52 protein-coding genes and 1 tRNA gene (2 of these 53 cut by a window edge) are annotated in these 56,133 nt (G+C 69.8%); 33 read left to right on the top strand and 20 right to left on the bottom strand.

The genetic code is table 11. From position 1 onward, the window contains the following. The 3 genes in view from H5411_RS02335 to H5411_RS02325 are tightly spaced (at most 41 nt apart) and all read left to right on the top strand, a layout consistent with a single transcriptional unit that may run on beyond the window. Positions 1-980, top strand: partial view of an MFS transporter gene (locus H5411_RS02335; protein ID WP_101436627.1) — the 3' portion only. The gene continues 280 nt to the left of window position 1, outside the view; the window shows 980 of its 1,260 coding nt (coding positions 281-1,260); its start codon lies beyond the left edge, outside the window; its stop codon occupies positions 978-980. Positions 981-1,021: 41 nt separating this feature from the next. Further along, the gene (locus H5411_RS02330) at positions 1,022-1,486 is read left to right on the top strand and encodes a MerR family transcriptional regulator (RefSeq protein WP_183122807.1); all 465 of its coding nucleotides are present in this window, start codon (positions 1,022-1,024) and stop codon (positions 1,484-1,486) included. After that, positions 1,483-1,899: a carboxymuconolactone decarboxylase family protein gene (locus tag H5411_RS02325; protein WP_101436625.1), complete on the top strand. Its 417-nt coding sequence runs from the start codon at positions 1,483-1,485 to the stop codon at positions 1,897-1,899. Before H5411_RS02330 ends, H5411_RS02325 begins: the two co-directional genes overlap by 4 nt. Positions 1,900-1,938: 39 nt before the next feature. Here H5411_RS02325 and H5411_RS02320 read toward each other — a convergent pair whose 3' ends face one another. From H5411_RS02320 to H5411_RS02310, 3 genes are all read right to left on the bottom strand, one after another. After that, the gene (locus tag H5411_RS02320; RefSeq protein WP_183122806.1) at positions 1,939-7,131 is read right to left on the bottom strand and encodes an RHS repeat-associated core domain-containing protein; all 5,193 of its coding nucleotides are present in this window, start codon (positions 7,129-7,131) and stop codon (positions 1,939-1,941) included. A 552-nt stretch (positions 7,132-7,683) separates the two neighbouring features. Then, a complete protein-coding gene (locus H5411_RS02315) occupies positions 7,684-8,106 on the bottom strand; it encodes a hypothetical protein (protein ID WP_183122805.1) in 423 nt (140 codons plus the stop codon). Positions 8,107-8,120: 14 nt separating this feature from the next. Continuing rightward, positions 8,121-8,477, bottom strand: a complete 357-nt coding sequence (locus H5411_RS02310) for a hypothetical protein (protein WP_101436622.1) — start codon at positions 8,475-8,477, stop codon at positions 8,121-8,123. Between the two features lie 420 nt (positions 8,478-8,897). On the opposite strand from H5411_RS02310, the gene H5411_RS02305 reads away from it, so the two are divergent. Together H5411_RS02305 and H5411_RS02300 are read left to right on the top strand one after the other, a co-directional pair. Next, the gene (locus H5411_RS02305; RefSeq protein ID WP_167441945.1) at positions 8,898-10,205 is read left to right on the top strand and encodes a tetratricopeptide repeat protein; all 1,308 of its coding nucleotides are present in this window, start codon (positions 8,898-8,900) and stop codon (positions 10,203-10,205) included. A gap of 16 nt (positions 10,206-10,221) precedes the next feature. After that, the gene (locus H5411_RS02300; RefSeq protein ID WP_101436620.1) at positions 10,222-11,112 is read left to right on the top strand and encodes a phosphotransferase enzyme family protein; all 891 of its coding nucleotides are present in this window, start codon (positions 10,222-10,224) and stop codon (positions 11,110-11,112) included. A gap of 170 nt (positions 11,113-11,282) precedes the next feature. Here H5411_RS02300 and H5411_RS02295 read toward each other — a convergent pair whose 3' ends face one another. From H5411_RS02295 to H5411_RS02280, 4 genes are all read right to left on the bottom strand, one after another. After that, complete coding sequence (locus tag H5411_RS02295) at positions 11,283-12,311, bottom strand: copper resistance D family protein (protein WP_101436619.1); 1,029 nt, start codon at positions 12,309-12,311, stop codon at positions 11,283-11,285. Beyond that, positions 12,308-12,871, bottom strand: coding sequence for a copper resistance CopC family protein (locus tag H5411_RS02290; protein WP_167441944.1), 564 nt, complete (start codon positions 12,869-12,871; stop codon positions 12,308-12,310). Before H5411_RS02290 ends, H5411_RS02295 begins: the two co-directional genes overlap by 4 nt. A gap of 101 nt (positions 12,872-12,972) precedes the next feature. Beyond that, positions 12,973-13,722 (bottom strand): YcnI family copper-binding membrane protein, encoded by a 750-nt coding sequence (locus H5411_RS02285; RefSeq protein WP_183122804.1) that lies wholly within the window; start codon positions 13,720-13,722, stop codon positions 12,973-12,975. A gap of 104 nt (positions 13,723-13,826) precedes the next feature. Then, a complete protein-coding gene (locus tag H5411_RS02280) occupies positions 13,827-14,372 on the bottom strand; it encodes a hypothetical protein (protein ID WP_101436617.1) in 546 nt (181 codons plus the stop codon). Positions 14,373-14,652: 280 nt separating this feature from the next. Here H5411_RS02280 and H5411_RS02275 point away from each other — a divergent pair, with 280 nt between their 5' ends. The 4 genes from H5411_RS02275 to H5411_RS02260 are packed head-to-tail and all read left to right on the top strand — an operon-like array spanning position 14,653 to position 18,245. Beyond that, positions 14,653-15,300 carry an ABC transporter permease gene (locus tag H5411_RS02275; protein ID WP_037806896.1) on the top strand — a complete coding sequence of 216 codons (648 nt, stop codon included), beginning with the start codon at positions 14,653-14,655 and terminating at the stop codon, positions 15,298-15,300. Next, the gene (locus H5411_RS02270; RefSeq protein ID WP_183122803.1) at positions 15,287-16,498 is read left to right on the top strand and encodes an ABC transporter ATP-binding protein; all 1,212 of its coding nucleotides are present in this window, start codon (positions 15,287-15,289) and stop codon (positions 16,496-16,498) included. Before H5411_RS02275 ends, H5411_RS02270 begins: the two co-directional genes overlap by 14 nt. Then, positions 16,495-17,274, top strand: a complete 780-nt coding sequence (locus H5411_RS02265) for an ABC transporter permease (protein WP_101436616.1) — start codon at positions 16,495-16,497, stop codon at positions 17,272-17,274. The genes H5411_RS02270 and H5411_RS02265 overlap by 4 nt, the downstream gene beginning before the upstream one ends. Beyond that, positions 17,274-18,245 (top strand): glycine betaine ABC transporter substrate-binding protein, encoded by a 972-nt coding sequence (locus tag H5411_RS02260; protein WP_101436615.1) that lies wholly within the window; start codon positions 17,274-17,276, stop codon positions 18,243-18,245. The genes H5411_RS02265 and H5411_RS02260 overlap by 1 nt, the downstream gene beginning before the upstream one ends. Before the next feature lie 59 nt (positions 18,246-18,304). On the opposite strand, the gene H5411_RS02255 is transcribed toward H5411_RS02260, so the two are convergent. Beyond that, the gene (locus tag H5411_RS02255) at positions 18,305-18,784 is read right to left on the bottom strand and encodes a DUF6474 family protein (protein ID WP_101436614.1); all 480 of its coding nucleotides are present in this window, start codon (positions 18,782-18,784) and stop codon (positions 18,305-18,307) included. Between the two features lie 106 nt (positions 18,785-18,890). Between H5411_RS02255 and H5411_RS02250 the strand changes: the two genes are divergently transcribed. The 3 genes from H5411_RS02250 (at position 18,891) to H5411_RS02240 (ending at position 22,097) form a co-directional block, all read left to right on the top strand. Then, a complete protein-coding gene (locus H5411_RS02250; RefSeq protein WP_183122802.1) occupies positions 18,891-20,537 on the top strand; it encodes a TM0106 family RecB-like putative nuclease in 1,647 nt (548 codons plus the stop codon). A gap of 85 nt (positions 20,538-20,622) precedes the next feature. After that, complete coding sequence (locus H5411_RS02245; protein ID WP_183122801.1) at positions 20,623-21,258, top strand: PadR family transcriptional regulator; 636 nt, start codon at positions 20,623-20,625, stop codon at positions 21,256-21,258. Between the two features lie 158 nt (positions 21,259-21,416). After that, the gene (locus tag H5411_RS02240) at positions 21,417-22,097 is read left to right on the top strand and encodes a class I SAM-dependent methyltransferase (RefSeq protein ID WP_183122800.1); all 681 of its coding nucleotides are present in this window, start codon (positions 21,417-21,419) and stop codon (positions 22,095-22,097) included. A 53-nt stretch (positions 22,098-22,150) separates the two neighbouring features. On the opposite strand, the gene H5411_RS02235 is transcribed toward H5411_RS02240, so the two are convergent. Continuing rightward, the gene (locus tag H5411_RS02235) at positions 22,151-22,909 is read right to left on the bottom strand and encodes an SDR family NAD(P)-dependent oxidoreductase (protein ID WP_101436611.1); all 759 of its coding nucleotides are present in this window, start codon (positions 22,907-22,909) and stop codon (positions 22,151-22,153) included. A 172-nt stretch (positions 22,910-23,081) separates the two neighbouring features. On the opposite strand from H5411_RS02235, the gene H5411_RS02230 reads away from it, so the two are divergent. Further along, complete coding sequence (locus H5411_RS02230) at positions 23,082-24,389, top strand: UDP-glucose dehydrogenase family protein (RefSeq protein WP_101436610.1); 1,308 nt, start codon at positions 23,082-23,084, stop codon at positions 24,387-24,389. Between the two features lie 136 nt (positions 24,390-24,525). Next, on the top strand, positions 24,526-24,906 hold the full coding sequence (locus H5411_RS02225; RefSeq protein WP_101436609.1) for a VOC family protein: 381 nt from the start codon (positions 24,526-24,528) through the stop codon (positions 24,904-24,906). 27 nt (positions 24,907-24,933) lie between these two features. Here the strand turns inward: H5411_RS02225 and H5411_RS02220 are convergent, their stop codons facing one another. From H5411_RS02220 to H5411_RS02205, 4 genes are read right to left on the bottom strand one after another with little or no spacing between them, the layout of a single operon-like run. Continuing rightward, a complete protein-coding gene (locus tag H5411_RS02220; protein ID WP_167441942.1) occupies positions 24,934-25,317 on the bottom strand; it encodes a hypothetical protein in 384 nt (127 codons plus the stop codon). Between the two features lie 52 nt (positions 25,318-25,369). Further along, positions 25,370-26,254, bottom strand: coding sequence for a VOC family protein (locus H5411_RS02215; RefSeq protein ID WP_101436607.1), 885 nt, complete (start codon positions 26,252-26,254; stop codon positions 25,370-25,372). Beyond that, on the bottom strand, positions 26,247-26,771 hold the full coding sequence (locus H5411_RS02210) for an RNA polymerase sigma factor (RefSeq protein ID WP_101436606.1): 525 nt from the start codon (positions 26,769-26,771) through the stop codon (positions 26,247-26,249). Before H5411_RS02210 ends, H5411_RS02215 begins: the two co-directional genes overlap by 8 nt. A 46-nt stretch (positions 26,772-26,817) precedes the next feature. Then, positions 26,818-28,260, bottom strand: a complete 1,443-nt coding sequence (locus H5411_RS02205) for an MFS transporter (protein ID WP_101436605.1) — start codon at positions 28,258-28,260, stop codon at positions 26,818-26,820. 103 nt (positions 28,261-28,363) lie between these two features. Here H5411_RS02205 and H5411_RS02200 point away from each other — a divergent pair, with 103 nt between their 5' ends. After that, positions 28,364-29,209 carry a helix-turn-helix transcriptional regulator gene (locus tag H5411_RS02200; protein WP_101436604.1) on the top strand — a complete coding sequence of 282 codons (846 nt, stop codon included), beginning with the start codon at positions 28,364-28,366 and terminating at the stop codon, positions 29,207-29,209. Here the strand turns inward: H5411_RS02200 and H5411_RS02195 are convergent. Continuing rightward, positions 29,146-29,580, bottom strand: coding sequence for a hypothetical protein (locus H5411_RS02195; protein ID WP_101436603.1), 435 nt, complete (start codon positions 29,578-29,580; stop codon positions 29,146-29,148). The two genes, H5411_RS02200 and H5411_RS02195, sit on opposite strands and share 64 nt — an antisense overlap. Positions 29,581-29,713: 133 nt before the next feature. Between H5411_RS02195 and H5411_RS02190 the strand changes: the two genes are divergently transcribed. Both H5411_RS02190 and H5411_RS02185 read left to right on the top strand, forming a co-directional pair. Beyond that, on the top strand, positions 29,714-30,835 hold the full coding sequence (locus H5411_RS02190) for a sensor histidine kinase (protein ID WP_101436602.1): 1,122 nt from the start codon (positions 29,714-29,716) through the stop codon (positions 30,833-30,835). Beyond that, the gene (locus H5411_RS02185) at positions 30,832-31,506 is read left to right on the top strand and encodes a response regulator (RefSeq protein WP_101436601.1); all 675 of its coding nucleotides are present in this window, start codon (positions 30,832-30,834) and stop codon (positions 31,504-31,506) included. The genes H5411_RS02190 and H5411_RS02185 overlap by 4 nt, the downstream gene beginning before the upstream one ends. A gap of 83 nt (positions 31,507-31,589) precedes the next feature. Here H5411_RS02185 and H5411_RS02180 read toward each other — a convergent pair whose 3' ends face one another. Next, complete coding sequence (locus tag H5411_RS02180; protein ID WP_183122799.1) at positions 31,590-33,170, bottom strand: acyltransferase family protein; 1,581 nt, start codon at positions 33,168-33,170, stop codon at positions 31,590-31,592. 194 nt (positions 33,171-33,364) lie between these two features. Between H5411_RS02180 and H5411_RS02175 the strand changes: the two genes are divergently transcribed. Then, positions 33,365-34,516, top strand: a complete 1,152-nt coding sequence (locus H5411_RS02175; protein ID WP_183122798.1) for a glycosyltransferase family protein — start codon at positions 33,365-33,367, stop codon at positions 34,514-34,516. Between the two features lie 21 nt (positions 34,517-34,537). Here the strand turns inward: H5411_RS02175 and H5411_RS02170 are convergent, their stop codons facing one another. From H5411_RS02170 to H5411_RS02160, 3 genes are all read right to left on the bottom strand, one after another. Beyond that, entirely contained in the window at positions 34,538-38,212 is a 3,675-nt protein-coding gene (locus H5411_RS02170) for an FkbM family methyltransferase (RefSeq protein ID WP_183122797.1), read from the bottom strand. After that, on the bottom strand, positions 38,205-39,392 hold the full coding sequence (locus H5411_RS02165; RefSeq protein ID WP_183122796.1) for a flagellar basal body-associated FliL family protein: 1,188 nt from the start codon (positions 39,390-39,392) through the stop codon (positions 38,205-38,207). Before H5411_RS02165 ends, H5411_RS02170 begins: the two co-directional genes overlap by 8 nt. Positions 39,393-39,526: 134 nt before the next feature. Further along, entirely contained in the window at positions 39,527-41,275 is a 1,749-nt protein-coding gene (locus tag H5411_RS02160; RefSeq protein ID WP_183122795.1) for a hypothetical protein, read from the bottom strand. 137 nt (positions 41,276-41,412) lie between these two features. Here H5411_RS02160 and H5411_RS02155 point away from each other — a divergent pair, with 137 nt between their 5' ends. The 4 genes from H5411_RS02155 (at position 41,413) to H5411_RS02140 (ending at position 43,762) form a co-directional block, all read left to right on the top strand. Further along, positions 41,413-41,904, top strand: a complete 492-nt coding sequence (locus H5411_RS02155) for a hypothetical protein (RefSeq protein ID WP_183122794.1) — start codon at positions 41,413-41,415, stop codon at positions 41,902-41,904. A gap of 77 nt (positions 41,905-41,981) precedes the next feature. Further along, positions 41,982-42,602, top strand: a complete 621-nt coding sequence (locus H5411_RS02150; protein ID WP_183122793.1) for a hypothetical protein — start codon at positions 41,982-41,984, stop codon at positions 42,600-42,602. A gap of 222 nt (positions 42,603-42,824) precedes the next feature. After that, the gene (locus H5411_RS02145) at positions 42,825-43,334 is read left to right on the top strand and encodes a DUF2716 domain-containing protein (RefSeq protein ID WP_183122792.1); all 510 of its coding nucleotides are present in this window, start codon (positions 42,825-42,827) and stop codon (positions 43,332-43,334) included. 26 nt (positions 43,335-43,360) lie between these two features. After that, positions 43,361-43,762 carry an Imm7 family immunity protein gene (locus tag H5411_RS02140; protein WP_101436592.1) on the top strand — a complete coding sequence of 134 codons (402 nt, stop codon included), beginning with the start codon at positions 43,361-43,363 and terminating at the stop codon, positions 43,760-43,762. A 203-nt stretch (positions 43,763-43,965) separates the two neighbouring features. Here H5411_RS02140 and H5411_RS02135 read toward each other — a convergent pair. Then, positions 43,966-44,038, bottom strand: a tRNA-Gly gene (locus tag H5411_RS02135). A 210-nt stretch (positions 44,039-44,248) separates the two neighbouring features. Between H5411_RS02135 and H5411_RS02130 the strand changes: the two genes are divergently transcribed. The 10 genes from H5411_RS02130 (at position 44,249) to H5411_RS02085 (ending at position 55,296) form a co-directional block, all read left to right on the top strand. Next, positions 44,249-45,955, top strand: a complete 1,707-nt coding sequence (locus H5411_RS02130; RefSeq protein ID WP_101436591.1) for a zf-HC2 domain-containing protein — start codon at positions 44,249-44,251, stop codon at positions 45,953-45,955. A gap of 69 nt (positions 45,956-46,024) precedes the next feature. Then, complete coding sequence (locus tag H5411_RS02125; RefSeq protein WP_101436590.1) at positions 46,025-46,465, top strand: DUF983 domain-containing protein; 441 nt, start codon at positions 46,025-46,027, stop codon at positions 46,463-46,465. 38 nt (positions 46,466-46,503) lie between these two features. After that, complete coding sequence (locus H5411_RS02120) at positions 46,504-47,364, top strand: Fpg/Nei family DNA glycosylase (RefSeq protein ID WP_101436589.1); 861 nt, start codon at positions 46,504-46,506, stop codon at positions 47,362-47,364. A gap of 685 nt (positions 47,365-48,049) precedes the next feature. Further along, complete coding sequence (locus H5411_RS02115) at positions 48,050-49,354, top strand: sensor histidine kinase (RefSeq protein WP_101436588.1); 1,305 nt, start codon at positions 48,050-48,052, stop codon at positions 49,352-49,354. A gap of 18 nt (positions 49,355-49,372) precedes the next feature. Further along, positions 49,373-50,218 carry a S49 family peptidase gene (locus tag H5411_RS02110; protein WP_101436587.1) on the top strand — a complete coding sequence of 282 codons (846 nt, stop codon included), beginning with the start codon at positions 49,373-49,375 and terminating at the stop codon, positions 50,216-50,218. 86 nt (positions 50,219-50,304) lie between these two features. After that, positions 50,305-51,138 carry a LytR/AlgR family response regulator transcription factor gene (locus H5411_RS02105; RefSeq protein WP_167441941.1) on the top strand — a complete coding sequence of 278 codons (834 nt, stop codon included), beginning with the start codon at positions 50,305-50,307 and terminating at the stop codon, positions 51,136-51,138. A 6-nt stretch (positions 51,139-51,144) separates the two neighbouring features. Next, the gene (locus tag H5411_RS02100; RefSeq protein ID WP_101436586.1) at positions 51,145-51,654 is read left to right on the top strand and encodes a hypothetical protein; all 510 of its coding nucleotides are present in this window, start codon (positions 51,145-51,147) and stop codon (positions 51,652-51,654) included. Positions 51,655-51,724: 70 nt separating this feature from the next. After that, the gene (locus H5411_RS02095) at positions 51,725-53,515 is read left to right on the top strand and encodes a sodium/solute symporter (RefSeq protein ID WP_101436585.1); all 1,791 of its coding nucleotides are present in this window, start codon (positions 51,725-51,727) and stop codon (positions 53,513-53,515) included. Positions 53,516-53,559: 44 nt separating this feature from the next. After that, on the top strand, positions 53,560-53,916 hold the full coding sequence (locus H5411_RS02090; protein ID WP_101436584.1) for a rhodanese-like domain-containing protein: 357 nt from the start codon (positions 53,560-53,562) through the stop codon (positions 53,914-53,916). A gap of 279 nt (positions 53,917-54,195) precedes the next feature. Beyond that, positions 54,196-55,296, top strand: coding sequence for a DUF4328 domain-containing protein (locus tag H5411_RS02085; RefSeq protein WP_244194646.1), 1,101 nt, complete (start codon positions 54,196-54,198; stop codon positions 55,294-55,296). Here H5411_RS02085 and H5411_RS02080 read toward each other — a convergent pair. Continuing rightward, positions 55,293-55,895, bottom strand: a complete 603-nt coding sequence (locus tag H5411_RS02080; protein WP_101436583.1) for a TetR/AcrR family transcriptional regulator — start codon at positions 55,893-55,895, stop codon at positions 55,293-55,295. The two genes, H5411_RS02085 and H5411_RS02080, sit on opposite strands and share 4 nt — an antisense overlap. A gap of 96 nt (positions 55,896-55,991) precedes the next feature. Here H5411_RS02080 and H5411_RS02075 point away from each other — a divergent pair, with 96 nt between their 5' ends. After that, positions 55,992-56,133: the 5' end (the start) of an MDR family MFS transporter gene (locus H5411_RS02075; RefSeq protein WP_101436582.1), read on the top strand. 1,208 nt of this gene lie beyond the right edge of the window; only the first 142 of its 1,350 coding nucleotides appear in the window; it begins with the start codon at positions 55,992-55,994; its stop codon lies beyond the right edge, outside the window.

Below are 56,133 nucleotides of genomic sequence, written 5' to 3'. Positions count from 1 at the left end.
GGCATCCGTGGACGATCGCGGGCGGCGCGATCGGCGCGGCCGGGCTGCTGGTGCTGGCCGAGGCCCCGAACGTCGTCGTGATGACGATCGGCTGGTGTCTCGTGCAGGCCGGGCTCAACGGCATGCTCGCGACGCTGATGTCCGGCATCGCCGACCGGGTTCCGGTCGGGCAGCGCGCGCAGGTCGGCGGGCTGGTCGGCATCGCGCAGATGCTCGGCACCGTGCTCGGCGCGGTGGTGGTCGTGGTGATGCTCGACCTCGCCGGACTGCCGCTCGGCTACGCGGCCTGCGCCGCGATCGTGCTCGCCGGCGCGGCGGCGTTCGTCCTGCGCACGCCGGACGCCCGGCTGCCGGTCGAGTTCCGGCCGAGCGGCCGGATCCGCGAAATCCTCGCCGACCTGTGGGTCTCGCCGCGGCGGCACCCGGACTTCGCGTGGGCGTGGGGCTGCCATTTCATGATCAACCTCGGCAACGCGTTCGGCACGCTCTACCTGCTGTTCTTCCTCAAGGACGCGGTGCATTACCCGGATCCGGACAGCGGGCTGCTGATCATGATGGGGCTGTACGGCGTGGCACTGGTGATCGGCGCGGTGCTGGCCGGGCACTTCTCGGACAAGTCCGGCAAGCGCAAGCCGTACGTCCTCGGCTCGGCAGCGATCATGGCACTGGCCGCGCTGCTGCTGGTGATCTGGCAGAGCTGGCCGGTGGCCCTGGTGGCGTCGCCGCTGCTGGGCGTCGGATTCGGGACGTACATGGCGGTGGCGCTGGCGATGCTGACCCAGGTGCTGCCCGCGGCGCAGAACCGGGCCAAGGACCTCGGCGTGGTCAACATCGCGAACTCCTTGCCGCAGGTGGTCGCGCCGCTGCTCACGACGTTGATCCTGGAGTGGCTCGGCGGGTATCCGGGGCTGTTCGCGGCGTCCGCGGTGGCGACCTTGCTGGCCGGGGTTTTGGTGACGCGGGTCCGGTCGGTGGGTTAGCGCTTGCGTTTGAGCGCGCTCACAGGCTTAGCGTCTTCGGCATGGAGAAGGAAGACGCGCTGAGCGAGGCGCTGCGGCTGGCGATCGACCCGCCGGGCACGGTGTCGGTCGACGCGCTGCGGGAACTGGCCCGGGACGACGACGCGAACGAGTGGGACATCGCCACCACCGCGGAGCACCTCGGGCTGAACCCGCACACGCTGCGGTACTACGAGCGGATCGGGCTGGTTCAGGTCGACCGGGACAGCGCCGGGCATCGCGTTTACGACGCGGCGTCGGTGCGCCGGCTGGTCTTCCTGACGCGGATGCGCGTGTCCGGCATGTCGATCAGCGACCTGCGCCGCTACATCGACCTGGTCGATTCCGGCGAGGACACCGTGCCCGAACGGCGCGAAATGCTCCTGGAGCATCGCGACACCCTGCGCGCGCAGATCGCCCAGCTGCAGCTTTCCCTCGCCGCCACCGAATACAAGATCGCCACTTACCAGGAAGGCCCTCTGCCATGACCCAGCACGACATCGACAGCCCGGAGAACGTCGCCCGCCGCAAGCACGGGCTCGAGGTGCTGTCCCGCATCGACGGCCACCAGGGCGAGGCCGTCATCGACTCCCTCGCCGACATCAACCCCGCCTTCGGGCACCACGTGGCCGCGTTCGCCTTCGGCGACATGTACGACCGGCCCGGCCTCGACGCGCGCAGCCGCCAGCTGGTCACCCTCGGCGTGCTGACCGCGCTCGGCGGCTGCGAACCGCAGCTCAAGGTCCACCTCGGCGCGGCGCTGAACGTCGGGCTCAGCCGCGAGGAGATCACCGAGGCGCTCCTGCACTCGGCGGTCTACGCGGGCTTCCCGCGGGCGCTGAACGCCACCTTCGCCGCGCGAGAGGTGTTCGCCGCGCGCGACGCGGAGGAAACCGCCTGACGTCCGAGCCCGGTGCGAACCGCACCGGGCTTCCAGCGGTCACCAGTCCCGGTTCTTCTTCGCGTCTTCCTGCATCTGCTTGGCCCTCGCGGCGTGCTCGTCGGCGGCCTTCTTGATGTCTTCCTTGCTGGGTTCGCCCACCCCGTCCAGGAATTTCTTCCGGTCGGGGTCGTCGCTCCACTCCTTCGGGTCGTGCTTCCCGTTTTCGAGGTCGTCCCAGTCCTTCTTGGTCGGCCCGATGCCCTGCTCGTTCCGATTGGCCCATTCGGTGCGCATCGGGTTTCCGTCGAGCGGCTTGTCCGGACGTTTCCAGTCCGGGTGGCTGTCCTTGTTGACGTCGACCGGCTTGCCCTTGTCGTCGAACCGGTACGGGTGCCCGTCCGGGGCCTTGTTGTACTCGTCGATCGTGGGATGCCGCCCGGACGGCGAGGGCAGCTCGTGGAACCGCTTGATGATGTCGTCCACGTCTTTTTCAGTGTAGTTCTTGGGATTTTCCTTGAGGTCGGTGAATTCGAGGAAAGACTTGTGCCACTTCTCGAATTCTTCCTTCTTGCCGCCGGGCCAGTCGAAGTCCGCGCTGTCGCCGATGTCGCGGGTGGCCCGGTTCATCTCCTGGGGATCGGTGATGCGGTCCGCCTGCTGGCCGATCGGGCGCCAGTTCTTGTCGAGGCCCGGATGGTCCTTGTGCTTGTAGCCGCCGCTCTTGTCGATCGAGTCGCTCGGCCACTTCGGGTTCTCGGTCTTGATGTTGTCGTTCTTGCCGACTTTGAGCTTGCCCGCGATCCCGTCCTCGATCTTGCCGATCCGGGTCGCCACGCCGCCGATCCCGGCATTGGTGTGCTGCGGGCCGAGCGGCAGGTTCTTAGGCTGGTTGTGCAGCTTCGGCAGCTCGTCCTCGCCGTATTTCTTGGTCAGCGCGCTCTGCTTGTCGACCGGCTGTTCGTGCACCCAGTTCTTCAGCCCGTCCCGCATTTTCTGGAACGAGATGATGTGCCGTTGCGCCACATCGCTTCCGGCCTTGTGGAACGGATCGTTCTTGTCGCCGGTCTGGTTCTTGCGCGCGTTTTTGGCGTCTGAGTTCCACGCCATCCGGTCCCAGACGTCGTCCTTATTTTTCTTCGCGTCCCCCTTGTCGGCGGAACCGTCGTCGTTGTCGTCGCGCTTGCGCTTGTTGCCGCCCTTGCCGGTCGAGGCGGATTTGGTGCTCCCGCCGCCGTTGCCGGAGTTGTGCTTGGCCGTGGAGTCCGCGGGCGGCGGATCCGCGTCCTTGCCTTTGCCCTTGCCCTTGCCGCAGCCTTCGAGGCCGAGCGGGTCGTAGGCGGCGAACGGGTCGGGAACGTAACTGACCGGGTTCGGCCCGCCCTCCAGTCCGAGCGGGTCCTGGCTGAGGTAGCGCGCGGCGGCCGGGTCGTAGTAGCGGAACACGTTGTAGTGCAGGCCGGATTCGGCGTCGGCGTACTGGCCGGGGAACTGCAGCGGGATGCCGCCGGGCTGAACCCGGCCCCACAGCGAACGGCGGGCGCTCCAGGCGAGTCCGCCGTGCTCGTCGATCAGTTCGGTCGGCGTGCCGATGGCGTCGGTGACCACGGACGCGAACCGGTCGCCGCCGGGGCCGCGTTCGAGCTGGGTGACCGGCTCGTCGCTGCCCGGCCTGCGCTCCCAGGTGGTCGTCCGGCGCGCTCCGGCCGGGTCGGTGTGCTCCTGTTCGATGAGCACGAAGCCGTCCCAGACGAACCGGGTCGATTCCGCGACGGAGCCGTCGGACAGCAGCCGTTCCTTGGCGATCCGGCGGCCGAGCGGGTCGTACCGGTAACGCCACTGGACGCCGTCCGGCGTGCGCAGCCCGGTGAGCAGATCGCCGGTCCAGGCGTACTCCCACACCCGCACGCCGTCCGGACGCACCTCGCGATGCCGGATCCGGCGGCCGAGGGAGTCGTAGTCGGCGGACAGGCCGGGGCTGCCCGACCAGGCGGTCAGTTCGCCGGCCGGGTTGTAGCGCAGCTCTTCCGTGCCTGCCGGGGAGGACACCGCGACCACGCGTCCGGCCGGATCCCGGGTGAACACGCTCTTCCCGGAAAGGCTGTCCTGCACCGCGGCGAGGCTGCCGTCCGCGTAGTACTCGAGACCGCGCCGCTGCACCGGCGATGTTCCACGGGAAACCTGCTGCACGGTGACCAGCCCGCGAGGGCCGAACGCCTGCTGCAGGGTGCTGATCCCGTCGGTGTCGCGGGCAAGCACGCGGCCCTCGTCGTCCAGCCGGTAGCGCACGGTGTGTCCCGCCGTGGTCAGCGAAACCGGCCGGTCTTGCTCGTCGAAGGTCCACACGCTCTCCGCACCGGACGGCGTGCGGCGGCGGATGGTCTGGCTCTGTTCGTCGTAGGAGAAGCGCACCTCGACGCCGTCGATCGACTCGCGGACGATCCGGCCGTACAGGTCGCGGTCGAACTCCACCACCGAATCCGCGGACTCCACGCGCACGACGTTGCCGACCGGGTCGTAGGCGTAGCGCACGGTGCGGTGCGGGCCGCGGATCTCGATCCGGTTGCCGAGCAGGTCGTACTCGTTCTCGGTGACCGAACCGTCCGGCTCGGTCACCCGGATCGGCTGCCCGGCCGCGTCGTAGGCGTAGGTCCGGGTCCGTCCGTCGAAATCGGTCTGCGCGACCAGCCTGCCGAGCGGGTCGTAGGTGTAGGTCCAGGTGCGGTTCAGCGGATCGGTCACCGACGTGAGCCGCAGCTCGGTGTCGTAGGTGTAGCTGGTGCGCGCGCCGGAGGGGTCCACGACCGCGGTGACCACGTCGAACGGGCCGTACTCGCGCCGGGTCACCCGGCCGAGTTCGTCGACGTGCTCGATCTCGTTGCCCTCGCGGTCGTACCGCCACGCGGCGCGCTCGCGGCGCACCCCGACGCGCGAGGCGGGTTTGCCGTCGACCGTCCAGCCCAGCTGCGTCCGTCCGCCGCCGATCTCGGGCGCGGAACGCGGCCTGCCGAACTGGTCCAGCTCCTCGTCGGACGCCTCGGCCTCGAATTCGGCCGGGAAGCCGGGCACCTCGGGTCCGCCGGGCTGGTCGTACCGGCGCTGCCAGGCCTTTCCGTTGCCGCGCACCGTGATCGAGACCAGTTCGGTGCCGTCGTGCTCCAGTTCGGCGAGGCTGCCGTCGGGACGGGCGATGGTGAGCGGCGTGCCGTCGTCGGCGTAGGTGTACTCGGTGACCCGGCCGAGCGGGTCGACCCGGCGGAGCAGATTGCCGTAGCGGTCCCATTCGGACAGAGTCACGTTGCCCAGCGGGTCGGTCTCCCGGACCGGACGGCCTTCCAGGTTGTACTCGTACTCCGAGACGTGGCCGAGCGAGTCGGTGAACCGGGTGATCCGGGCCGCGGGGTGGTACTCGAACGCGCTGCTGTAGATCCCTTGCGCGCCTTCGGTGCGCACGCAGCGTCCTTCGGCGTCGTAGACGTAGCGGTAGACGACGCCGTTGCGGTCTTCCCAGCTCGTGACCCTGCCGTCGGGATCGTAGGTGTAGCGCTTCGCCGTTCCCGACGAGTTGACGACCTCGGACAGGTGCCCCTGGTAGTTGTAGCGATAGCCGCGCACGACGACGTCCGGAGCCGGACCGGCGCCGATCATCCGCAGTTCGGTGATGCGGTGCCCGTCGGTGCGGAAGCCGACCTGCAGCCCGCTGGAATGCGTGAGCAGCGCGGGCGCACCGGAGTCCGCATAGGACAGTTCGGTCCGCGAGCCGTCGGCGTCCTCGATCGAGCGCAGCGGCAATGCCTTGCCCTCGCCGGAAAACCGCATGGTCCGGTCCGGCCGCACCTGCTCGATGGTGCAGCTGCCGTCGGCGTGCCTGGTCAGCGGCCAGCGCGCGCCCTCGATCGGCAGCACCGGCTCGTCCCCGGCGGGCATCGGGTAGTAGAGGATGACGCCTTCCGGCCCGTAGTACCGGACGTATTCGTCGCCGAACTCCAGTCGCTGGTCCACAGTGGACGCCCAGGTCGAGCCGAACCAGCGCCCGGACCGGTAGGACGACCGATGCGTCCGCCGCACCAGCAGCTCCGGCAGTTCGAGGTCGAAGTCCTCGACGAGCACCTCGCCGCTGGAGATGACGACCGGATCGGTCAGGCAGGGCGGATCGGCATCGCCCTCGTTCTTCGCGTTGGACGCCTCGGTCTTGTCCTTCGCCGGATCGCCCGATTCGCTCCCGCGCTCGTTCTTGCCCGTTCCGCCCTCGGCGCCCCCGTTGCCCGGCGTCTCGTCCTTCGCGGGTTCGCGCGGGGGCGGCTCGTGGTTCCCGCCGCCCTTGTTTTCCCCCGGGCCGTCGTGCGTGCCGGAAGTGTTCGTGGACTCGACCTTGCCGGGAGGCGGTTTCTCGCTCCCGCCGCCCTTGTCGTTCGGGGCGTCTTTCGCTCCGGAGGGCTTGGTGGAGCCGCCGCCGGGCGCCTTGATCTCCTTCGGCGTGTGCGTGGCGTCCTTGCCGCCGGCCTTGATGCCCTTCATCGACTTGGCGACGTCGTCGAACAGGCCGCGCGCCTTGGTGAGCAGCTTGCCGAGTTCCTTGAGCGCCTTGGTGAGGTTCTTGACCAGCTCGGCGATCTGCTTGGCGGTCTTGGCCACCAGGTTGACCACCTGCGGCACCACCCAGGCCATCCCGATGCCGAGGGTGAACAGCACCTGCAGCGCCCACGAGATCAGGTGCGCCACCACCTGGGAGATGATGTCGCGCACGAGCATCCGGACCGCGCCGACGACGTCGCCCGCGGTCTTCACCCCGCTGCCCGCGCCGTCGCAGGCCTGAGCGGCGCCCTCGAGGGTCTTGGCGACCTCCTCGGCCTGCTTGCGGTAGGCGTCGGCGCTGCCGCCCTCCCAGGATTCGATGTCCTTTTTGACCTGCGCGGCCAGGTCCTGCGCGACGGAGCTGACCTCTTTGGAGATGTTCTTCCAGGTCTCGGAGTACGCGTGGACCTGATCCGGGTCACCGGCGAGTTTGTCCAGCGCTTCCTTGAGCGGGCCGACGTGTTCGATCAGCCAGCCGACGCCCGCGGCGAGGATCGCGCCGAACGGGTCCATCACCGCGGCGAGCGCTTCCATGCCGACCCCGACCGCGCCCATCACGGTCGCCGCCCAGTCGCCGGACTCGATGCCGTCCTTCAGGCCCTTGCCGGCCTCGAGGATCGAGATGCCGGAGATCGCCGAGGTCGAGTCCTGCTTTTCGGCCACCAATGGATTCGACATGCCGGCCCTTCTCCACGCTCACCACATTCTTTTGGGCGCGCAGCCGAATTCGAACGCACGGCCCCCTGCGGCAGGCTACCGACAGTTGCCGAGCGGGTGTCGTGGTGTTGCGCGGAATTACCTCGGCAGTGCCCGCGGGCACCGGCGGTACCGCGGCAAACACACCACAACCCGCCTTCGGCTCCGAATCTCGGAAGCCGCGGCGGGTCGGGGAAGTGGAACCGCGGGCCGGTGCCGGTCGGGGGAGGGGAGTGCAACGGCACCGGCCCGCGGAGTTCGTGATCGCGACCGGCGCGGGAGGAGCCGGTGCGATGATCTTCAACCTAGCGTCCGATTACTGCGTCCGCTAGGTGTTCTGCCGGACATTTTTGGATTAATCGCGTTAAGCGTCGGGGTGGCCGAGGGCGGCCCGTCTCGCTCGGGGGGACGGACGGACCACCCTCGGCCGGGCGAGGATGCCGGCGACCTGACCGGTTGGGGTTGCCGGCAGGTCGCGCGCTCGCCAGTCGGGGCGGGTGGGGTGATCCGCCCGGAAACACCCCACCCGATAGGTCAGGCGCTGACCGGGCGGGGCTTCACCAGTGCGTGCCGGCCGGTGGTCTCCGCGGGAGCTTCGGCCCGCCGGTTCTGGCCGGGAACAGCCGGAACCGCGGCGCGGCGGCGCGGCGGACGTTGCCCGGCAGCGGACAGCGCCTGCGGGGCCAGGCCCCCGGCGACCAGGTGCTCGTGCGCTACCTGCCACACCGAGCACGGGGCCTTGCAGCGGTGCCAGCGCGTCGAGCAGGTGGGGCAGTCGCCGCGCTCGTCGGGCTCGTGCGCCTGCAGCATCGCGCGCCAGCCCGCGGCGAGCCGGGGCAGTTCGGAGCGGGCGACCGAGACCAGCGACGGGGCGTCGGCACGTTCCGCCAGGTCGGACAGCATGTCGAGGCGCTCCCATACGGCGTTGCGGAGGACCTGACCGAGAACCTGATCCATGGGGAAACTCACCGTCACCTTTCCGCCATAGTGGCGGCTTCGTTGAGCGCGGCCCGGAGCTGGCCGAGCTGGCCGGACGTGAGGCGGGCGGTCTCCCCAGGCGGGGACACCACGACGACCTCGTCGTCCTCGACGAACACCGTGACGGCGCGCTCGCGGCTGATGAGATCTCCGCACTGCACGCGCCACACGACCTGGCCGCCCTCGAAGTGCCGCACGCCCGCGGTACGCGGGTCGGCGGACACCGAAGCGGCGACAGCGGAAGCGACAGTAGGCGGCACCGGACGTGCCGTGGCGAGTCCCGGTGCCGGCCGGACGGACCGCACCGCGGTCCCGGCTTGTCCTCCACCGAGCGAATCCACGAACTCCACTGTCCCTCCACGCTTTCTCGTCCCGGCCGGTGCACCTTGCGGGATGCATCCGCTCCGGCAGATCTGTGTCGTCGGGTCCATCGCTCTCCGTGATCGCTGCGGGTGTCCGGGCGGTGACGGAGATCTGGCAACTACAGTGAAGTGAAACCGGGTGCGAGAGAAGGTCGAAACCGCGTCATAGCGGTGACCGGACAGCGTTCCACGGTAAGCGGTCAGCGGAGTTCGGCCCTGCCGATCAACGCGTGCGTCCGCGCGTTTCACAAGGTTCTCGCGTGTGCTTAGGGTGCTGATCAGACGCCCAGGAGACGGTGAGGGGGCGCAATGGCAATGGACGCCAGTGCTGGCAGTGGTTCCGGAGTCTCTACCGCAGACACCCGGTCAGGCAATCCGGTTCCGGCCGATGCCTGGGAACAGCCCGAGATGCGGGAGGCGCTCGCCGCCCGCGAGGTCAGCGCCGTGTACCGGCTGTTGCGCAAACACGGAGTGTCGCAGCGCCAGATCGCCGCGATGACCGGCCAGTCGCAGTCCGAGGTGTCGGAGATCCTCAAGGGTCGCCAGGTCATGGCCTACGACGTGCTCACGAGAATCGCCGACGGCCTGGGTGTCCCCCGTGGATACATGGGTCTCGCCTATGACGAGACCACGGCGATACGGGTCGTCGGCGCGTCCGACGGCCGGCAGGCTGAGGAGGACGAGTCCGTGAAGCGACGGAGGTTCCTCGCGCACGCCGCCCAGGTCACGATGGGTGCGGCGGTGTTCGGTCCGGAATCCGGAACGTGGTCGGAGGCGCCCGCGCGCACTCCCGCACCCGGGCGCATCGGGACGACCGACGTGCGCCAGGTCGAGGCGGCGACCAGAGCGTTGCGCGCGCTCGATTACCAGTACGGAGGCGGATTCTGCCGCGACGCGGTCGTCGCCCAGCTGTCCTGGGGACAGCAGATGCTCGACTCCAGCGCCGCCGAGCAGGTGAAGCAGCGGCTGTTCACCGCGATCGCCGACCTGCACAGCCTCGCCGGTTGGACGTCGTTCGACACCGGTCTGATGGACTCCGCCCGCGGTCATTTCGCGCAGGCGCTCGACCTGGCCAAACAGGGCGGCGACCACCATCTGGTGGCGAACGTGCTGTACCGGATGGGCCGCGTTTACCTGCACCAGGACGCCGCGAACGACGCGCTCAAGCTGTTCCAGCTGGGCCAGATCGCCGCGCAGGAATCCGGGTCTGAGCTGGCCGTCGCCGTGCTCTGCGCCAACGAGGCTTGGGCCTACGCGATGATGGGCAACGAGGAGCAGTCGGTGAAGCTGCTCGGCCGGTGCAAGGACGAATTCGCGCGCGCCGACCTGGCCACCGCCGAATCGTGGGTCAAGTTCTTCAACGAGACCGACGTCTACGCGATGACCGGCACCGTGCACACCGTGCTGGCGATGAAGAACCCGGAGCACACGAAGTACGCGATCCCGGCGCTGAGCCGGGCGGTCGACACCTACACCGACGACATGGCGCGCAGCAAGGCGTTCATGCTCAGCGCGCTCGCCACGAATCACCTGCTCGAGGGCGATATCGACCACGGCGTGAAGATCGGCGGCAAGGCCATCGAATGCGCGGAGAGCATCAAATCCGCGCGGGTCAAGGACCGGATGCGGCCGCTGCTGGCGGAGGCCGAACGGCGGCGCAACAACCCCGACGCCCGCGATCTCGCCGACCGGCTCAAGATCTTCTACGCGGCCTGAACCGACCGGATTTCTCTTGCCCGAAGGCAGGTTCACCCCTGCGAAACTGCGTCGCGTCCTGGCGGCCACGTGCGCTCGGCTCGGTCTCGACCCGGCCGGTGCGCGGCTGCTGCGGTTCACCAACAACGCGGTTTTCGCGTTGAACGGGGCACCGGTCGTCGTCCGGATCGTCGGCTCCATGAGACTGCGCCACCGCGTCGGCACGGTCGTGCGCGTGGCCGAGCATTTCGCCCGGCACGGCGTGCCCGCGGTCCGGTTGCTGGCCGGGGTCGAGCAGCCGCTTGACGTGCACGGACACCCGGTCACGGTGTGGGAGCTGGTGCCGTTCGCCGGACCGCCGCCGACGCCTGCCGACCTGGCCGGACTGCTGCGGCGGGTGCACGCGCTGCCTCCGCCGGACGGTCTGCCCGAATGGGACCCGCTGCGGTCGATCGAGGCCAGGGTCGCCGACGCCGAGGAACTCACCGCCGCCGACCAGCGGTTCCTGCTGGAGCGGTGCGCCGAGGTGCGGGACCGGCTCGACACCCTGGATTTCCCGCTGGCCAGGGGATTCGTGCACGGCGACGCGCATCCGGGGAACGTGCTGCCCGGCCCGGACGGCCCGGTGCTGTGCGATTTCGATTCCTCGTGCGTCGGTCCGCCGGAATGGGACCTGACGCCGCTCGCCGTCGGCCGCGAACGGTTCGGTGACCCGCCCGCCCGGTACGCGGAGTTCGCCGCGGCCTACGGCTTCGACGTGACGGCCTGGCCAGGGTTTTCGGTGCTCCGGGCGGTGCGCGAGCTGAAGCTGACGACGAGCGTGCTGCCGATCCTGCGCAGTCATCCGCCGGTGCGGGCTGAACTCCGCCGTCGGCTGGCCGACCTTCGCGCGGGCCGGACGGCCACCGCGTGGACGAGATACCGTTGAGCAGGATTCTGCACGTGCATTCGCCGACTGCAGATGACCGTTCGCCGCTTTCCGTCGATGGCTGACGAGGTATCGCTGCGCAGCGATAATTCGGTCCGGCAGATCGCCCCAGTTAGCGTACTGCTAGTCCCATTGTGCAAGTTGCGGCTACCCGCCGTCACCTTGGACGGTCAGGACACCGCGACCGGGGCCCGGGTCAGCACCACGGCGAACCCGAAGGCGAGGCCCATCACGGTCAGTTCGAGCGTGGCCCACGAAGCGAGCGCCGTCCGCTGGTGTCGCACGATGCGCGGCATCAGCCGCCACCGCAAGTTGGCGGCCAGCAGCGCGATCGCGCCGGTGCACAGCACCTTCAGCAGCATCAGCTGGCCGTACGGAGTGGTGAAGACGCCGGCCCAGAAGCCAATTGTCGGATTGGCCAGGATTTCCACGATGCCGTTGAACAGACCGGTCACCGCGGAGAGCACCAAGCACAGCGTCGCCAGTTTCGAAAACCGCGGCAGGGCGTGCGCGAGCAGCGTCCGGTTGGCGGCGAGCAGCACGATCATCGCGCCGAGGCCGCCGCACCAGGCGACCGCGCTCATCACGTGCAGCTCCATCGAGATCATCGTGTAGTCGTGATAGGCCCAGTTCGACGCGTGGCCGGTGACCGGCAACGGCAGCAGCGCGAACATCCCCAGGCCCACCCGCACCTCGGCGGGCACCTTCTCGCCCTTGCGCAACGCGACGAACCCGAGCGCGGCGTGCAGCAACGCGAGCACCGCGACGATGACCAGCGCCTTGCCCGCGCCGACCTCGGCGATGTAGCTGCCGAGGTCGCCCGCGGTCAGCATCCGCTTGCCCGGTTTGTACTCCGCGGTCTGCAGGATCAGCGCGACCACCGCGGTCGCCGCCCAGATCAGCGCGGCGGCGACGGCGGCGGGCCGAGCCCGGCGCATCACCGGTTCGGTGAGCTTCGGCCGGTCGTAGCCGACCAGAACGGACAGCAGGGCCAGCCCGATCGTCGCGACCGCCGCCAGATCCAGCAGCACCCGCACGATCGGGATGGCCGCCGAGACCACCTCGCTGGGTTCCACCACGCCCGGAATGGGCGAGGACGCGGTGAGCGCGATGCCGATCAGCGCGCCCAGCAGTCCCGCGACGACCACGCAGGCGAGCGTGGCCCAGCGGACCGCGGAGGTGGTCTCGGCTCGCGTCACTGGTCCGCCTTGTCCGATCCGGGATCGCGGCCGGTGCGCAGCGCGACGGTGAGGCCGATCGCGAGCAGCACCACCGCACCGGCGATCCACACCCAGATCGGCACGCCGCTCGACGACGAGGAGTCCGCCGGGGCCGACTGGGCGGGAGCCCCGGCCGCCTTGGCCGCGGCGCCCTTGGCCGGCGTGCCGTTGCCCGCGGTGGTGAGGGTGAACGGGATCTCTCCGGACACCGGGTGCCCGTCGGCGGAGAGGACCCGATAGCCGACGGTGTACTTGCCCGCCGGGCCGAGCGGCCGCAGCGGCGCGCTGAGCACGTTGTTCTCCACCGTCACCGGGCCCTCGGCCCACTGGCTGCCGTCCGGACCGGTCACCGCGATCTGGTTGACGTCGGCGTTCTGCACGTACTGGTCGAACGTGAGCGTGACCTTCGCCGGTCCCTTGGCGACGGACGCGCCGCTGGCCGGATCGGAGTTGATCAGCACGTTGTGTGCCAGCGCCGGGGTGGCCGTGCCGAGCAGGGCCACCCCGGAAATCGCCAGCGCGAGAAGCACTTTACTCATCCGGCCAAAAGTAGGCCGACCCCCGCGCGGCACGTAACTCGTGCTGTGAAGCCATTCGGCCGTGGCTGTGGCCGGATGAGTAAAGATCGGCACAGTACGCATTACTTGGTTCCTTCGGTCTTTCCGGTGGCCGGGCGGCGGGAACGCAGCACCGCGCCCGCGCCGACGCCGAGTCCGAGCGCGCCGACGACGAGTCCGGCCCCGCCGAGCCAGCGCGCCGTGTCGTCCGACGCCGACGCGGCTTCGGCGTTCTCCCCGGCGGCGGTGGTCTGCGCGTGGCCGCCGTGCTCCGAGGATTCGGCGGCGGCGAGCTTGATCGTCGGGGTCGGGTGCTCCGGCTCCTCGCCGCTGGGCGGGGTGGGCTGGTTCCAGTCCACCACTTTGCCACCCTCGTAGGTCTGGACGGCCGGGAATTCGAGCTGGTCGACATTCGCCGGCAGCGGGCCGCCGCTGATCTCGAACTCCTGGAACTCGGTGGAGCCGATCTTCGTGCCCGGCTGCGCGGTCCAGACGACCTTCGTGACCGCCTCGGTGATCTTCGTGCCGGACGCGGTGGTCACCGGCTGCGGCAGCTTCGACTTGGTGACCTCGGCGGTCCAGCCGGGGATCGGCTTGGTGCGGATGTTGCCGATGCCGTAGTCCGGTTTGACGTCGATCTCGACCTTGACGGTCCCGAGCTTCGCGTCCTCGTTCGGGACGCGGAAGAAGATCGTGCCGTAGCCGCCCTTGGCCGGCTGGTCGCCGTAGACGTTGGCGGTCACGTGCGCGGACGCGATGCCGGCGCCGAGCAGGCCGGTGGCGGCGACGGTCGCGGCGAGCACGCCGGCGCGACGGAAGACATGGTGGGACACAAGTGCTCCTGAACAGGGATGAGCCGACGGAGGCAAGGGCCTGCGCCGGAAAGAGGAAAGGGAGTGGTCAGCGGCGATCACGGGGATCGACGCTCACGAGAAGTTCAGGAACACCCAGGCGGCCCGCGCCGCCCGCGCACGCGCCGCAGGTCAACCGTCAGCAACGGCACCGTCCCGGCTGCCCGCGGTCGCGCGACCCCAGCTGCCGCCACCGGCACCGGCAACGGCCGGACCAGCAGCGGGAGGATCACCCGCAGTACGTGCAGCACCGCGAGCAGCATCGCGTCCGCCCGCGCCAGCACCAGCGCGGTGAGCAGGGTCGCGACGGCGTGCGCCGCGGTCATCGCCCAGCCGTCCGGCGCGGCCGCCGCACCGCTCGGCTCGTGCCCGGCGAGCGTCGTCAGCACCAGGTGCATGACCAGCTGACCGCCGCCGAGCACGACGACGGTGCCGAGCGGTCCGCGTGCCCGGCCGGCGAGCGCGGTGGCGATCCAGCCGAGGAGGCCGGTCAGCAGGAGGGTGAGCGCGGGATCCGGCAGCCCGCCGTCGGCGGCCGCGTGTGCGGTGACGGCGAGTGACGCGGAGCTCAAAGCGAGCAGTCCGCCGCGGACAGCGGCGAGTGCGCCGCGGTGCCGGGCCGGAGTGCTCATTCGGGCAGCTTAACGGCACTCCGCTGGGTGACTGAAGCGTCCCGAATGGTGAGCACCTGCGGAAAACGCACAGGTGGGCGGGTCTCGATCCGGTAAAAACCGTTCGGTGGAGCCGGGTGCTTCGGTTGCCGACCCCTGGCTGATGCGAAACGGTGGGTAGTCACAACCGAGAAGTGGGGGTTTCGACCGTATCCGTTCTGGGTAGTCACCCTGCCGACTGATGGGCTACTCCGAACGGGTGACGTCCGGGGCTCGCGAGCTGGCGGGAGAACGAATACGGATGAACCTCTTCGAGTACATCTCGGACCGGTGGGGAAGGCTGCTGCTCCAGGCGTGGCTGCACACCAGCATGGTCGTGCAGTGCACGATCCTCGCCGCGATCCTGGGCGTGCTGATCGGCATCGCCGTCTATCGCAGCCCCATCGGCTCCGCCGTCGCCACGGCACTGGCCAGCACGATCCTCACCGTCCCGTCGTTCGCCCTGCTGGGTCTGCTGATCCCGCTGTCGGGCCTCGGCTCCACCACCGCGGTGATCGCGCTCGTGCTGTACGGCCTGCTGCCCATCGTCCGCAACACGATCGTCGGCCTCGACGCGGTCGACCCGGCGATCACCGACGCCGCCCGCGGCATCGGGATGAGCAGGCTGTCCGTGCTCACCCGGGTCGAACTGCGGCTGGCCTGGCCGGCGATCCTCACCGGCATGCGGGTCGCCACCCAGATGCTGATGGGCATCGCGGTGATCGCGGCCTACGCCAAGGGACCCGGCCTCGGCGCGGAGGTCTTCTCCGGCCTCACCAACGCCGGGAGCACGAACTCCCTCAACCAGGCCCTCACCGGCACCGTCGGCGTCGTCATCCTCGCGCTGGTGCTCGACGGCATCTACGTCCTGATCAAGCGATTCACCATTTCTAGGGGTGTCCGTGGCTGAGCACACTGCGACCGAAGAAGAAAACGTCTCCGGCGTCGAGATCGAACTGGACCACGTCACCAAGCGCTACTCCGGCACCCGCGCCCCCGCCGTCGACGACTTCTCGATGGTCGTGCCCGCGGGCAAGATCGTGGTGTTCGTCGGCCCGTCCGGCTGCGGCAAGACCACCACGATGCGGATGATCAACCGCCTGATCGAACCGACATCCGGCCGCATCACCATCGGCGGGCAGGACGCGCTGAAGCTCGACGTGGACACCCTGCGCCGCCAGATCGGCTACGCGATCCAGCAGGCCGGGCTGTTCCCGCACTTCACCGTCGCGCAGAACATCGCCGTCGTGCCCGGCCTGCTCGGCTGGGACAAGAAGAAGGTGACCGCGCGGGTCGAGGAGATGATGGACCTGGTCGGGCTCGACCCGGCCGATTTCCGCGACCGCTACCCGCGCCAGCTGTCCGGCGGGCAGCAGCAGCGCGTCGGCGTGGCCCGCGCGCTCGCCGCCGACCCGCCGGTGCTGCTGATGGACGAGCCGTTCGGCGCGGTCGACCCGATCACCCGCGGCAACCTGCAGGACGAACTGCTGCGGCTGCAGACGGACCTGAAGAAGACGATCGTCTTCGTCACGCACGACTTCGACGAAGCGGTCAAGCTAGGCGACCGGATCGCGGTGCTCGGCAACCAGTCGAAGATCCTGCAGTACGACACCCCGGAGTCGATCCTGGCGAACCCGGCGGACGACACCGTCGCCGGTTTCGTCGGTGCCGGCGCTTCGCTCAAGCAGCTGACGCTGCTGCGCGTGCGCGACGTCGAACTGCAGCAGGACGCGCTCACCACGACGATCGACGAATCGCCCGCCGACGTGCGGGAGAAGCTGAGCAAAACGCGCAAGCCGTTCGCGCTGGTGCTCGACCACCGGCGGCGGCCGATCCGCTGGGTGCACGTGCGCGAGCTGACCAACGCCACCTCGCTGGGTTCGGTCGGCAAGCCGCTGCGCGACATCGTGAGCCTCCAGTCGACGCTGCAGGACGCGCTCGAGGCGATGCTCGCCGAAGGCGGTTCGGTGCCGGTCACCGGTCCGCGCGGCGAATACGCGGGCACGATCAAGCTGGACACGGTCATCTCGACCATCCAGCAGCTGCGCGACGAGCACGCCGACGATCACCTCGAGGAGCACGCCGACGAGGACGGGGCCACGGCATGACCGCTGCCGTCGATACCGGTTTCAGTACCGAGTCAGGCTCTCGCCGCGCGGAACGCGTCCGGCTGTTCGCCCAGCCCGCCGCGGTCGTGCTGATCGTCGCGGCCACGCTCGCCTGGGTGTTCGCCAGCGGGCTCACCGCGACCGAAAAGGAAACCCTCAACGCCGAATCGCTGCTCACCGCGCTGCGCGACCACGTGGCGATGACCCTCGTGGTCACCGCGATCGTGGTGCTGGTGGCGGTGCCGCTCGGCATCGTCGTGACCCGGCCGTGGGCGAAATGGCTCGCGCCGGTCTTCCTGGCGATCGCGAACATCGGTCAGGCCGCGCCCGCGCTGGGCGTGCTGGTGCTGTGGTTCATCTTCACCGGCGCGGTCGGCGGGCTCTGGGTCGCCGCGCTGCCGCTGGCGTTCTATTCGCTGCTCCCGGTGCTGCGCAACACGATGGTCGGCATCCAGCAGGTGGACCCGTCGCTGATCGACGCCGGCCGCGGCATCGGGATGTCGGCGTCGAAGGTGCTGTGGCGGGTGGAATTCCCGCTCGCCGTCCCGCTGATCCTGGCCGGCCTGCGCACGTCGCTCGTGCTGGCGGTCGGCACCGCGACGTTCGGCATGTTCGTCAACGCCGGAGGGTTCGGGCTCCTGATCGACACCGGCTACAAGCTCAACCTCACGAAGGTGCTGATCACCGGTTCGGTGCTGGCCGTCGCGCTGGCGCTGCTGGTGGACTGGCTGGGCGCGGTCGCCGAGCAGTACTTCGGACCGAAGGGACTGCGCTGATGAAGGTCCTGAAAAAAGCGGGCGCGCTGGTCGGCGCGGCCCTGCTCGCCGGGACGCTCTCGGCGTGCGGCCTCGACGTCAACACCTCGATCCCGTTCAAGATCGAACCGGGTTCGATCCGGCCGATCCCGTCGCTGCAGGGCGTGCGGGTGGTCGTCGGGTCGAAGGACTTCACCGAGAACATCATCCTCGGCTACATGGCCGAAATGGCGCTGAGCGCGGCGGGCGCGGACGTCATCGACCTCACCGACATCAAGGGGTCGAACTCGTCGCGGCAGGCGCTGCTCAACGGCCAGACCGACGTGACCTGGGAGTACACCGGCACCGGCTGGATCAACTACCAGGGCAACGAACTGCCGGTGCCGGGCGGGGAGAAGGCGCAGTACGAGGCCACGAAGAAGGCGGACGCGGAGAAGTACGGCGTCACCTGGCTGAACTACTCGCCGCTCAACGACCAGTACGCGTTCGCCACCACCGAGGCGTACGCGGCGAAGAACAACCTCAAGTCCAACTCGGACCTGGCGAAATTCCTCGCCTCGCATCCGGACCAGAACCGGTTCTGCCTGGAGACGGAGTTCACCAGCCGCCAGGACGGGTTCCCGGCGGCGGTCAAGGCGTACGGGTTCAAGAACCCGAAGATCGAGAACTTCGGGATCGGCACCATCTACTCGGCGGTGGCCAACGGCACCTGTCCGGTCGGCGAGGTGTTCACCACCGACGGCCGGATCTCCGGGCTCAACCTGCGCGTGCTCGACGACGACAAGAAGGCGTTCCCGCAGTACAACGCGGCGGCGACACTGCGCACGGAGTTCCTGAACCAGCACCCGGACATCCGCGGTCCGCTGGAGAAGGTGGCGGCGGCGCTCGACAACAAGCAGATGGTCGAGCTGTGCAAGAAGGTCGACGTGGACGGCAAGGACGCCGGCACCGTCGCGCACGACTGGATGCTCCAGAAGGGCTTCATCAAGTAGCGCGGGCAGGCAGCGGAGAAGGGCCCCTTGAGTTCGCTCAAGAGGCCCTTCTCGGCTTTTCAGATGCCCAAACGGTGCAGCAGCTGGTCTTCGAGCCGCTCGAGTTCGCCGGTCACCGCGCGGTGCGCGGCCTTGCGCCGAGCCGCGGGCATGCGCTCGGCGGCGCGCACCGTGGCCGACAGCTGCTCCAGCGTCGACTGCGTTTCGGCGGCGAACTTCTGGTCCGCGTCGGTCGCCTTCGCCGACTTCTTCAGCTCGCCCAGTCCCTGCACGAGACCCGCGATCCGGGCGTGCAGCCCCGCGCCGCGGCCGGTGTACTCGCCGAGCTGGTCGACGGCGACGCCCAGCTTGCGGGCCTGGTAGCGGTCGTACGCCTCCCGCGCCGCGCCCGCCGCGCGGACCGCGTACGGCGCTAGCACCGGCAGCACCGCCGGTCCGAGCACCTTGGCCACCGCGACCGCGTTCTTCGCCTTCTTCGGGGTGATCCGGGCTTCACCCTCGTCCTGCTTGGCCTTGTCCTGCTTGGCCTTGCGCGCCATGGCCGTTACCTCCCACGCCTTCTCCGCATGAACTTACTGGTCCCCGACGTGACGGGCATGTCGGCTCGCGCGGGGAATGTCGTACCCACGATCTATTGTGATCGCTATGGGAGACGAGGTGTTGCTCGACGCGGGAGCGGTGAGCCGTTGCCGCCGCCGGGTGCACCTGGAACACGACCCGGCGATGCGCGACGTGCCGCTGCCGCCGCCGGATCCGACCGCGCAGCAGCGCATCGACGACGCGACCGCGCACCGCGAGGAAATCCTCGAACAGCTGGTCGCGGCGTCAGGGCCGGACGCGACCTGGGCGCGGGTGCCGCGCACCCTGCCCGCGGGCGAGCGGGTGCGGCTCACCGAGCAGGCGTTCGGCGAGGGCACGCAGTACATCTGGGGTGCCCTGCTGCCCGCCGACCCGGTCGGGCACCGGCGCGGCGGCATCGACCTGCTGGTGCGCGTCGGCGACGGATACGTGCCGGTGCTGGTGGTCCGGCACCGGATCACCGACCGCGGCCAGGGCGCTCCCACCACCGCGATGACGGAGCTGGACCCGGCGCGCCGTTCGCCGGACGAACTGCGCAAGGTGCGTTCGCAGCCGCGGGACCAGCTGCGGCTCGCGCATCTGCGGCGAATGCTGGAGACGTACGGCAAAGCGGCGGCGGGGCGCGCGCTCGGCGGCGTGATCGGTCTCGACGCTGACGTCGTCGTATGGCACGACCTCACCGCGGGCACCTGGCCGGGCGGCCGCAGCGCGCTGGACGAATACGACGCGCGGTTCGAGGACCGGCTCGCCGTGGCGACGGCGGCCGCGACCGGTGCCGAAGCGCTGGCCGCGCCTTCGCGAGTGCTGGAGTGCCGGAGGTGTCCGTTCTGGGCCACCTGCGAGGTCGTGCTCACCGAAACCCGCGACGTGAGCCTGGTGGTGCGCGGTGAGGACGCGGGCGAGCTGCGCCGCGTCGGAGTGTCCACTGTGGACAAGCTGGCCGCGCTGGACCCGGCCGCCGAGCCGCCGCCGATGAACTGGACCGGCGGCACGTTCTCGGACGCGATCATGCTGGCCAGGGCGTGGCTGGCGGATCTGACGGTGGTGCGCCGCACGCCGACGGTCGAGGTGCCGCGCGCGGACGTCGAGGTCGACGTGGACATGGAGAGTTTCGGCGATTCCGGGGCTTATCTGTGGGGGACGCTGCTGTCCGGAGTGGACATCGGCGTGCCGAGGGGCTATCGGGCGTTCGCGACCTGGGAGCCGTTGCCGACGGTGGACGAGGCGCGTTCGTTCGCCGAGTTCTGGGCTTGGTTCACCGACGTGCGGGAGCGGACTCTGGCCGCCGGGCTGACTTTCCGGGCGTATTGCTACAACGCGCTCGCGGAGAACCGGTGGCTGTTCGGGTCCGCCGAGAGGTTCGGGGAGTACCCCGGGGTCCCGGAGAAGCGCACCATTCAGTCCTTTGTGGACTCCGACGAGTGGGTGGACCTTTTCCGCAGCGTGACGGATCAGTTCCTGTGCTCGCGGGGCAAGGGGCTGAAGGTGATCGCGCCGGTGGCCGGGTTCGCCTGGCGGGATCCGGAGGCCGGCGGCGAGGCGTCGATGCGGTGGTACCGGGACGCGGTCGGCATGGGCGGCGAGGTCCCCGACGACGACCAGCGCGAGCGGTTGCTGCGGTACAACGAGGACGACGTGCTGGCGACCAAGGCTCTGCGGGAGTGGATGAGCGGGCGGGCCCAGGACGAGGTCCCGTACATGCTGGACATCTGATTTTCCGGTGCCGGTCTGCTCGTTGCCGTTCAGTGCGCTTCCGCATATACTCGTCAGCGAGTACTCGGTTACGAGGAGGTCGGGCTTGAAGCGGCGGAAGGTGTCCAACTTGCTGGGCCTCGCCGTGCTGGCCACGGTGTTCGAGCGGCCGATGCATCCGTACGAAGTCGCCACGCTCCTGCGGGAACGCGGCAAAGAAGGCGACCTGAAGATCAAGTGGGGCTCGCTCTACACGGTCGTCGGCAACCTCGAGAAGCACGGATTCCTCGAGGCTGTCGAGAACGTGCGGGACGGGGCCCGGCCGGAGCGGACGGTGTACCGGATCACCGAGGCGGGCCAGGCCGAGCTGGAGGATTGGATCGCCGAACTGCTCGCGGTGCCGGACCTGGAGCCGACGCGGTTTCACACCGGCCTGTCGGTGATGCTCGCGCTCGGGCCGGATGTCGTCGACGAGCAGCTGCGGCACCGGGTCGGCGAGCTGGAACGGATGATCGAGGAACGCGTCGAGTCGCTGGCGGAGATGCGGGCTGAGCTGCCGCGGCTGGTCCTCGTCGAGGCGGAGTACCAACTGGCGATGTGGCGCGCGGAGGCCGAATGGGTCCGCGGGCTGCGCGAGGAACTGGCCACCGGCGGGATGCCGGGGGTCGAGGAATGGCGGCGCTACCGGGAAACCGGGGAGCTGCCCGACATGGCCGCCTTCGTCGCGAACGAAGGCGAATAAAGAGGTCCCGGAGGAGGTGCTGGCACACCGCCGCCGGGACCGGGAACCGTCGAACTGGAACCGCGAGTGCGGAAACCTGTCCTCAGGCTGCGCTGACAAGGATACGGGGCACCCCGCTCGCGGCTCCGGTTCGGTATCCGCCGAACAGGGAGAAGAACATGGGGAACACCCAGGTCAAACGCCATCGCACGAAACTGCTGCCGGAGATGGAGGGCCCGATCGCCCGGGCCTACGCACGCGGGCGGGGCACCGAACCGCAGCTCGTGCAGTACCGCGAATCGGCCGAAATGCTGGCCGCGGACCTGGCCGAGGGCGCTGACGTGCTCGAGGTCGCGCCCGGTCCGGGTTTCTTCTCGGTGGAACTGGCCCGTACGGGTCGCTGCACGGTGACCGGGCTGGACGTCAGCCGGACGTTTGTCCAGCTAGCCAGGGAGTACGCACAGGAACAGGGCGTCCCGGTGGACTTCCGCCGCGGCGACGTGGCGGCGATGCCGTTCGCCGACGGATCGTTCGACTTCCTGATCTGCCAGGCGGCGTTCAAGAACTTCGCCGACCCGGTGGACGCGCTCGACGAAATGCACCGGGTGCTGCGGCCGGGCGGCGTCGCGCTGGTGCAGGACTTGAGCAAGAGCACCACGGACGCGGAGCTGGACGCCGAGGTCGCGCGGATGAACCTCGGGCCGGTGGCCGCGTTCACCACCGTCCGCACCCTCCGCGGACTGCGGCGGCGGGCGTACACGCCCGAGCAGTTCAAGGCGACCGTCGCGGAGAGCAAGTTCCGCACCTGCGAGGTGACCCCGGACGGGATCGGCCTCGAGGTGCGGATGCGCAAGGAGTGACTCTGGCGAGTGGCTGTGCCGTCGAGGGGGCGGCACAGCCACTCGCCGGCGGGTCAGCGCGGGGCCATCCGCAGCGAGCCGTCCATGCGGATGACCTCGCCGTTGAGGTAGTCGTGGTCGATCAGCGACAGGGCGAGCTGGGCGTACTCGTCCGGCCGCGCCAGCCGCTTCGGGAACGGCACCCCGGCGGCGAGCCCGGCGCGGAATTCGTCGCTGACCGTGGCGAGCATCGGGGTGTCGACGATGCCGGGGGCGATCGTCAGCACGCGGATGCCGTGCGAGGCGAGGTCGCGCGCGGCCGGCAGCGTCATCCCGACCACGCCGCCCTTGGACGAGGCGTACGCCACCTGCCCGATCTGGCCGTCGAACGCGGCGACGGACGCGGTGTTGATGATGACGCCGCGTGCGTCGTCGGCCAGCGGTTCGGTCTTCGCGATCGCCTCGGAGGCGATGGTGACCACGTTGAAGGTGCCGATCAGGTTGATCTGGATGACCTTCGCGTACAGCCCGAGGTCGTGCCTGCCCTTCTTGGACAGGATGCGCGCGGACGGCCCGATGCCGGCGCAGTTGACCACCGTGCGCAGCGGTACGCCCGAGCCGGCCGCGGTGTCGACGGCGGCCTGCACCTGGTCCGGGTCCGTCACGTCGGCTTCCACGTAGGTGACGCCGTCGACCCGCTCGGCCTTCTCGATCGAGGGCGCGAGGTCGAGGGCGAACACGCGCGCGCCTTTCGCGGCCAGCGCCTTGGCGGTCGCGCCGCCGAGTCCGGACGCGCCACCCGTCACGAGCGCTGCGGTGTCGGTGATCTGCATCTTCAGCCTTCCTCCTGCTCTCGGGTGCCGCGGTGCACCTCCGCGCCCAGGTTAACGCTCGTTCGCACCCCTGCCGGAGTGTGCCGCCTCACCCGCTGTCGTCGCGAGGAGTATTCGGCCCCGACCGCTTCCGTTAGCACTGAGGTCAACTCCGGCTGTCACCTTCAGCGTCATGAGCTCAGCTCGGATCGTGGTGGTAGGGACGGGATACGTCGGATTGACCACGGGGGCTTGTCTCGCGAGCCTCGGGCACCGCGTCACGTGTGCGGACGTGGACGTCGCGAAAGTGAACCGGCTGTCGGCCGGCCGCGTGGACATCCTCGAACCAGGACTGGCCGAATTGGTCTCCCGCGGACTGGCGAACGGACGGCTGTCGTTCGTCGTCGGCGCGCGGGAAGCCGTGCGCAGCGCGGAGGGCGTGTTCCTCTGCGTGCCGACGCCGATGGGCGCGGGCGGCTCCGCGGATTTGCGCGCGGTGGAGGCGGTGACCGCCGAGATCGGCGACGTGCTGCCGCCGGGCTGCGCGCTGATCACGAAGTCGACAGTGCCGGTCGGCACCGCGAAACGGATCCAGGCGATGGTCGGCCGCGACGACGTGCCGGTCGTGTCCAACCCGGAGTTCCTGCGCGAAGGCACTGCGGTGCAAGACTTCCTGAACCCGGACCGGATTGTGGTCGGTTCGGATTCGCACGCGGCGGCCGCGTGGGTCGGGCAGTTGTACGGCGATCTCGCCGCCCCGGTCGTGGTCGCCGACGCGGCGAGCGCGGAACTGGTCAAGTACGCGGCGAACTGCTTCCTCGCGCTCAAACTGTCCTATGTGAACTCGATCGCCGAGCTGTGCGAACGGCTCGGCGCGGACATCGACCTGGTCACCGAGGGCATGGGCTACGACCGGCGGATCGGCCGCACGTTCCTCAAGCCCGGCCCGGGTTGGGGCGGTTCGTGCCTGCCCAAGGACACCAGCGCGCTGGTCAAGGTCGCGGAGTCGGTGGACTACGACTTCCGCATGCTGACCTCGGCGATCGACGAGAACATCGCCCAGCGCGACCGCATCGTGGCGAAGATCGCCGGCGCCTGCGGCGGAACGCTGGCCGGCGCGCGGATCGGCGTGCTGGGCCTGGCGTTCAAGGCGGGTACCAACGATCTGCGCGATTCTCCCGCGCTCGCAGTGTCTTCGGTGCTGGGTGCGCTCGGCGCGGAGATCACCGCGTACGACCCCGCGGTGTCCGGCGGGATCGCCGGGATGACCGTCGTGGACGATCCGTACCAGGTCGCCAAGGACGCGGATGTCGTTGTGGTGCTTACCGAATGGGCCGAGTTCCGCAATCTCGACTGGGTGGCGATCGCGGACGCGATGGAGGGCGACGACGTCGTCGACACCCGCAATCTCCTTGACCCGGGGATGATTCTCGACGCGGGGCTGTCGTGGCAGGGCGTCGGACGCCCGCGTGCGGCCCGGCGGCGGGTTCCGGTTTCCTGATCGGAGATCCGCCCGTCTTGCGCTATGCTCTTCGGCGGCATCGCGTGCCGGTCACCGGCTGGGTGAGGCATGGAGGTGCTGGGATGCCTTCTGGAGGCATTGCTTCGTGTCCGCTTCTCTTGAACTGAATCACCTCATGGTCCCGTCCCGGGACAACCGGGAATCCGCCGAATTCTTCGCGAACCTGCTGGGTTTCGAGATCGGCGAGGAATGGGGCCCGTTCGTCCCCGTCGAAACCAGCAACGACGTGCGGCTCGACTTCGCCACGGTCCCGGACGCCGATCGCAGACTGCAGCACTACTGTTTCCTCATCCCCGAGGACGACTTCGACGCGTTTTTCGCGCGGCTGAAGGAAACCGGCATCGCCTACCACGCCGGACCCGGCGGGCAGGGGCCGGGCGAGATCAACCACAACCACGGCGGCCGCGGCGTGTATTTCCTTGACCCGGGCGGAAACGGGATCGAGGTCATCACACAGCCGTACGAGCCGGAGCGGAAGCGGCCCGCGCGCTGGTAAGTCCTGTGTAGACGGACGGCGGGCGGGTCACCGCGGAAGCGAGGCCCACCCGCCGCCCGCGGCCAGCAAGGTCCGGACGCTCTCCGCGTGGTCGGAGAACGCGGCCAGGTCGGCGTGCAGCATGGCGGCGCGCTCGGAATCGAGCGGGTCCGTGTCGTCGCGCCACAGTCCGAGGGTCCAGTTGGCGGCCAGGAGCATCGAGCGCACCAGCCCGGCGACCGCGGAGTCCGGCTGGTCGTACGCGGCGAGGATTTCGTCGCAGGCGGCGAAGCACCGTTCCAGTCCGCGGACTGCTTCGGCGGGTGTCCCGTCCCAGTCCGGTCCCGGCCAGGCGGACGAGCGCAGCGCGAGCCACAGCTGCCAGCCGGCAGTCAGTTCGGCTTCGTTTCGGGGCGTCCAGTGCGCGGCCATCTTCCGAGTGTGCGCCCGGGCGGCCGGTTTGCCGCCCGGGTTTTGGCCGAGGTCACGTGCGTGGTTGTTCCCACAGCCAGAACTCGATCCCCTGGTCGTCGGCACAATCCGCTGTTCGGCCGTACGGCTGGTGCTCCACCTCGCCTGCCCGGCCGCCCTGCTCGCGCACCCGGCCGAGCGCGGCTTCGAGGTCGTCGACGGCGAACATCAGCTTCCAGCCGGTCTGAAGTTCCGTCCCGCCCCACAGCCCGCCGGGCAGGCCGTCGCCCTCGATGCGCCACGCGGTCGGCAGGCTGCCCTGGCTGAACTGCCAGCCGAGCACCGCGCCGTAGAACGCCTTGGCTCGGACGTCGTCAGGCACCTGGAAGGTGAAGTATCCGGCCTCGCCGTGCCGATACGTGCGGCCCCCGGGAGTGCTCGCCCGCGGTGCGGCCTTCCCGACCAGCCAGCGCTGGCCGTACGGGTCGCGGATGACGCCGTTCAGTCCGTAGCCGCGGTCTTCGACCGGCCGCAGCTGTTCCGCGCCCAGTTCCACCGCCCGCCGCACCGCTTCCCGCGGGTCCGGCACCTCGACGCGCACCAGCGCGCCGCCCTCGGGAGCGACGACATTGCCCAGTTCGGGGAATTCCTCGGCGAGCATCAGCACGCTGCCGCCGATGGCCAGTTCGGCGTGCCCGACCCGGCCGTCGTCCATCACGATCGGCTCGGCCCGGCGCTGGGCGCCGAACACCTCGACGTAGAAGTCGAGCGCGGCCCGGGCGTCCGTCACGACCAGGTAGGGCGTGAGCGCGCCCGGCTGGGCCTCGATTTCGGTGGTGGTCATGTCCGCTCCGTTCAGGATCAGGCGGCGGAGGTCGTCCCGCAGCTGCTCGGCGAAGGCCGGATCGGGGTCGGCCGGAGTCGAGGGCAGTGCGAGCGCGTCGAAAGGTTCAGGCATCGCGTCCCTCCTTCTCCTGGTAGCCGCGGCGAAACGCGGTTTTGGCCCGCGTCAGCAACGCCTCTGTCGCATGGATGGTCCGGCCGAGATGCGCGGCGACGTCGCGCACCGGAAGGCCGTCGACGTAGCGCAAGGTGAGCACCGCCCGATGCGAGACCGACAGCGAATCGAGCACCTGCCGTGCACGCAGGGCGTCGAGTTGCTCGTCCCAGGGATCCTCGACGTCGTCTTCGGCGTCGTGCACGAGCCGCAGCCCGCGCTGTTCCCGTTCGGCGCGCCGCCAGTGGTCGGCCAGTTTGTGCCGGGCCACCCCGATCAGCCAGGGCGTGCTCACCGGCGGCGCGTGCTCCTTGCGGCAAGCGGCGACCGCGCCCAGGAACGTCTCCGACGTCAGTTCCTCCGCCAGCACGCGGTCGCCGCACCTCGCGAGCAGGTAGCCGTAGACCTCCGGCAAGGCCGTCTCGTAGAGGCCGAGCAGCGCGAAGGCCGGGTCTGGCTGCACCCGAGGTTCCGTCACATCTCCATCGTCGTCCGGGAGCGGAGTTTTCCGTCGGACGACTTTCTCAGCGGGGGTCGGGCAGTTTCCGCGCCAGCCCGCTCACCAGCAGTGCCAGCGCCGCCAGGATCCCGATGACCAGCACAAACGCACCCTGATAGCCCAGCACGCCGGGCACGCTCAGGCTGGCGAACAGGCTGCCCAGCACCGCGACGCCCAGCGCCAGCGACGTCTGCTGGGTCGTGGTCAGCACGCCGCCGCCGACACCGGCGAGGTCGGCGGGCACCCGGGACAGCACGACCCGGAACAGGGTGCTCATCGCGAGCCCGTTGCCGACGCCGATCAGCACCATCGCCGGGGCCAGCTGCCAGATCGACAGGTCGGGCCACTCCAGCAACGCGGTTCCGGCGAGCGCGAGCAGTCCGACAGCGAGGATCAGCCCGCCGATCGGCACGATCTTGCGGCCGAACCGGGTCACGAGGTGGCTGCTGACCAGCGACGTCGTGAAGTACGCAACCGCCATCGGGGTCAAGGCCAGTCCCGCGCCGAGCGGGCCCAGGTGCAGGCCGTTCTGCAGGGTCACCGCGTAGACGAACATGAACGAACCGAAGGTGCAGAAGAACGGCACCGCGACAGTCAGGCCGTGTCGCACGCTCGCGGTGCGCAGCAGGGCCGGCGGCAGCAGCGGGGTGCCGCCGGCGGCTTCGAGCTTCCGCTCGACGCGGGCGAAGCCGTACGCCGCGAACGGGAAGAGCACCAGCAGCGCGATGCTCCACCACGGCCAGCCGAGTGCGCGGCCTTCCATGATCGGGATCAGCAGCGACAGCAGCGAAACGGCCAGCAGCGCGGTGCCCCAGCGGTCGACGCCGAGCGGGTTGCTTGCCCGGCTGTCCGGCACCGTGCGGCGCGCGAGCAGCAGCCCGATGAGCCCGATCGGCACGTTGACCAGGAAGATCGGCCGCCAGCTCAGGTCCCACAGGTTGGCGGCCACCAGCGCGCCGCCGAGCAGCTGCCCGATCACGGTGGCGATGCCGCCGGTCGCGCCGAAGAGGCCGATCGCGCGGGAGCGGCGTTCGCCGGACGTGCCGGCCTGGATGATCGACAGCACCTGCGGCAGCAGCATCGCCGAAGCCGCGCCCTGTGCGACGCGCGCGATGACCAGCGTGGCGGCGTCCGGGGCGACGCCGCAGGCCAGCGAGGTGAGCGTGAACAGGATGAGGCCGAGCAGGAAGAGCTTGCGCCTGCCGAAGGTGTCGCCGAGCCGTCCGCCGAGCACGAGCAGCACCGCGTACGCGATGCCGTAGCCCGCGACGACGAGTTCGAGCGTCGCGGTGGATGCGTGGAGGTCGGCATCGATGGTGGGCAGGGCGACGTTGACGATGAAGAAGTCGATGATCGGCAGTGCCGCCCCCAGCAGCACGGTGATCAAGCCGGCGGACGTGAGTCCGGTCCTCGCCGGCGTCCCGACGGCGGCGGTGGCCGTTGCCGGGGCGGTGGTGGTAGTCGTCATGAGTACTACGTTCCGCTGAGGCAAACCCTGGTACCAGGTGTGCTTTTATCCTGGTACTGCGACTACCTGGTAACAGGGTCGGCGGTGTGCTTCCCTGGTATTCGTGACCACTGGCATCGAAGACCGCCTGCGCCGGACCGAGCTGGGAGAGTTCCTCCGCAACCGGCGCGGCCGCATCACGCCCGAGCAGGTCGGCCTGCCGATCGGCGGCCGCAGGCGCACGCCGGGGCTGCGCCGCGAGGAGGTCGCGCAGCTCGCCGGGGTGGGCGTCACCTGGTACACGTGGCTCGAACAGGGCCGCGACATCAACGCGTCCGAGCAGGTGCTCAGCGCGATCTCCCGCACGTTGCGGCTCGATCCGCACGAGCACGTGCACCTGTTCACCCTCGCCGGCGCGCCGGAGCCGGTCACCGAGAAGAAGAACTGCTCCGCGATCACCCCGTCGATGCAGGACATGATGGTCCAGCTGGAGCCGTTCCCGGTCGCGGTCCGCAACGCGCGCTTCGACGTGCTCGGCCACAACGCCGGCTACGACTGGCTGATGGGCGGCGTCGACAAGATCCCGTACGAGGAACGCAACACGCTCGTCCAGTGCCTGCTCAATCCCGAGTGGAAAGAGCGGATGGTCGACTGGGAGCAGAACGTGCCGCGGATGGTCTCGTCCTTCCGCGCCGCGATGGCCGAGCACATGGGCGAACCCGGCTGGAAGTCGCTGGTCAAACGGCTCAAGGCGGAGTCGCCGTGCTTCGCGGAGCTGTGGAGCCAGCACGACGTGAACACCGAGCAGGCCAAGAGCAAGCGGTACCTGCACCCGGAGGCGGGCCTGCTGACGTTCGACTTCACCTACCTCTACGCCGGCCGCCGCTCGGAGATCCGGATGTCGGTCTACACCCCGGCGAACGACGAGACCCGGGAGAAGCTGCGGGAATTCGTCCCGACCACGCGATAGCGCAGATGGGTCACGCCCTTGCCGGGCGTGACGTCGGGAGGGCCGAGGCGCACCGGTCCGAGCCCGAACTCGCCGAAGAACGACACCCCGCCGCCGAGCAGCACCGGCACGCCGAACGGATGCGTCCCGCCCCAGCCCGAGGTCAGGTCGAACAGCCGCCGTCCGACCACCAGCGCCCCGGTCGACTCCAGTTGCGCGCGTACGACCTTCGCGCTGGCCGGGGACATGCGCAGCGAACGTCCCGGCTGCGCGGTCGGCACCTCCTCAGCACCGCTGCCCGTCCAGCCGAAGAACAGATCGAACCCCGATTCGCCCGGCCCCGCCACGAAACCGACCAGCGACATGCTCGCCCCGGCCACTACCTCGCCCATCGCCGTCTCCGTTTCTCCGTTTGACCAGTGAACGGAGCCGCGCGAGCGTTCTCGACATACCTCGCCGCGCGTAGCCGGATCCCGCGCTCCTTGACGGACGCGCCCGACGGACTTCCCCGGTAGCTTTCGCACCATGCACTACTGGTGGCGGGCGCGGAACCCGTGGTTCGGGCGGGTGTTCCGGACCCTCGTGGTGCTCGCCTTCGTGCTCGGCGGCTCCAGCGCGTCCGGCCGCTGGCAGCACGCCCCGCACCCGCTGAGTCCGCTCGGGGCCGCGTGGCTGGCCGCGACCGTCCTCACCCTGCTGCTCGTGCACCGGTACCCACTGCCGCTTTTCGTGCTCACCGCGGCCTCGGCGTACGCGTACTACCTGTCGGCGGAGCCCGGCGGACCGGTGATCATCGTCCCCACCATCGCGTTGTTCGTGCTTACCCGGCGGAAGGGTCCGGTGGTCGCCGGGAGCACTGGCGCGACCGTCCTCGTGGCGGCGTACGTGGTCCACATCGTCGTTGCGCAAACGTTTGCGGTCAGTGCGTGGGCGTTGTTCGCCGTGGTCTGGATGTCCGCCGTGATCGGTATCGCGACCGCGGTCCGGTTCCAGTTCGCCGCCGTCGCCGCGCGGCGCGAGCAGGCCGACGAGCACCGGCACCGGATGGCCGAGCAGGAGCGGCTCCGCATCGCCCGCGAGGTGCACGACGTGGTCGCGCACAGCCTCGCCATGATCAACGTCCAGGCCGGGGTTGCCGCACACGTCGCGGATCGGCGGCCGGAGCAGGCGAAAGAGGCGCTGCTCAACATCAAGGCGGCCAGCGCGTCCGCACTCAACGACCTCCGCGCGACGCTCGCCGTGCTGCGTTCCGGCGAGAACCGCGCGCCCGCGCCGAGCCTTGCCCAGGTCGAAGAGCTGCTGGACCACGCGCGTACCGCCGGGTTGGAAGTCGAGCTCCATGGCGAAACCGGCGAGCTGCCCGCGCCCGTGGACGGCGCTGCGTACCGGATCCTGCAGGAGTCGCTCACCAATGTCGTCCGGCATGCCGAGGGGGCGCAGCGCGTCGAGGTCCGCTTCGAGCGGAAGCCGGGCACGCTGGTCCTGATCGTGCGCGACGACGGCCGCGGCACCGTCCAGCCGACGCCCGGCCACGGTCTGCGCGGCATGCGGGAACGCGCGACGGCGCTCGGCGGCAGCGTCGAGGCGAGCGTCACCGGGCAGGGTTTCCAGGTGCGGGCGGAACTGCCCGTGGAGGGGGAGAAATGACCATCCGCGTCGTACTGGCCGACGACCAGGCCCTGGTCCGCGCCGGATTCCGGCTGCTGCTGGACACCGAGGACGGCTTCGAGGTCGCCGGCGAGGCGAGCGACGGCGAGCAGGCCGTCGCGCAAGCGGTCGAGCACCGGCCCGACATCGTCGTGATGGACATCCGGATGCCCGGCACCGACGGTCTCGAAGCGACCCGCCGGATCACCTCGCATCCCGACCTCACCGGGGTGAAAGTGCTGGTCCTGACCACGTTCGACGTCGATGAGTACGTCTACGAGGCGCTCCGCGCGGGGGCCAGCGGGTTCCTGCTGAAGGACACCGAACCGGTCGAACTCCTGCACGCGCTGCGCGTCGTCGCGGCGGGGGAGGCGTTGCTCGCGCCGACCGTCACGCGCCGGTTGATCGCCGAGATCGTCGGACGGCCGGAGCACCGGCGGATCGACACCTCGGCCGTGCAGGAGGTGACCGAACGCGAACGCGAGGTGCTGGCACTGGTCGCGGGCGGGTTGTCGAACGACGAAATCGCCGCTCACCTCGTCATCTCCACGGCGACCGCGCGGACGCACGTCAGCCGCATCATGACCAAGATCGGCGCTCGCGACCGGGCGCAGCTGGTGGTGCTCGCCTACGAATCCGGCCTCGTCACCCCGCGCCGCGGCTCGCACTAGTGAGCTAAGCCCAGAGTGTGAGTTAGGCCGTGTCGGTGAACGTCCTCCCACCGTCGCACGCCTTACGGGAAGAGCATCACATCTCAGCGAGGGGTGTGGCGGAAGGAGTCCCGGTGGCGTGGGAGATCGTCGTGGTCGCCGCGCTGGGCCTGGTTTTCCTGGTCCGGCTGGTAGCGCAGCTCCGGCGGAGCTGACGGAGGCCGGCGCGGCGGCACCGCGCGGCGCACTGGCGGCTCGGCCATGCGGTCGACGCCCGATTCCGTGACGGGACGTGCCCGGTGCGCGCCGCCATTCGCGCGAGGTGCCATCGGGCGCGGCTGGTCAACGCGCGGAGCGTCGCTGGGCGGCGGAGTGCCGATCCTCGGCGGCCGACCGTTCTGCCCGGGACGCGGCCGGGGCGCCGGACGACGCGGCGGCAGCGGTTCGGCCGCAATCCTCGGGATCTCGGTGGTCACCTCGGCGGCGTCCACGAGCTGAGTGGTTTCCCCCGGGGTCTCGACCGGCGGCTCCACCGGCGGTTCGGGCGTTTCCGGCGCGGGCGGAGGCGGCTTCGGCCGGTGCGACAGCCGCCGCGCCAGCGAGTGGCTCGGCCGTTCCACGAACCGGTAGCTGAACTCGACCACCCCGAACACCGCCGGGATCACGATCAGCAGCGCGATCGGCAGCGGCACCGCCGGGCGCAGCAACTGCAGCAGCACGAACGTGACCAGCATGTGCAGCAGGTAGATCGAGTAGCTGCGCTCGGACAGCATGGTCCAGATCTTGCGCTGCTTCAGCCGGTCCTCGGCGAACATGCCCATCAGGAAGCAGGTGACGGCGAAGGCCAGCGCGAGATTGTACGAGCTGTCCACGCGGCCGACATTGATGACGTCCGCCAGCACGTACAGCGACCACGCGCAGCCGCCGTACAGCGCGCCGGTCCAGAGCGGGATCTGTTTCTTGGTCGTCGCCCAGATGACCTGGCCGATCAGCATCGCGGGCAGGTACGAGACGTTCACCGCGAACAACGACCACGACGGTCCGAGCTGGGACCGGCTCATCATCACCACGAAGATGAACGTCAGCTCCACCGCGATCGCGAGCCACACCCACCGGCGCAGCAGCGGCAGCACCGCCATCAGCAGCAGGTAGAAGATGACCTCGACGATCATCGTCCAGGCCACCGGCACCAGCACGATCTGCGGGTAGATCAGGTAGTTGGCCAGCGTCGTGTTGGTGAGGACGGTGAGCGGGTTCAGCGTTTGCGGCTGGCCGGTCGACGGCGGGTGCAGGTTCACCAGCAGCAGGAACGCGGTCAGCACCACCACGAACAGCATCGGCGCGTAGACCCGGATGAACCGGTTGAGCGCGAATCGCCCGGTACCCTGGCGCAGCGCGATCGGCGTCACGACGAAACCGCTGACCAGGAAGAAAAACGGCACCGCGATCTGCCCGATGCCCTGTTTCGACATGTGCATCGGATCGCTCGTGAGCGCCTCGATGAAGTCGACGTACGGGGCTTTGTCGTTCTTCGCGATGACCCACGGATGGGCGATGTGGCTGTAGAAGACCAGCAGCGCGCCGAGGCCTCGGCCGATGTCGATGAAGACGATCCGGGTCTTCTTCGGCGGCGCGGGCGAAGGGTCGGCCAGGGCAGCGGAATTCGGCTCGGCCAGCGTGCTCACCCCCGTCTTCCGCTACCGACAACCTCGTGAAGGCTACCGCCTCGCCGACCCGGCCCGGACGTACTCCCCGCAATTGGCGGCAACCGGGGGGATAAGTCACAAGACCCGTTCTGGCCTCGGATTATGCGGTCGGCAGGTACGATCAGGCAGGAATTCGTCCGGTTTCGCACGAACAGTTCAGGAGTTCGGGGAGCGTGCAGCAGTCCAGTCTCGACGGGGCCGTCGAGCGTTCGCCGACCCTGCGCGCCGCGTTCCGCCAAGCCGCCCCGGCGATCAGCCTCTACCTGGCGTTCCAGCTCGTCGCGTTCGGCGTGCTGTGGATGATGAGCTGGAAGGCCGACGTGTCGCCGGGCCGGTTCATCGCCAACTTCGACGCGAACTGGTTCCTCTCGGTCGCGCAGCACGGCTACGACCAGCCGGTCACGCTCGGCGCCAACGGGCTGCCGGTCGAGAACAGCCTGGTGTTCTTCCCGCTGTACCCGGCGACGGTGGCGTTGCTGACGCTGGTCGGGATCCCGCCGCTCGTGGCCGGGATGACGATCTCGCTGCTGGCCGGATGCGCGGCCGCGTGGGGCCTGTTCGTGCTGGGCCGCGACCTGGCCGGACCGCGCGTGGGCCTGCTGGTCGCCGTGCTGTGGTCGATCGGGCCGGGGTCGACGGCACTGCATCTGGTGTATTCGGAATCGCTGCTGATGGCGCTGGTGGCCTGGACGTTCGTGCTGCTCGCGCGGCGCGAATGGCTCGCCGCGGGCGGGCTCGCGGTGCTGGCCGGACTGACCCGGGCGAGTTCCGGCGCGTTGATCGCGGCGGTCGGCATTGCCGCGCTGATCGCGGTTTTCCAGCGTCGCGACGGCTGGCGGCCGTGGATCGGCGGGTTGATCGCGCCGCTCGGTCTGCTGGGTTACTTCGGGTACGTCTGGATCCAGACTGGGCGTCCGGACGGTTGGTTCTGGCTGCAGAACGCCTGGCAGATGCATTTCGACTTCGGCGTCTTCACCTGGACCCAGGTCCGCGAAGGCCTCACCTCGGACCACGCCAGCTGGATCACCGTGACCGCGCTCGTCGTGCTCGCCGCGGTGGTCCTGCAGTTCTGGACGTGGGCGACGCGGCTGCCGTTGCCGTGGCAGATCTACGGCACGCTCACCGTGGTGATCGCGCTGTGCTCCTCGAACTTCTTCCAGTCCCGCGCGCGTTTCCTGCTGCCGGCGTTCGTGCTGACCGTGCCGGTCGCGCTCATGCTGGCGAAGCTGCCGAACCGGGTACTGGCGGTGCTGCTGCCGGTGATCACCATCGGAAGTGCCTGGTACGGCGCGTTCCTGCTGACCATCGCGCACGTGGCGCCCTGAGGCACCACGTGCGCGATCAGCTCAGGGTGCCAGCCACAGCGTGACGAATTCCTTCTCGTCCGCCTTGGCCGCGGCGATGATCGCCGGGTCGTCGAGCACCTGTTCTGCCGGGCCGTCGTCGGTGACCACCTTCGGCGTGTAGCCGAGCGAGCGGTATCCGGCGAGCACGGCGGCCGGGTCGTCGCCCAGCTCGGAGATCGCGCCCGGGTCGAACTCGCACACGACGTGCGGCCGGTCGCGGCGCAGCACCTCGGTCAGCCCCGCCAGCGCACGGTGGTCGCGGCCCTGCAGGTCGACCTTCACCAGGCCGATCCGCTGTTCGGTCACCTCGGGCACGGCGTCCAGCCGCACCGCCGGGACCTCGACGCCGGAGCCGCCCGTGCTGACGCGGTTGTCGCCGCTGTTGCCCGGGGTCGCCTGCGTCAGGTGCACGGTGCCGGGCTCGTCCCACGCGGCCGACTCGACCACGGTGACCAGCTCGCCCGCCGCCGGCGGCAGGTTGACCTCGACGTTGCGGCGCAGGTACGCGGCGTTGACCGGGTCGGCCTCCACCGCGATCACCCTGGTCACTTCCGGCGTGGCCCGCAGCAGCCGCAGCGTGTGGTAGCCGACGTGCGCGCCGACGTCGAGGAACGCGCCGTTCGCCAGCGACGCCATCAGCTCGGCTTCGCTGTCCTCCCAGGACCGGTGGAACAGGATCCACGGCAGCATGACCTCGTCGACCGGCATCAGCAGCGCGCCGACATCGCACTGGACGACGTCCGCCCCGCGCGGCACCGGAGCGTGCCGGAGCCGGGCCGCGTCCCGCATCGCGCTGACGTCGAGGGTCACCCGCTGGATGGCCTTCTCGTCGGCGTCGAGGCGCTCGTCGCGGCGCGCGAACATCTTGTGCACGGTCCCCGCCGCGGCTTCGACCTCCGCGCCGACGCCGTCGTAACCCTCGGCCAGCTTCGCGACGTCCGCTTCGAGATTGCGCAGCGCCAGGTCCGTCTCCGGGGCTTGGCGACGCAGCTCGTTGACCGTGCCTCGCAACGCTTCGAGCCGTTCGCCGAGCGTGCGCGTGGACTGCGCGGCCCGGCGCGATTCGTCGATCGTGCGTTCCAGGTCTTCGATCCGGTCCAGCAACCGACGGTTGCTTTCCTCGGTGGCCGCGAGCAGCGCGCCCATCACGTTGCGCTGGTGCACGTCGTAGTGGTCGATCGCGCGCAGCACGGCCTTGCGCAGCGCGGGCGCGAGCGGCAGCCGCGACGGCGTGTCCGCTTCCGGACGCCAGCGCAACGCCTCGGTCGCCTGCTGCAGCGGGCTGAGCGGGTGCTCCGGCGGCGGCGCCGCGGTGCGCTGCCGCTCCTGCCACGTTTCGTACGCCTGCCGCAGCTCGCGCCGCATCCACTCGGCCGCGGTCGCCATCGACCGCTCGCGCAGGATGACCTCCCGCGCACGCTTGCCGCGAGCGGCCGCCTCGGCCGGGTCGTCGGCAATCTGCACCATCGCGGTCGCCGCGGCGTCCAGGTCGGGCTCCGCCCAGACCGCGTCGGCGTGGTACGGGTAGTTGCCCTCGCCGACCGGCACCAGCCGGTACGGGATCGGCCAGCCGGTGGACGCGTCGAGGAATTCCGTGGTGCTGGAGTAATCCGTCGAGATCACCGGCATCGCGCGCGCCATCGCCTCGGCGACGGTGAGCCCGAAGCCCTCGCTGCGGTGCAGCGAAACGTAAGCGGTGCTGGTCTCGTACAGCTCGTGCAATTCGGCGACAGTGAGGTAGCGCTCGACCAGTTCGATCCGGTCGTCGCCGCGGACGACCGCGCGCAGCCGTTCGGCGGCCTGCGGGTGCAGCTTCGCGTTGATCGCCTTGACGGTGAGCCGGACGTCCTCGCGTCCCGGGAACGCCCGCTGGAACGCAACGACCGCACCCCAAGGGTTTTTGCGCTCCGCGACGCTGTTGAAGTCGAAGGCGAACAGGAACCGCACCGGTTCGCCCTTTTCGCGGGCAGGCGGTGACGGCTCGCCCGGATCGCGCACCGGCACCGGGATCGTCTTGACCGGGATCGGCGAATGCGCGGCGAACGCCCGGCGGCAGAAGTCGCTGACCGTCCAGATCTCGTCGAGCATTCCGAACGCCTCGTGCTGCCACTGCGGGAAGTCTTCGAGCTCCCAAGCCCACAGCCCGATCCGGTAGCGCCCGGCGCCGACCTCGGGGTGGTTGGTCAGGATGGTGCGGGTCTGGTCCGCGTTCACCGCGAACACGCTCACCGGGAACCGCGGATCGCCGACCGTCGCCGGCCGTTCGATGCCGGTGCGGTTCGAGACCGCCTTCTCCTCCAGCACCGTGGCCACCGGCACGCCGCCGGTCTCGATCGCCTCGAGCACGATCCGGCCCATCTCGCCGAGCCCCAGCTCAGCGGTCAGGTAGCCGAGCAGGTTCACGCCGAAGTCGTCGTGCGGCGGACGGGTCGTGACCGGTTCGGACGGCAGCGCCCATTCCGGCAGCCCGGCCTCGGAGACGCCGGATCCGGCGCACCAGTGCCGGAAGCCGTCGGCGTCGTCGCCGTACGGATGCGGGAACGCCATCTGCAGGTCGATCCGCGACGCCCAGATCGCGTGCGTCAGCCGGTTCAGCCCAGCCGCGGCCTGGCCCTGGTCCTCCGGGGTGGCGAGCCATTCGCGCAGGGCTTGCCCGCCGTCCTCGCCGTACGCATGCGGCGGCGCGGGCTTCTTCTTGCGCTCGGCCTTGATCCAACCCTCGCGGAAAACGCGCCGCGCGAGCTTCGGCACCGGCGTGCCGTCCTGGAAGTCCTTGAAGCCGTACGGAATCGAGTCGAGCGACTCGGCGTACCCGGCTTCGCGCAGCTTCGTGCCGTACGAATCGCAGATGGCGCGAAGGTCGTCGTTGTGCGACAGCAGCACGCGAGGCTTGCGCGCGCAGTGGAAGCTGAGCAGCCACGGCTTCTCCGGCCGGTAACCGCTGAAGTGGAAGAACCGCAGCTTCGCGCCGCCCGCGGTCAGGGTGCCGTCCTCGTCGCGGCCGATCGGCCGCTCGTGGAGATTCCAGTACGCGACGTCGAAGCCGGGGTCGGTGACGACGTGGTGCCGGAACAGCGACGGCACCTGGTCGACCCAGCGCTGGTCGGTGAACAGCTGCTGCTCGGGCGCGACGATCGCGTCGTGGCGCAGCCTGCCCGCCCAGAAGTCGAGGAACGGCCCGGCACCGCGGCCGACGCCGATGAAGCCGAGGTTGAACATGCCGGTGCCCATGATCACCGCGTCGTCCGGCTCCATGCCGTCCTGCGGCAACGGGGTCAGGAAGTGCGGCGCCAGCACGATGTCGTGTTCGCGGGCCAGTTCGGCGACCTCGGGGATCGGCGCGAACAGCTCGATGTCCGGGTCGAGGTAGATCGCGGCCTCGGACTCTTTCAGCAGCTCGCGCAGCAGATACGGCTTGACCGAGGTGGCGAGTTCGGTGACCGAGTACGCGGTCGCCATCCGCAGGTAGTCGTCCTCGTCGATGCCGAACGCGGCCGGGCCGACGACGGTGAGTCCGTCGCCGGCCCGGTCCGACTGGTCGCGCGGGGCGTCGATGACCGCGATGACGAAGCGGCCGCCCGGATGGTGCTCGAGATAGGAGCGGGCCAGCACGCGCGCGGCCGGCACGTAGTTGCGGGCGACGATCGTGCAGGCGGTGGTCCCGGGCTCAGGCATCGGCGGTCAGCACCGTGAGCTGCTGGTTCAGCGCGGTGGTGAAGTCGGTCTTCGTCTGCTCGGCGGCCTTGCCGGACACCTCGACGCGGACGACCACGTTCCCGTGCGCGTAGTGCCCGCGCGACTGGGCCGACTGGCCTTCCTTCGGGTCGATCGAGGTGGCGAACACGCCGTTCGGCGCGGTGGTGTCGCGCTTGGCCCCGTTCGTGACCTGGACCTCCATCAGCTTCTCGGCCGCGGTCTTCGCCGCGGTCGGGCTGCTGGCCTGGGCGAGGAAGAGCGTGATCACGTTGCCGTCGTCGAGGTGGTACACGACGAACTTGACCTTCGACGCGCCGGACGCCTGGTAGGCGCTCAGTTCCTGCGGGTTGAGGTACTTCAGGGTGTCGACCTGCGAGAACGACGTGATGTCGTCGTGCGTCTCGGCCTTGCCCGGCATGCTCGCGACGCCGAGCGGGTCCGGCGGCTTCGGGGCCGACGACGGACCCGGCTGGTGCTGCGCGGTGGTCTGGTCGGTGCCGCCGCCTCCGCTGTCGCGGCCCCACAGCCAGTACGCGCCGAACGCGATGCCGGCCAGCACGATCACCGCGCCGACGATCGCGCCGATCTTCTTGCCGTTGCTCTTCTTCGGCTTGTCGCTGAAGTACTCCGGACCCTGGCGGACCCATTCGGAGTCGCCCCCGGACGGACCGAGCGGCGGAAGATCGCCGCCGCCCCACGGCGGGGTCTGGTCGCTGTCGGCGGCGTTCCACGGCTGCTGCTGCGGGAAGCCGCCGGGCGGCGAGGACGGCGTGCCCTGCGGGAACCCGCCGGGCGGGGAGTAGTGCGCCTGCGGCTGATGCTGCTGCGGCTGCACGACCTGGGTGCGCTCGGGACCGGCGTCCGCGGGCGGCTGCTGGGTCTGCCACGACTGCACGACCTGGGTGCGCTCGGCACCGCCGTCGGCGGGCGGCTGCTGCGGGGCCTGCGGCTGCTGCTGCGGCACTCCGCCGGGCGGGCTGACCGGGGCGATCACCTGCGTCGAGTCCGCGCTCTGGCTCGGCGGCGGCGGAGCGGGCTGGTCCTGCTGGCCGACAGCTGACGACAGCACCTGATCACGCCGGATGCGATAGTCGTCCGCGGACAGTCGCCCTGACGCGAGCTCCTCGTCCAGCCGGCGCAGCTCCTCCTGCCAGGACACCAGGGCCCCCCTTATCTGTCGGCATGGCGACGGTCAATGCGTCGTCGCTACCCGATTGTGTGTGACGACGTGGACATTGTGCACGGGTGCGACCCCACGTGACCTGGCGGGTCGGCTAGTGCGCCGGGGTGTGTTCAGCTGGCGGGCAGCGCGGCCGCGACCTTCGCGCGGATCTCTTCCATCCGCGACCGCAGCGCCGCCGGATCCTGGTCGACCGGGCCCGACACGCCGATGCCGACCGACACTCCGCCGGAGGTGTACCAGAAGGCCAGCACGCGTCCGGCCGGGCTGCTTCCGGTGTAGAGCAGATCGGTGGCCGCCGGGCCGAGCGGGCTGCTGTCGAACCCGCCGGTGACGAGGTTCTGCCGCAGTCCCTGGACGAGCTGACCGGCCTGCGCCTTGGACGGCGTCGGCACGGCGATGAGCGTCGTGCCGCCGTCGGTACCGGCGTAGGCGTGGTAGACGAGCTGGTCCGCGCCAGCCGCGCGCATGAGGTTCGCGTCGGCGTCGGAGACGGCCTTGGCCTGGACCGCCTTGTCCAGCGCCATGGTCGAGTTTTCCGGATTCGGGGTGCCCGGCAGCGTCGGCAGCTTGTCCTCGAGCGAAGCGGGCTGGGTGTTCGGCGCGGACGACGCGGCGGGCGGCGGCGTAGCCGAATCGTTCGAATCTTTCTTGGTGCCGAGGAACCAGATGCCGCCGACGACGAGCGCCAGTACGACGAGCACGGCCAGCGACAGGAACAGCCAGGTCGGCTTCCCGCGGCGCGGTTTGGCGTCGTCCTCCCAGAGCCGGCGCGGCTCCGGCTGGTTGCCGTTCGCGGGGATCGCCCCGAAGACCGCGGTGGGCCGGTCGTCGGCGGGGCTCGGCGCGGTGGTCGGCCGGTCGGTGGAGAACGGGGTGCCCGGCGTGTGCGAGAAGGCGGGCTGGGTCTTCTCGGCCGACGAGGACGCCGCCGCGGAATTCAGGAACGATTCGACCGCTGGCGGTTCCGGCGCGGGCATCGCCGGGTTGGTGCTCGCCCATCCGACCACCGGCTGGTTCGACTGGTGCTGCTGGCCAGGGGTGTGCCACTGCACCGGAGCGACGCCCGGCCAGGTTCCCGGCTGGGCGGGCAGCGGCGGCTGAGGCTGGTGCGGAGGGGGCGGGCTGACTTGGCCTGCCGGACTCGGCGGCGGCGTGGCGGGGGTTTGCGGCGGTGCGGCCGGGCTCTGCGGCGGAGAGAAGAAGGACGCGGCGGGGGTGGTCGCGGCGGGGGTCGCCGGGCCGCTCGAAGGTGCCGGGCTGGAGGCGGGCGGCGTCGATGCGGTGCCGTCCGACGGAGTGCTGGGCGGGACGGTGCCGGACGGAGTGCTGGGTGCCGTGCCGGTCGGGGCGCTGGGTGAGGTGGTGCCGGGCGAGGTGCCGCCGGAGGGGGCGCTGGGCGAGGCGGTACCGGGCGAGGTGCTCGGCGAGGTGGTGCCGGAGGGTGTGCTGGGCGAAGTGGTGCCGGATGGAGCGCTCGGCGAGGTCGTGCTGTCCGGCCCCGACCGGCGCGTGGTCGTCGGGCCCTGCCCAGTGCTCGTCGCGACGGTCTGCGACGCGTTCGGTTCGGCTCGCGGCGTGCTGCTCTCGGCGGAGCTGCTCGGTGCCGGTGTCGCCTGGCTGTCCGGTCCGGTGGTGCTGTCCGTGCTGCCGGAGGTCGCCTGGGGCACCGGGCTGCTCCAGGTGGGTGATCCGCTGGGCGACGGCGCGTCCTGGCGCAACGGCGACGCCACTGGCGAAGCCGCCCCGCCGCCCGACGCCTCGGCGAGCAGTTCGTCGCGCTGGCGGCGGTGTTCGGCGTGCCCGAGGCGGCCGGCGGCCAACTCCGCGTCCAAGCGCCGGAGCTCTTCCTGCCAGCTCATCACAACCCCCTGTCACCGGTTCGGGCGACAGTGTTCCACGCGCCCTCGCTCCGCGGGGCTCAGGTGCGCAAGATCAGCCCGGATCAGGCACCCGCGCGAGGCAGCCGGGGAAATCGCCGCGTCCGTACGATCGAGGCATGTCCTCCGCGCGCGGTGCGCTCGCCGCCCTTGCCGTGGATCGGCTCGCCGGTCTCGACATCACCTCCGCCGAACTCGTCGAGGCCGGGGCCCGTGCTGTCGGCGAGGGCCTCGACGCGCCCTCCCTTCCCGAACTGGCCTCCCTCGACCATCGGAACCACCAGGCGGTTTCCGCCGCCTTCTCGAATGTGGTCGACGAACTGGGCATCGAACTCCCGCCCGACGCCACCGCCGCCCAATGGCAGCTGATGGGCGAACACCTCGGCGAGATGGTGCGCGGCGACGTCCGGCTCGCCGAAGCGGCGAAGAGCGTCAAAGCCCTCGACGGACGGCTCGGCCATCCCGAGGCTCTCTCCGAGCTTCGCCAGTGGCTGGCGATGCTCGCGACCTGGATCCCGACCGACGTCACGCCGGTCAGCTACTGCGAGCAACAGGTTCTGCAGCAGGCCCGCTCGGTACTGGCCGGTCCCTGGCCGCCAGTCACCCGTTAAGCGGCAAAAACTGTCGTACATATGTTCTAAAATTGGCCGTGTACTGGGGAAACCATCCACCGGAAGGCGGCCGCCCGATGACCTCTCCCACGCCGGCTTACGTCACGCTGCCCACGTTCGTCGGATACAGCGCGAGCAAAGGCCCGTCGCGTTCGTCGTTCGTCCGCAGGCAGCGCCGCTTGTACGAGGACCCGGCCCGGGCGGCGTTCAACTACTACCGGCGCGCGGCGAACGCGGTCCGGGCAGGCCGGGCGGCGCGGCAGGACGAGGTGGCCATGCGCGCGCTGGTCAACAACGCCGACGAGCGCACCCGTCCGCATTACGCGGCCATCGCCGAGGGCTGGCTGCGTTACCTCGGCAGGCGCGATCCGAAGCTGGTCGAGGTCGGCCGGGCGAAGTTCTCGCTCGGCGAGCTGGAGATCGGCATCAGCCCGCAGCTGGGGCTGCGGAAGGCGAACGGCCGCCAATACGCCACCTGGCTGTACTTCAAGGAGGAACCGCTGGCCCGGGACGCGGCGCAGCTCGCGTTGTGGCTGCTCGACGAGGGCATGCCGGATCTGCTGCCGGGCGGGGAGGCGCTGGTCGTGGACGTGCGCCGGGCGAAGGAGTTCACCTTGTCGGCGCGGGACCGGGAGAGGCTGCGGCCGTGGGCCGCCAGCGAGGCGTCGGCGTTCGTCACGCTGTGGCGCGCCGCATAACGGCTGCGTGCATGAACGGCGGGGGTCTCGGGTAAGGAACCCGCGGACCGGGCGGTGTTTCCCGGTCCGCGGGCCACCCAGTCGAGTGACAGCTTGGCGCTCGGCTCCGGTGGACTGGACAATCCCGGTCCCGGACACGAAGCTTTCGGCAGTTTCGAGCCCGGTCGATGACTTCGAGGTCGACAAGTGAACGCTGCTGCAGCCTGGGAGCCGCTCTCTCGAGTGGCTGACGAACCCGCTTGGTACTGGGTGCACGACAAGCTCAGGTTCTGGCCGAGCACCTTCGCGCACGATTGGCCCGGGTTCCATGAGCCGCGCCCGTCGGCTACCTGGGATCTCTCCACCGGCGAGTACGACCGCGCCTCGGCCGAGTTCCGCCTCGGCCCGTACGCGGTGGAAGAGCACGACGTGGCCCGCGCCGTGCTGGCCGCTTTGCAGGAGACGACCGCCGAGGACGAGTGGCTGTGGGTGCTGCACTGGCAGCACCAGTCGTTCAAGTTCTGGCCGCATCGCATGCAGCAGAACGCGCCTTGGCCGGTCTCGGTCTTCCCGCGCGGCGACTACCACCTGTTCCTGGCCGAGGACTTCAGCTACGGCACGCTCGGCCACCCGTGGGAGCGCACCCTGTGCGTCTTCGGCGAGAAACTGCTCCCGGCGGTCGAAAAGCATGCTGACGGGATCCTCACGAACCAGTTGCGCCGGGACGGCCAGCCCTCTGCGCTGACTCGCTGAGCACAGCCGCTGCTACCGTCTCGCACGTGTTCGAATACCACGGCTGGGTGACCATCGCCGCCACCGCGACCGGCGACGACGACGCAGCTCTGCTGGCGCGCTTGGTGGAGCGGGTCCACCGCTCCCTGAAGAACACGACCATGCTGGACTTGGTGGACCTCCGCTGGAGCGCGGGCCTGCCCATGCTCCATCTGGGTGGTCTAGACAAACACGGCGGCACCATCACGCCGCAGCTCCTGGAAACCTTCGCGCGAGTAGGAGAACTGGCCCCGGGCTCCTACGGTCTCCTGCACATCTGGGACGACCAAGACCCAGAACACGACAACGCGTTCCAGGTGTACCGAATGGCAAGAGGGCAAATAACCGAGCAAAAAGACGCACACCTGTCCCCAGTAGCGCCCACAGTCCTAGACACCTACGAGCTATAACCACCAGGCGCATTCCACGGGTCAGAGCGCACCGCCACAAGCCCCAGCTCCGAACAGCTTTCCGCTTGCTACGCAAGCTACAAAGCCGCTCACCCCCCAACCGCAGCCGATGGCACCGCGGGGGCTCCGGGGGCTCGGCCCCCGGGCGATATAGCGAGAGACCCGTATCCACGCTTTTCGTGGATACGGGTCTCTCAGTCGCGAGCGGATGACGGGATTCGAACCCGCGACCCTCACCTTGGCAAGGTGATGCGCTACCAGCTGCGCTACATCCGCGTTAACCGCTTGGTGCTCGGTGTTGAAGACACTCTATACCTTCGTCTCGGTGACACTTTCGGGGGCCCCGTTATTGGCGTGGACCTGCTGAGATGTGGTGCTTGCGCGTCACGTCGAGCGCACAAGGGGTGACGACGGGCGCTCTGCTCCGTATGGTGTCCCCAATCGACTTCAGTGGTGAGTCCTTCGGGGGAGGAGGTGCCTTGCCGGATGACCGAGCTGGGCACGGCGCCGCCACCAGCGGCCTCGGAATCCGACGAGCAGGCACTTTTGAAGCGGCTGCGCGACGGCGAGGATGCCGCGTTCGGGGAGTTGTTCGAGCTGCATGCCGCGGCCGTGCGCAGATTGGCGCAGAGTCTTGCCGCGGATCGCTCTGAAGCCGAGGACATCACCGCGGAGACCTTCTTCCGCGTGCTGCAGGCGTTGCGCCGCGGTGCGGGTCCGCGGGATTACATCCGGGCTTATCTGCTGACGGTCGCGCGCCGGGTGTCGTGGGAGTGGCACGGGGCGCGGCGCGATGTTCCGGTGACTGATGACGAGTTGACGTTCCGTGCGGGCGCTGGGGTGGACACGCCGGCGCGGACGGCTGAGCACACGTTGATCACGACGGCGTTCACGAGTTTGCCGGAGCGGTGGCGGACGGTGCTGTGGCAGACCGAGGTCGAGGGCGAGCAGCCGGCGATGGTGGCTCCGCATTTCGGCTTGTCGGCGAATGCGACGGCGGCGTTGGCGCGGCGGGCGCGGCAGGGGTTGCGGGCGGCGTATCTGCAGGCGCATTTGTCGGTGAACCGGGGTCCGGAGACGTGCCGCGCGGTGGTGGAGAAACTCGGCGGGTTCACCGCGGGCAGTGTCACGGGCGCGGAGGCGGAGCGGATCAAGGCGCATCTGCTGGGGTGCCCGTCGTGCCGGGCGACGCAGGACGAGCTGCGTGATGTGTGTTCGTCGTTGCGGGCGCATGCCGGGGTGCTGGTGCTCGCGGTTCCGGCGTTGGCCGGGGCGGGGAAGGCCGCTGGCGCGGTCGCGTCGGTGAAGAGCGTGTTGTTCGGCTCGAAGGTGAAGGTCGGGCTCGCGCTGGCGTCGACCGCGGCGGCGGGTGCGGTGAGCCTGACCGCTGGTCCGCTGGTGTTCGGGTCGCATCCGGTGCAGGACGTCGGATTGGGCGGTGGTGCGCCGGAGCTGGCGTTGCAGCCGCCGGTGCCGCCTCCGCCGCCGGTCCAGCAGGGTCCGCGGGTGATCTCCGGGAAGCTGAACGGCAGCGCGCGGCCGTCGCACGTGGCGGCCCGTCCGGCGGATGTCTCGCCGCATCTGGGGGCGGCCGAGGTGCCGCATTTGCCGCCGGTGCATCAGCCGGTTCCCGGGGAGCAGTCCTCGTCGTCGACGTCGGATTCGGCTGGTGCGGTGGGCTCGGCTGGTTCGACTGATTCCACCCCGCGCGACGATCTTCCCGGCCAGGACGGCAGCCATTCGGGTTCCCCGATGACGAGCCGGTCGTCGAGCACCGAATCGCGGTCGGATATCGACACGTCGACAAACTCGTCCAGCCCGGGCCTGCTGAGCACGACGGCGGACGACTCGACTCCTTCGTCGTACGCTCCGCCGCCCTCGTCGTATGTGCCGTCGCCGGATTCGTACCTGCCGCCGTCGGTCACGACGACGCCGACCGGGTCGCGGCACCCCGCCCCGGCCGCTCCGCTGTCGTCCAGCTCCACTGACTCGTCCGGCTGCCCGAAGTCCTCGAAGTCTTCCCGGTCCGCTGAGCCGGCCAAGTCTTCGAAGCCCGCCAAGTCCGCCGAGCCCGCGAAATCGGCTAAGACGGCCTCCACGTCCGGGAAAGGTGTCACCGGTTCGGCCGATTCCTCGGCGGACGCAACCTCCCGAACAGCCAAAACCCGGCAAACCACCAGTAACTCTCAGTGAGCACCTCGCGCTCGACGGCACGGTCACGGTAACGTTGACCGAGCTCGACGTCGCCCGGGAGGCAACAGGATGAACCGGCTGGTGCGCGGCGAAGACGGCCGCCATTGGGTGGTCCGCGCACAGATGGAGTGGCGGGCTCCCGCCACCGCTGACGATTTCGAACACGACGTCGCAGGCAGTTACGGACCTGGCATCGCGATGATCGTGGTGATGGGGATCCTGGTGATCGCGCTGGTGGTCTGGACGCCGGATGTCGTGAAGGTGCCGGCGTGGGTGATGTTGGCGTTGCTGCTGGTGGTGCTGTTCTTCCCGCTGCGGTGGATCCTGCGCCGCCCGTGGACAGTGGTCGCCGAGACCGAGGGCGACGTCGCGGGCGACCGGCCGTCGGAGCGCTGGGTCGGCACGATCCGCGGCATGTTCACCGTGTCCGGCGAGGTGAAGCGGATCTCGAAGACGATCCAGAAGCATTCGCTGCCAGACTTCGACGGTCCGCTGCACCCGGTCGAATAGCCCTGGCCGGAACCGGGCCGGCGCGCGAGACTGGTGCCATGCCCGAGTTGCCCGAGGTCGAAGCACTGGCCCATCACCTGCGCGAACACGCCGTGGGGAGCACCGTTTTCCGGCTCGACGTCGCGTCGCTCAGCGTGCTGAAGACCGCGGTGCCGCCGTATACCGAGCTGCACGGTCGCGAGATCACCGACGCGACCCGGCACGGCAAGCATCTGGACATCGTTCTCGGCGACCTGCACCTGGTCGTCCATCTGGCGCGCGCGGGGTGGCTGCGCTGGTCGGACGCGCTGTCCCCGGCTCCGCTCAAGCCGGGCAAGGGACCGATCTCGCTGCGGGTGCATCTGGAGTCGGCTTCCGGACCTGGCTTCGACCTGACCGAGGCGGGGACGAAAAAGGGGCTGGCGGTGTGGATCGTCGCGGATCCCTCCGAGGTGGCGAGCGTGGCCCGGCTGGGACCGGACGCGCTGGCGATTGACGCTTCGCGGTTGCGGGAGTTGTTCCAGGGCAAGGGGACTCGGCTGAAGTGGGCGTTGACCGATCAGTCGGTGATCGCGGGGATCGGGAACGCCTATTCGGACGAGATCATGCACCGGGCGAAGCTGTCGCCTTATGCGACGGTGGGGAAGCTGGACGAGGGTGCGTTGGAGGTTTTGGCCGAGGCGATCCGCGAGGTGGAGACGGACGCGGTCGAGCGGTCGGTGGGGCAGAAGGCTGCGCGGTTGAAGGGGGAGAAGCGGTCTGGGCTGCGGGTGCATGCGCGGACCGGGCTGCCTTGTCCGGTGTGCGGGGACACTATCCGGGAAATTTCCTTTGCGGATAAGTCTTTTCAGTACTGCGCGACTTGCCAGACTGGGGGGAAGCCGTTGGCTGATCGGCGGATGTCGCGGTTGTTGAAGTAGTTCGTGGGGCTTGGGGGTTTGGTCGGCTCGTCGCCTGGCGGCGACATTGCGTCTGGGTGGTGCGGTGGGGCACCCCGAAGCTTGAGTGTGCTGACGGGCTGGGGGTGCTTGTCAAGGCGGGAAAGATGCCTTGACAAGCACCCCCAGCCCGCAGGGAGGCTTCGTATCGGGGTGCGGGGGAGGGGCTGGGTGCCTGGATCTGTTGGGTGCGTTGGCGGCGGTTGGGTGGGTAGGGGTTGGGGAGACGGGGCGGGTGGGAGTTTGTGCGCTTGAGATCGAGCGTGCTGAGGTTTGCGCGGTCAAGCCAGAGCGGTGCGCCTACCGGTGCCAGAGCTTTGCGCCTGCCACTCAACCGCAACACCGCAGTCCCGCGACCCCAGTCCCGCAACCCCGCGACCCCGCACTTCCGCGACCCCGCACTCCCGCGACCCGCGACCCGCGACGAGCTCAAGAACCCTCATCCGCACTAGCCAAGCAATGAAGGGACCCTTCACCCCTAACCTTGCGTAGCGATGAATGGTCCCTTCACCCCACTCCTCGGCGACCCACAGCCACCATCGCCACTCGAATGGCGCAAGATCCTCACGCTCACCGGGAGTGACGGTAGGGTTTGCCCACCCTCGGTCGTCGCCAATGGACAGAAAGTGGGAAGCAGACCTTGCACCCGGTCGGTCGAGCGCAGAGCATGGACGTCGTGTCCGACTTCCCCTACGCGCTGGTCGTCCCGTGGGCCCTGGTCGGCATCCTGGTGATCGTGGTGCTGGTCCTCGCCTTCCGGGCGCGCCGGCCCAAGGGGGTCATCCAGGACGCCGTTCTCCAGGCCGTCCACCGGATGTCCAAGGCCACGCCCAACTTGCGGGCGGGGCTTGACGAGGAGGCCGCCAACCGGATGACGGCGGAGCTGCTCGAGGTGCTCGACTGCTTGGCCGTCGGCATCACGGACAGTGAAGGCACGCTGCTGTCCTGGGCGGGCGAGGCCACCGATCACTACCTGGACGTCGTCGACGACATCGGGACCGCGTTGCGCAAACACCGCCGCGCCGTCGCCGATCACAACAAGATGCCCTGCAACCACCGGGGCACCTGCAAGATGAAGACCGCCGCGATCGTGCCGATTCTCGTTGAGGGCGAGGCCGAGGCGACGCTCATCGTGGTCGGGCGGACGCGCGGCAAGCTGGTGCAGATGGCCGAGGCCGTGGGCCAGTTCGTGTGCACGCAGTTCGAGCTCGCGCGGCTCGAAGAATCGCGCAATCAGTTGCAGCAGGCGGAAATCAAAGCGCTGCGCGCGCAGATCTCGCCGCACTTCGTCTACAACGCGCTCAACACGATCTCCGCGCTCATCCGCACCGATCCGGAGGAAGCGCGGGAACTGCTGCAGGACTTCGCGGACTTCACTCGTTACTCGTTCCGCACTTCCGGCATGTACACCACGCTCGCCGAGGAACTGCGCAACATCGACCGTTACCTGACCATCGAGAACGCGCGTTTCGGCGGCAGGCTCGAGGTGCGGATGAAGATCGCGCCCGAGGTGCTGAGCGTCGTGGTGCCGTTCCTGATCATCCAGCCGCTCGTGGAAAACGCCGTCAAACACGGGCTCGCCAGCAAGCCGAGCGGCGGCTGCGTCACGGTGATCGCGCAGGACGACGGCCACGAAGCGCTGATCACGGTCGAGGACGACGGCATCGGCATGGACCCGCGTCAGCTCACCGATCTGCGCAACGCGCACCGCACCGGCGCGCACGTCGGGCTCGGCAACATCAACCAGCGCATGCGGCAGGTCTTCGGCGAGGATTACGCGCTCACCGTCGAAACCGCGCCGGGTGCGGGCATGAAGGTCGCGTTGCGGGTGCCGAAGTTCAAGCTCGGCGTGCGGCCGAACATGCCGGACTACTCCGCCGACGTCCCGCCGCAGCCGCAGCCGGCGATCGAGCCGGAACCGGAACCCGACGGGGTGCGCGGCTCGCGTTCGGGAATGCTGCCCGCGCACTGAACTGGTTAGCCTGGGCAGATGAGCGTGACCGACAAGCTGACTTCCCGCCTTCCCGTGCTCGGCGACCGGGGCGACCGCAAGGACGTGGTCGCCGTCGTGAAGCTGCACGGCGTGATCACGCCGACGCCGTCGCCGCTGGCCCGTGGCGCGATCAACCTCGGTGCCGTCGAATCCGCGCTCACCAGGGCGTTCGCGCACGACCGGCTCAAGGCGGTCGCGCTGCAGATCAACTCGCCCGGCGGCGCGCCGACGCAGTCCGGCCTGGTCGCGGAGCGGATCCGGCAGCTGGCCGACGAGAAAGGCGTGCCGGTCCTGGCGTTCGCCGAGGACGTCGCCGCGTCCGGCGGGTACTGGCTCGCCTGTGCGGCCGACGAGATCTACGCGCACCGCACGTCCGTGGTCGGCTCGATCGGCGTGATCAGCGGCGGGTTCGGGTTCACCGGGCTGCTCGAACGCTTCGGCATCGAGCGCAGGCTGCACACCGCGGGAGAGAACAAATCGCGGCTCGACCCGTTCAGCCCGGAGAAGCCCGAGGACGTCGAGTGGCTGAAGAACATGCACAGCCAGCTGCACGAACTGTTCGTCGATTGGGTCAAGGAACGCCGCGGCGACCGGCTGACCGATTCCACCGATCTGTTCACCGGCGACGTCTGGCTCGGGCAGAAGGCGGTCGACCTCGGACTGGTCGACGGGCTCGGCTCGCTGCGCGAGATCGTCCGCGAGCGGTATCCGGAAGCCGAGATTTCCGTGGCGGAGCCGAAGAAACCGCTGCTCGCCCGGCTCGGCATCGGAGCGCCCGCGGCGGCGAGCGCGCTGCTGGACGCGGTGACCACCAAGGCGGCCTGGTCGCGGTTCGGGCTCTGAGCCGCGGGTGAGCGGCGACTCCGGTACGCCACTCACAAGCGGTACTCTGCGCTGGGGTCTGGACAATGCACCTCGCAATCGGCAGGATGCGTCTCACTGTGAGTGCTCACGACGACACCCGGAAACTCATCGTCCTTGCCGTGGACGACGAGCTGGCCGGGCTGGACGAACTCAGCCACGGACTCCAGAACAACCCGCACATCCACCGCGTTTTCCAGGCCTCGGACGCCTCCGACGCGCTGCGGCTGTTCTCGCACGACGACCCGGAACTGGCTGCCCGGCGGGCAAACGGCCTGCCGACGGTCGACGCCGTGTTCGCCGACATCGACATGCCCGGCCTGTCCGGCATGGAAATGTCGCGCGTGATCGCCGCGATGAACCCGTCGCCGGTACTGGTGTTCGTCACCGGGCACGCCGAGGAAGCGGTGAACGCGTTCGACCTCGGCGCGGTCGACTACGTCCTGAAGCCGTTCCAGCAGGACCGGCTCGACCGGTCGGTGGCGCGCGTGCGCGAGAAGCTCGCCACGGTCGCGGGGCCGCCCGCGGGCCAGGGCGGCTCCGAGCCGGTGAAGAACGACGACGAGGTCATCCCGGTCGAACTGGCCGGCACCACGAAGCTGATCCCGCGCTCGTCGGTGCGCTGGGTGGAAGCACAGGGCGACTACGCGCGTCTGTTCACCACCGAGGGCAGCCACCTCGTCCGGATCCCGCTCGCCCAGCTCGAAGAACGCTGGGAGAAGGCCGGATTCGTGCGGATCCACCGGTCGTTCCTGGTCGCGCTGCCGCTGATCACCGAAATGCGGATGGGCCAGGGCGGCTACCAGGTCGTGATCGGCAACGAGGAGAAAGTGCTGCCGGTCAGCCGGCGGCACACCCGGGCGCTGAAGGACCGCATCGTCGGCTCCGGCCGGGGCGGCTAACCGTCGATGGCCTCGCCCGAAGACCCTTACCACCGGCTCGAGAACGGAGTCCGCAAACCGGACCCGACGCTGGGCGTGCGGCCGGAGGACCGCGCGGTGGTCGAACCGGTGCCTCCCGCCCCCGAACCGGTCCCGCGGTCCAGCGAACCCGCGCACGTGCGGCCGAAACGGGAACGCGTGGTGCTCGCCGATTCTCGGCAGTCGTCGGGGCGGATGCGCGGGCGGATCGAACTGGAGGAACAGACCAGCTGGGGAAAACTGCTGGTCCGCGACCTGGTGAAGGTCCAGTTGCGCACGTCGGTGCTGCTGGCGGTGCTCGTGCTGGCGGTGCTCGGGGTGCTGCCCGCGCTGTTCTACTTCCTCCCGGCGGTCGCGCGGTTTACCGTGATCGGCATCCCGGTCCCGTGGCTCGTGCTCGGCCTGCTTCCGTTCCCGTTCCTCTTCGCCGTCGGCCTCTGGTACAACCGGCTCGCCGAGCGGCACGAACGCGACTTCGTCGACATGATCGAGAACTGACCCGCGCGGGGGACGCGCTCCCTGGTGGCGGCGCGTCCCGGAAGCGTGCGGTCGTGCGAGGATTCACGCCGTGCAGCTGACCCCGTGGACGTTGACCGGCCTCGCGCTGGTCGCCTTCGCGACCTACTACCTTGGCTTCCGTTCGTCGCGCCGGGCCACCAGCACGCACGACTTCCTCGTCGCCCGCCGAACCGTGCGCTCCAGCCGCAACGCCGCCGCGATCTCCGGCGAGTACCTGTCCGCGGCGTCGTTCCTCGGTGTCGCGGGCATGGTGCTCAAGCAGGGCGCCGACGCGACCTGGTACCCGATCGGCTTCACCGCCGGGTACCTCGCGCTGATGCTGTTCGTCGCCGCGCCGCTGCGCCGATCCGGTGCCTACACGCTGCCGGACTTCGTGGAAGCCCGGCTCGGTTCGATCGGCCTGCGCCGGTTCGCGACCGCGGGCGCGGTGTTCATCGGGATTCTCTACATGGTCCCGCAGCTGCAGGCCGCCGGTTTGACGCTGGCGCAGATCGTTCCGGTGCCGGCGTGGGCGGGTGCGCTTCTCGTCATCGTCCTGGTCGCGGTCAACGTGATGGCCGGCGGGATGCGCGCGATCACCGTGGTCCAGGCGTTCCAGTACTGGCTCAAGCTGTTCGCGATCGCCGTGCCGACTTTCGTGCTGTGCATGGTTTTCTTCGCCGGCGGCGGCCCGGGCGGCGTGCGCGCGCTCGGTGCGCCCGCGCCGCCGGTGTTCCCGTCGGACACCAAGGTGACGGTGCAGACCGACGTGACCGTGAAGGTCACCACCGAGACGTTCTTCTACGCACACGGCCACATCGACGACGGTCCCGCGGGCGGCATGGCGCGCTGGTCGCCGCTCGTGCCGCACAAGGTGTCCGCGGGCACGACGCTGGAATTCGCCGCGGGCACGCCGGTGCCGGTCGTGAGCGACGCGCCGACGACGAACGACGCGTGGCTGCACCCGGCGTCAAGCGGCCTCAGCGACCTGCTGCAGACGTACTCGCTGATTTTCGCGCTGTTCCTCGGCACCATGGGCCTGCCGCACGTGCTGGTCCGCTTCTACACCAACCCCGACGGCAAGGCCGCACGCCGCACCACCGTGCACGTGCTGCTGCTGCTCGGGCTGTTCTATCTATTCCCGACGATGCTGGGCGCGCTCTCGCGGATGTACGTGCCGCAGCTGCTGCTCACCGGCAATACCGACGCGGCCGTGCTGTTGTTGCCGACCGCGGTGCTGCCCGGCTGGCCAGGGCAGATCCTCGCCGCGGTGACGGCCGCGGGCGCGTTCGCGGCGTTCCTCTCGAGCTGCTCGGGGCTGCTGGTGAGCGTGGCCGGGGTCGTGTCGACGGACCTGCTGCCGGGCCGGGTCCGGGACTTCCGGGTCGCGACGCTCCTGGTCGCGATTTGCCCGATGGCGCTCACGCTGATCTTCCGCACCGAGGACATCTCGCTCTCGATCGGGATGACGTTCGCGCTCGCCGCGTCCACGTTCAGCCCGCTGCTGCTGCTCGGCATCTGGTGGCGCAAGCTCAGCTGGCCGGGCGCGCTGGCCGGGATGGTCATCGGCGGCGGAATGGTGCTCGGCGCGCTGGCGTACAACATCGTCTGCGAGTACACCGGAGACAAGACGCCGTGGTACACCGTGCAGCCGGCGCTGATCTCGGTGCCCTCGGCGTTCCTGGCGACCTATGTGGTGAGCCGGCTGACCCGGTCCGGCCGCCCGGAACTGGTGAACGACATCATGCTGCGCCTGCACGCCCCCGACCCGCTCGGCCTGATGCGCGACCGCGCGGTCGCCCGGTTCGGCCAGGCCGACGACAAGGCCCGGACCGGCCGGGGACGCCACCGCAAGGCTTAGCGGTTAGCGTTCCTCACGCGCGTACAACGTCCTGACATGGGAGCATGGAACCTGTGGTGAGCCCTGCTGAAATTCCGACCGCTGAAGTCCGCGACCTGCCCGCGGACGTGGCACTGCTCGACGTCCGCGAGGACGACGAGTGGGCCGCCGGGCACGCCCCCGCCGCGGTGCACATCCCGCTCGGCGAACTGCCCGCGCGGGTCGGCGAACTCGCTGAATTCCCCGAGGACAATCCGGTCTACGTGATCTGCCGCTCCGGCGGCCGTTCGGCACGAGCCACGGCCTGGCTGAACGCGAGCGGCTGGGACGCGGTCAACGTCGCGGGCGGAATGGGCGCCTGGGCCCGCGAAGGCCGCCGCATGGTGAGCGATAACCCCGACGCTGAACCCGAGGTTCTCTGACGGATGCCTGCCCAGTCTGTTCCCGAGCCGCCGGAATCCTCGGATCCGGCGTCGTTCGTGCCTGGCTTTGGCCGGGAGAAAGGGAACGCTGGGCCAGCTAATGGCGGGCGCGAGTCCGCTCCGGGCCACGAAGGACCTGCGGGTGCCGCGCCGGTGAACGGACCTGGCTGGGCTTCGGCTCCACCGCCGGGCGGGCAGCCGCCTCCCGCTCAGCCTGGCGGCGCGGATGCTCGGCCAGGCAATCCGGCTCAGCCGGGCTTTCCTCCGCAACCCGGTGGTATGGCGGCCCGGCCGGGTACGCCGCCGCCTGGTTATTGGGCACCGCCGCAGGCGCATCCTGGCCAGCAGTTCGCCAATCCGTACCCGCAGCAGTACCCAGCGCAGGCCTATCCGCAGCATCCGGCGTACCCGCGTCCGTTCACCGCTGCTCCGCAAGGCGCGATCCACCGGCCCGCGCAGCAACAGCAGCAGCCGAGCCCGCCGAAACGAGCGGCCAAACTGCGCTGGGTCGCGTCCCCGCCGCCAAGTGCCGTCCGCCGTCGCCGCGCCGTGCCCGCGACGCCCTACTCCGGTCCGCCGTCCTATCCGGTGCCGCCGCGCTGGGGCTTCCCGAACCTGACCTGGCGCCGTCCGACGACCGTGCCCGGCACCGCGTCCGGCGAGATCCGGCCGCTCGACCGCATTCCGGTGCTCGCACGGAGCCTTACGACAATCCTCTGGACGTTCGCCGTCCTCGCCGTGACCGCGGCGGCGGCGGAAATCTGGCGGTACGCACTTCTCGTGGAGAGCCGCGATTCCGCGCTGAACTCCAGCGTGGTCGAGTTCTCCGACGCCTTTGTGATGCTCGCTGGGCTGCTCACCACGATCTTTTCGCTGCTTCCCGCGGGGCTCTCGGTCTGGTGGCTGCTGGTCGCCCGGCAAGCCGCTGCCGACGAGGCGGGGGAAGCGCCGCCGCGGCCGGTCTGGCAGGTGCTCGTGAGCGTGCTGGTGCCGATCGTGAATCTGCCGCTCGCGTTGTCCGTGGTCAGCGAGCTGGAGCACGCCGTCCTCCGCCGTCCGCGTGACCAGCGGCCGAAGCCCTCACGGCTGGTGCTGGGCTGGTGGGGCGCGTGGCTGGCGAACTGGGTCCTGCTGATCGTCACGATCATCTGGCGGATGCGGCCGGGCGTGCAGGCGATGGCGGACAGCGTCCTGCTGGTCGCGCTCACCGACCTGACCGCGGCCGCGCTCGCGATCGTCACCGCGCTCGTGATCCGGCGGTTCTCGCATCTGCTGATGCCGATCGCCCCGGAACGGCTGCGCGACCTCCGCGTGCTCAAGATCGAGGGCGCGCCGGAGCCGGAGCTGCGGACCGCGCGTCCGGTCGGCGCCGCGCGTTAGAGGTCGCCGAGCGCCGGTTCCAGCTGGCCGAACGCGACCGCCGCGGAATCCCGGATCTGCTCCACCAGGTCGTCCAGTTTGACGTCCTGCCAGGTCAGCTGCCAGACGTCGTCGAGAAGAAGCCGCAGCACTGACGTGAGATGCGCCCCGGCCGTCCGCGACAGCATTTCGCGGTCCGGATGCCGGTCCAGCAGCGCGGCGACGAGCTGGGTTTCCCGGTCGACGTGCATGTCCCGGAGCGCGGACGTGAGCCGTTCGCTTTGCCGCACCATCCGCACGAAGGACACGTCCGCGAACCCGAGCATCGGGCCCGCCTTGTCCAGCTCCGCGAAGCATCCGTCCCGGACGGCGACCAGCGCCGGCGTTTCCGGATTGGCTCGGACCAGGTTCGCCGGCCAGTCCACGAAGTCCGTCCGGATGTCGAAGACCAGGTCTTCCTTCCGGCTGAAGTGATTGGTCACGGTCATCTTGGCGACCCGCGCCGCCTCCGCGACCTCGGCGATCGTCACCTGGTCGAACCCGCGCTGGATGAACAGCCGGGTCGCGACCGCCGAGATCGTCTGCCGCGTCTCCAGCTTCTTCTGCTCCCTGAGGCTCACGTCGGCCAGTGTACTAGGTCGGACCTAAATTTGTGCTTGACCCATTAACTGGGTTCGACCTAATCTCAGGTCCGACCTAGTGAAGGGGGTGCTGCGATGACCACGCGGCTTCCGGTGGCTCCGGTCTCCGATTCCGGGCTTCGCCGGCTCGGCGGGGTCCTGATCCTGGGCGCGGTGCTGTCGATCCTCGACGCGACGATCGTGTCGGTCGGCATCGGCGTGATGGCGCGTGACCTGG

It is taken from the genome of Amycolatopsis echigonensis, assembly GCF_014174495.1.
In the GTDB taxonomy this organism is placed as follows: Bacteria; Actinomycetota; Actinomycetes; order Mycobacteriales; family Pseudonocardiaceae; genus Amycolatopsis; species Amycolatopsis echigonensis.
The sequence above is the reverse complement of the archived record's forward strand: the minus strand, read 5'-3'. Positions and strand labels throughout refer to the sequence as shown.

What these genes read in the sequence shown, in the direction of transcription:
- H5411_RS02330 (WP_183122807.1), top strand. Translation starts at nt 1,022, where the DNA reads ATGGAGAAGGAAGACGCGCTGAGCGAGGCGCTGCGGCTGGCGATCGAC.
- H5411_RS02325 (WP_101436625.1), top strand. Translation starts at nt 1,483, where the DNA reads ATGACCCAGCACGACATCGACAGCCCGGAGAACGTCGCCCGCCGCAAG.
- H5411_RS02320 (WP_183122806.1), bottom strand. Translation starts at nt 7,131, where the DNA reads ATGTCGAATCCATTGGTGGCCGAAAAGCAGGACTCGACCTCGGCGATC.
- H5411_RS02315 (WP_183122805.1), bottom strand. Translation starts at nt 8,106, where the DNA reads ATGGATCAGGTTCTCGGTCAGGTCCTCCGCAACGCCGTATGGGAGCGC.
- H5411_RS02305 (WP_167441945.1), top strand. Translation starts at nt 8,898, where the DNA reads ATGCGGGAGGCGCTCGCCGCCCGCGAGGTCAGCGCCGTGTACCGGCTG.
- H5411_RS02290 (WP_167441944.1), bottom strand. Translation starts at nt 12,871, where the DNA reads ATGAGTAAAGTGCTTCTCGCGCTGGCGATTTCCGGGGTGGCCCTGCTC.
- H5411_RS02280 (WP_101436617.1), bottom strand. Translation starts at nt 14,372, where the DNA reads ATGAGCACTCCGGCCCGGCACCGCGGCGCACTCGCCGCTGTCCGCGGC.
- H5411_RS02275 (WP_037806896.1), top strand. Translation starts at nt 14,653, where the DNA reads ATGAACCTCTTCGAGTACATCTCGGACCGGTGGGGAAGGCTGCTGCTC.
- H5411_RS02265 (WP_101436616.1), top strand. Translation starts at nt 16,495, where the DNA reads ATGACCGCTGCCGTCGATACCGGTTTCAGTACCGAGTCAGGCTCTCGC.
- H5411_RS02260 (WP_101436615.1), top strand. Translation starts at nt 17,274, where the DNA reads ATGAAGGTCCTGAAAAAAGCGGGCGCGCTGGTCGGCGCGGCCCTGCTC.
- H5411_RS02255 (WP_101436614.1), bottom strand. Translation starts at nt 18,784, where the DNA reads ATGGCGCGCAAGGCCAAGCAGGACAAGGCCAAGCAGGACGAGGGTGAA.
- H5411_RS02250 (WP_183122802.1), top strand. Translation starts at nt 18,891, where the DNA reads ATGGGAGACGAGGTGTTGCTCGACGCGGGAGCGGTGAGCCGTTGCCGC.
- H5411_RS02240 (WP_183122800.1), top strand. Translation starts at nt 21,417, where the DNA reads ATGGGGAACACCCAGGTCAAACGCCATCGCACGAAACTGCTGCCGGAG.
- H5411_RS02235 (WP_101436611.1), bottom strand. Translation starts at nt 22,909, where the DNA reads ATGCAGATCACCGACACCGCAGCGCTCGTGACGGGTGGCGCGTCCGGA.
- H5411_RS02230 (WP_101436610.1), top strand. Translation starts at nt 23,082, where the DNA reads ATGAGCTCAGCTCGGATCGTGGTGGTAGGGACGGGATACGTCGGATTG.
- H5411_RS02225 (WP_101436609.1), top strand. Translation starts at nt 24,526, where the DNA reads ATGGTCCCGTCCCGGGACAACCGGGAATCCGCCGAATTCTTCGCGAAC.
- H5411_RS02220 (WP_167441942.1), bottom strand. Translation starts at nt 25,317, where the DNA reads ATGGCCGCGCACTGGACGCCCCGAAACGAAGCCGAACTGACTGCCGGC.
- H5411_RS02215 (WP_101436607.1), bottom strand. Translation starts at nt 26,254, where the DNA reads ATGCCTGAACCTTTCGACGCGCTCGCACTGCCCTCGACTCCGGCCGAC.
- H5411_RS02205 (WP_101436605.1), bottom strand. Translation starts at nt 28,260, where the DNA reads ATGACGACTACCACCACCGCCCCGGCAACGGCCACCGCCGCCGTCGGG.
- H5411_RS02195 (WP_101436603.1), bottom strand. Translation starts at nt 29,580, where the DNA reads ATGGGCGAGGTAGTGGCCGGGGCGAGCATGTCGCTGGTCGGTTTCGTG.
- H5411_RS02190 (WP_101436602.1), top strand. Translation starts at nt 29,714, where the DNA reads ATGCACTACTGGTGGCGGGCGCGGAACCCGTGGTTCGGGCGGGTGTTC.
- H5411_RS02185 (WP_101436601.1), top strand. Translation starts at nt 30,832, where the DNA reads ATGACCATCCGCGTCGTACTGGCCGACGACCAGGCCCTGGTCCGCGCC.
- H5411_RS02170 (WP_183122797.1), bottom strand. Translation starts at nt 38,212, where the DNA reads ATGCCTGAGCCCGGGACCACCGCCTGCACGATCGTCGCCCGCAACTAC.
- H5411_RS02160 (WP_183122795.1), bottom strand. Translation starts at nt 41,275, where the DNA reads ATGAGCTGGCAGGAAGAGCTCCGGCGCTTGGACGCGGAGTTGGCCGCC.
- H5411_RS02155 (WP_183122794.1), top strand. Translation starts at nt 41,413, where the DNA reads ATGTCCTCCGCGCGCGGTGCGCTCGCCGCCCTTGCCGTGGATCGGCTC.
- H5411_RS02150 (WP_183122793.1), top strand. Translation starts at nt 41,982, where the DNA reads ATGACCTCTCCCACGCCGGCTTACGTCACGCTGCCCACGTTCGTCGGA.
- H5411_RS02130 (WP_101436591.1), top strand. Translation starts at nt 44,249, where the DNA reads ATGACCGAGCTGGGCACGGCGCCGCCACCAGCGGCCTCGGAATCCGAC.
- H5411_RS02125 (WP_101436590.1), top strand. Translation starts at nt 46,025, where the DNA reads ATGAACCGGCTGGTGCGCGGCGAAGACGGCCGCCATTGGGTGGTCCGC.
- H5411_RS02120 (WP_101436589.1), top strand. Translation starts at nt 46,504, where the DNA reads ATGCCCGAGTTGCCCGAGGTCGAAGCACTGGCCCATCACCTGCGCGAA.
- H5411_RS02115 (WP_101436588.1), top strand. Translation starts at nt 48,050, where the DNA reads ATGGACGTCGTGTCCGACTTCCCCTACGCGCTGGTCGTCCCGTGGGCC.
- H5411_RS02110 (WP_101436587.1), top strand. Translation starts at nt 49,373, where the DNA reads ATGAGCGTGACCGACAAGCTGACTTCCCGCCTTCCCGTGCTCGGCGAC.
- H5411_RS02105 (WP_167441941.1), top strand. Translation starts at nt 50,305, where the DNA reads ATGCGTCTCACTGTGAGTGCTCACGACGACACCCGGAAACTCATCGTC.
- H5411_RS02100 (WP_101436586.1), top strand. Translation starts at nt 51,145, where the DNA reads ATGGCCTCGCCCGAAGACCCTTACCACCGGCTCGAGAACGGAGTCCGC.
- H5411_RS02090 (WP_101436584.1), top strand. Translation starts at nt 53,560, where the DNA reads ATGGAACCTGTGGTGAGCCCTGCTGAAATTCCGACCGCTGAAGTCCGC.
- H5411_RS02085 (WP_244194646.1), top strand. Translation starts at nt 54,196, where the DNA reads ATGGCGGCCCGGCCGGGTACGCCGCCGCCTGGTTATTGGGCACCGCCG.